Here is a 57671-nt window from a genome sequence, read left to right on the forward strand (position 1 = left end):
GATCGAGGCGGAGAACAACTACTACCGTCAGAACAACCCCCAGCACCAACCGGCGCTGGGAGAACCCGCCCTCCACTAAACCCGGGGCGGTTCAGTGGAGCCCGGTTGCGGGAGTGCGCGAGCGGGCCGTGGTGCTGGAGCCCACGCTGTGGCGTCGTTGTTCGGGCTGGGCTGCGGCGCCCACGTGTCGGTCGCAGCGGAGCCCGGTTGCGGGAGTGCGTGATGGGGCTGGGCTGCGGCGCCCACGTGTCGGTCGCAGCGGAGCCCGGTTGGGTGGGTGCGTGATGGGGCTGGGCTGCGGCGCCCCTGGTCTCGGTCGCAGCGGAGCCCGGTGATGGCCGGTCACCGGGCTGGGAGAGGGGACGGTGGGGGTAGATGCACCGCGGAGGCCGGTAGCGTGGGGGAGTCCGGGCTTCGGCCCGCGCCCCAGTAGCCCAATCGGCAGAGGCGGCGGACTTAAAATCCGCGCAGTGTGGGTTCGAGTCCCACCTGGGGCACTCAGCCAGGACGAGCGGCGACCGCCGTGCCGTCACCGGATGCGGATGACGGGCTTGCTCCCAGGTGACCGGACGGCGCCGGTTCTGCGCCGAACATGTCGCCCAGCACGATCATCGCCCCGATGACCTGGCGCGGCCTGGCCACGCCGTCGATCGTGCCGCGGACCACGCCCCTCCTCCCCCTCGTACCGGTTGACCCCTGTCGGACTTCGCTATTCAGCGTTACTATGTACTAGTAATCAACGACACAGAGTAGCGAAGGTGGCCGGCGCGTGGGGAAGCAGATCACCGAGATGCTCAAGGGCACCCTGGAGGGCGTCGTCCTCGCGGTCCTGGCCCTCCGGCCCGCCCACGGGTACGAGATCACCGCGTCGCTGCGCCACCAGGGCTTCACCGACATCGCTGAGGGCACCGTCTACGCGCTGCTCGTGCGTATCGAGCAACGCGGCGTGGTCGACGTCGAGAAGGTGCCCTCGGAGAAGGGCCCGCCGCGCAAGGTGTACACGCTCAACCGCGAGGGCCGCGCCGCCCTCGACGAGTTCTGGAGGACCTGGGACTTCCTCGCGGAACGACTGGACCGGCTCCGGCGGCAAGGAAACCAGCGAGAGGTTTGACCATGTGGATCGAGAAGATCGTCGAGAAGGTCACCGTGGATCTCGGTGAGAAGAAGAGGTACCTCGACTACAAGGCGAGGGTGAAGAGCCTGCCCGGCGGGTACCGCGAGGCTGCTGCCGCGCTCGAGCGCTATCTGCTGTACTTCGGGCCGGGCGACGGCGCCGGCCTCACCGCCATGCTGCACGACCTGGCCGACCTGCTCGAGCAGAGCGCGGCGGACGGGCGCCCCGTGCGCGACGTCGTCGGCGTCGATCCCGTCGACTTCGCCGAGACGTTCCTCGCGAACTACCGCGGCGGCAACTGGGTGCAGAAGGAGCGCGACCGGCTGGCCCGCGCGATCGACCGTGCCGCGGGCGACGCCGCCCCCGACGGGCCCGTCTCCGGGGGGCGGGAAGGGATCCGCGGGGAGGGCGGAACCATGACGACGGCGGCGCCGGCCATCCGGATCCGCGGGCTGGAGAAGTCCTACGGCACGCTGGCGGTGCTGCGCGGCGTCGACCTCGACGTCACCCGCGGCTCCATCCTGGCCCTGCTCGGCTCGAACGGCGCCGGCAAGACCACCGTGGTCCGCATCCTGGCCACCCTCCTGGGCGCCGATGGGGGCACCGCCGCGGTGAACGGGCACGACGTCGTCACGGCGGCGCCGGACGTGCGGGAGTCGCTGAGCCTCACCGGGCAGTTCGCCGCCGTCGACGAGGTGCTCACCGGGCGCGAGAACCTCGTCCTGGTGGGCCGCTTGCGGCACGTGGCCGATCCCCGCCGGGTGGCGGACGAGCTGCTCGAGCGGTTCGCGCTGACCGAGGCCGCCGACCGGCGCGCGGGGACGTACTCGGGTGGCATGGTGCGGCGCCTCGACATCGCGATGAGCCTGATCGGGGACCCGGAGGTGATCGTCCTGGACGAACCGACCACCGGCCTCGACCCGCAGGGCCGGCTCGAGGTGTGGGACACCATCACCGGCCTCGCGCACCGCGGAACCACCGTGCTGCTGACGACGCAGTATCTCGACGAGGCGGAGCACCTGGCCGATCGCGTCGCCATCCTGCACGAGGGGCGGATCCTCGTCGAGGGCACCGTCGCCGAGCTGCGGCGACTGCTCCCGCCGGCCGAGGTCGTCTACGTGGAGAAGCAGCCGACCCTCGAGGAGATCTTCCTCGCCCTCACCGGCTCCTCGACGAGCCATGACACCCCCGACACCGAGGAGCACCGATGAGCACGCACGCGCTCGCGGACACGGCCGCGCTGACCGGCCGGTCCCTGCGCCACATCACGCGCAGCCCCGACACGATCATCACCACGGTGGCGACGCCGATCGCGCTGCTGCTGATCTTCGTCTACGTGTTCGGCGGGGCGATCCAGACCGGGACCGAGTCGTACGTGACGTATCTGCTGCCCGGTATCCTCCTGATCACGATCGCCTCCGGGATCGCCTACACCGCGGTCCGCCTGTTCGCGGATCTGCAGGGCGGGATCGTCGACCGGTTCCGGTCCCTGCCGATCGGCCGGCCCGGGGTGCTGTGGGCGCACGTGCTGACGTCGCTGGTGGCCAACGCGATCGCGCTCGTCGTCGTCGTCCTCGTGGCCCTGCTGATGGGCTTCCGTTCCCCGGCGGGGTTGCCCGCGTGGCTCGCGGTCGCCGGCATCCTGCTGCTCGTCACCCTGGCGCTGACGTGGCTCGCCGTCATCCCCGGGCTGCTGGCGAGGACCATGGACGGGGCGAGCGCGTTCGCCTATCCGCTGATCTTCCTGCCGTTCGTCAGCTCGGCGTTCGCGCCGACCGCCACCATGCCCGGGCCGGTGCGCTGGTTCGCCGAGCACCAGCCGATGACGTCCGTCGTCAACGCGATCCGTGACCTGCTGGCCGGCCGCGCGGCGGGTCCGGACCTGCCGGTGGCGCTCGCCTGGTGCGTCGGCGTCCTGGTCGTCGCGTACGTCGCGGCGATGCTCGTCTACCGGCGCCGGCTCCGCTGACCCGCGGGCCCACCCGAGCGGCGGTCGGCCAGCAGGTAGGCGGGCACGGCCACCGCGGCCACGACGACGTGCATGACCATGAGGGCGAGCACGGCCCCCGTCGTCGTGCCGGGGACGAAACGCGTGACCAGCAGGAGGACGTCCGGCACGAACGAGAGCACGACGACGACGGGGACGAGCACGCTCAGGATCCGGGCCGGCTCCTGCCCGCGCCGCCGTGCGCGCCGATCGACCAGGCGCCACCCGAGCCAGCCGACGACCACCCCGATCACGGTGAGTGTCGCCTGGGCGGGAACGGTGAGGGGCCCGTAGCCCGTGGGGGCGCCCATGGCCACCGCCACCGCGGCGACCACCGCGTTGAGGGCGACGGCGACGACGATCGCACCGATGAGGATGACCGAGGTGCGCAGGCCGGCCGGGCGGGCGAGGCCGGTGTTCGCGGTGGTGGTGACGGTGGGCATGACGACTCCTCGTGGTTCTCGGCGTCGCCGATCGGCGCCGGCTCCGGATACGGGTCCGAATGGTCCCGTAACTAAAACGGTACTCCTCGGTCCCGAAACCTACAATGGCGGGATGAGCCATTCGTCCGCGACGCCTCAGACGTGGGGGGCGTCCGGCGTCCCCGGACGGCCGCGTGACCCCGACCTCGACGACCGGATCCTCGTCGCCACCCAGGACCTGCTGATCGAGCACGGCTACGGCGGGACGACGGTGGAGGCGGTCGCCCGCGCCGCGGGGACGGGCAAGGCCGCCGTGTACCGGAGGTGGCCGAGCAAGGTCGACCTCGTGGTGGCGGCGGTGCGGGTGCTGTCCGCGCCGTCGGCCGTGCCCGACACGGGCACGGTGCGGGGGGACCTGCTCGCCTGCGCGATGCACTACGCCCGGCCCGACGCCCGGGCGGCGCGTGTGCTGGCGAGCCTGCTGAGCGAGATCGGGCGGGACGCCGAGCTGTACGAGGTGGCGCGGGCCTCCATCGGCGAGCCGCCGGTGGCGGCGCTGAGGGCGGTGCTGGAGCGGTGGGCCGCGCGGGGGGCGGTGGACGCCGACGCCCCGATCCCGCTGCTGGCCGGTATCGTCCCGGCGGTCGCCTTCGGCCAGGTGACGCTGCAGCGGCGCGCCCTGGACGTCGCGACCGTCACCGACCTCGTGGATCACGTCCTGCTGCCGGCGCTGGGGGCGCACGGGGACGCGGGGTGGGAAGCGGCGGCTGACGTGGTCACGGAGGTCCACGAAGATCCGGCAAGATGACTGCATGGGGTCAACGACGTTCGAGAGTGTCCTGGATCGGCTGTACTTCACCGCCACGAGCGAGCGGGACAAGGGCACCAAGTTCGAACGGCTGGTGAAGCGGTATCTCGAACTCGAGCCGAAGTACGCGGACCAGTTCTCCGACGTCTGGCTCTGGACCGAGTGGCCCGGCCGCAACGGCCAGGTGGACACCGGCATCGACCTCGTCGCGAAGGACCGATACACCGGTGAGCTGACGGCCATCCAGGCGAAGTTCTTCGACCCCGCCCGGACGCTCCAGAAGGCGCAGATCGACTCGTTCTTCACGGCCAGCGGCAAGGTCGACTTCGCCTACGGCATGGTCGTCTCGACGACTGACCACTGGTCCAAGCACGCCGAGGACGCCCTCGAGAACCAGTCCAAGCAGATGAGCCGCCTCCGGCTGCAGGATCTGGCCGACTCGACCATCGACTGGTCGGCGTTCGACGTCGAGCAGCCCGAGCAGATGCGCAAGTCCCCCGCGAAGGAGCCCCGGAAGTACCAGCGGGAGGCGATCGCTGACGTCGTCGACGGGTTCGCCGCCCAGGACCGGGGCAAGCTCATCATGGCCTGCGGCACCGGCAAAACGTTCACCTCGCTGAAGATCGTCGAGGAGATGGTCCCGGTCGGCGGGACGGTGCTGTTCCTCGTCCCGTCCATCGCGCTGCTCCAGCAGACGTTGAACGAGTGGACGGCGCAGGCGCAGGTTCCGCTACGGCCGCTCGCGGTCTGCTCCGATGCCAAGGTCGGGCGGAAGCAGAACGAGGACGTCTCCGTCCACGACCTCGGGTTCCCCGCCACCACCGATCCGCAGCTGCTGGTCAACCGTGCCCGCATCTCGACCGGCGAGAACCATGTCACTGTCGTCTTCAGCACCTACCAGTCGATCGACGTCATCGCCCAGGCTCAGCAGGCCGGCCTTCCAGATTTCGACCTGATCCTGTGCGATGAGGCCCACCGCACCACCGGCATCACCGAACCCGGTGCCGACGATTCCGCGTTCACCCGGGTGCACGACAACACCTATCTGGTGGGCGCGAAGCGGCTCTACATGACCGCGACGCCGCGGATCTACATCCAGCAGTCCAAGGCGAAGGCCGCGGCCGAGGACGTCGCCGTCTACTCGATGGACGACGAGGCGACCTACGGGCCCGAGCTCCACCACCTCGGCTTCGGCCGGGCCGTGGAAATGGGCCACCTCTCCGACTACAAGGTGCTCGTGCTCGCCGTCGACGAGGACGCCGTCAGCCGATCCTTCCAGGGCCTGCTCGCCGACGAGTCCCACGACCTGCGCCTCGACGACGCTGCCCGCATCGTCGGCTGCTGGAGCGGGCTCTCCAAGCGAGGCGTCAACGGGGAGCGCCTGGACATCAGCGATCACTCGCCGATGCGCCGCGCCGTCGCCTTCGCCCGCAACATCAAGGAGTCGAAGAAGCTCGCGGAGGACTTCGAACTGATCGGCACGCAGCTGGCGGTCGAGGACGACGCCGCGTTGCGGATGGAGGGTGCCCACGTCGACGGCACGTTCAACGTGCTGGAGCGGCAGGCGAAACTCGACTGGCTGAAGGCCGACACCGAGGGCAATCGCGTGCGGATCCTCTCCAACGCCCGGTGCCTCTCCGAGGGCGTCGACGTGCCGACCCTCGACGCCGTGCTGTTCCTCAACCCGCGCAGCTCCCAGGTGGACGTGGTCCAGTCCGTCGGCCGGGTGATGCGCAAGGCCGAGGGCAAGGAGTACGGCTACATCATCCTGCCCATCGCGGTGCCCGCCTCGGAGAGCCCCGAGACGGCATTGGACGACAACAAGCGGTACAAGGTCGTCTGGGACGTCCTGCAAGCCCTGCGCGCGCACGACGACCGATTCGAGGCGATGGTCAACAAGATCGACCTCGACCCGGCCGCCAACCGGACCGTCGACGTGATCGGCGTCGGCGGGAGTGGCGCAGGACAGGACGGCGACGACGACGGTTCGAGCGGCGCCGGCGATGGTGCGCCCGGGCGTGGTGATCAGTTGTCGATGTTCCACCTCGCCAATGCCGACGAGTGGCGCAATGCGATCTTCGCCCGCATGGTGCGCAAGGTCGGCGACCGGCGCTACTGGGAGCAGTGGGCCTCCGACGTCAAGGACATCGCCGACCGGCACACCACCCGGATCCGCACCATCCTCGACGGATCCGAGGAGGCGCGCGCCCAGTTCGCGGAGTTCCTGGCCGGCCTGCGCGGGAACCTCAACGACGGCATCACCGAGGCCAACGCCATCGACATGCTGTCCCAGCACCTGATCACCAAACCGGTCTTCGAGGCGCTGTTCGCCGACTACTCGTTCGCCGCCCACAACCCGGTGAGCCAGGTGATGGACGGCATGCTCGCGGTGCTCGAGGGATACCACCTTGGGTCCGAGATCGCGCCGCTGGAGGACTTCTACCGCTCGGTCCGGATCCGCGCGGAGGGCATCGACTCCGCCGCGGGCAAGCAGAAGATCATCACCGAGCTGTACGAGCGGTTCTTCAAGCTGGCGTTCCCGCGGGTGGCCGAGTCCCTCGGCATCGTCTACACGCCCACCGAGGTAGTGGACTTCATCATCCGCGCCGTCGACGACGTCCTCGTCGAGCACTTCGGCACCTCACTGTCGGGGGAGGGAGTGCACGTGCTCGACCCGTTCACCGGGACCGGCACCTTCATCGCCCGGCTGCTCCAGTCCGGGCGGATCAAGCCGGAGGACCTGCTGCGCAAATACACGCAGGAGTTGCACGCCAACGAGATCCTGCTGCTGCCGTACTACATCGCGGCGATCAACATCGAGGCGACGTTCCATGGCCTGCAGGGTGGGGCCTTCATACCGTTCGACGGCATCGTGTTGACCGACACGTTCCAGTCCTCCGAGCATGGCGATGCATTAGACGAGCGAGTCTTCACCGCCAACAACGAACGTGTCATCGCGCAGAACGCGCTGGACATCCGCGTCATCATCGGCAACCCGCCCTACTCGGTGGGGCAGACCAGCGGTAACGACAACAACGCCAACCTCAAGTACCCGCACCTGGACGCGTCGATCCGGGACACCTACGAGGCCGGGTCCGCAGCGAGTCTTACTAAATCGCTCTATGACTCCTACATCCGCGCGTTCCGGTGGGCGTCAGACCGGATTCTGAAGTCCGACGACGGAGGGGTAGTCGCGTACGTCTCCAACGGCGGCTACATCGACTCCAACTCCGCCGACGGACTGCGGAAGTCCCTGGCTGAAGAGTTCCATCACATCTTTGTGTACAACCTTCGGGGTAACCAGCGCACCGCCGGCGAGCAGAGCCGTAAGGAGGGCGGCAAGATCTTCGACGCAGGCAGCCGGGCCACAGTCGCCGTTCTCATTCTGGTCAAGAGACCCGGGGTAGTCGACTCGTGCGTGCTGCACTACAAGGACATTGGCGACTATCTCGACCGCCGGGCCAAGCTCGACCTCGTCGAGCGGGCGAGCCTCGCGACGCTCGACTGGCAGACTCTCACACCAAACCGCAACGGCGATTGGATCAACCAGCGCAACGATGAATTCAGGACATACACCCCGATCGGCGACAAGGGCAGCGGCCAAGGCATCTTCGCCACCTACTCGGCCGGGCTAAAAACCAACCGCGACGCGTGGGTCTACAACGACTCTGAGGGAGCGCTCCGGGAAACCGTCGGACGCCTCATCGCGAACTACAACGCCGAACTCGATCGAATCGGTAGGGCCGTATCCACTGTCGCTCAGCTACGGTCGGACGCCGTGACCGACCCGACAAAGATCAATTGGGATGGAACGCTCGAGGCCAGATTCCTCAGGAGCGAACGGCTCACCATTGATGAGGCGAGCTTCCGCTCCGGAACCTATCGCCCATTCAACCGTCGGCATGTTTATGCAAACCGACAGCTCAACAACAGCGTGTACAAGCTGCCTTCCCTCTATCCCGACGGTGGAACCGAGAACTACGGCTTTTACAACGTCGGCAACGCCTCGGCGGTCCCGTTCAGCGTGGTCATGACCGACCTTCTCCCGGATCTTCACGTCACCGGGGCCGGCAGCGGCGGCCAGTTCTTCCCCCGTTACACCTATGTCACTGACACGTCCGGCGATGATCTGCTCACCCACGACGCGCCGTCGTCGTCGGGCTTCCGCCGGGTCGACAACATCACCGACGAAGCACTCGCCGACTACCGCGCCGCCTACGGGGCGGACGTCACCAAGGACGACCTCTTCTTCTTCGTCTACGGGCTGCTGCACTCGCCGGAGTACCGGGAGCGGTTCGCCGCGGACCTGAAGAAGATGCTGCCGCGCATCCCGCAGGTCCCCGGCGTCGAGCGCTTCCGCGCCTTCGCCGACGCCGGCCGGGCGCTGTCCGAGCTGCACATCGGCTACGAGAACGTCGAACCCTACCCGCTGACCGAGCGCGAGACCGGGCTCGGGCTGGAGACCGACGCCTACGCGAAGTACGCGGTGACGAAGATGAAGTACGGCGGCAAGTCGGGCGCGTGGGACAGGACCCGCGTGATCTACAACGGCCACCTGACCGTCGAGGGCATCCCCGAGGACGCGCACCGGTACATGCTCGGCTCCCGGTCGGCCGTCGACTGGATCCTCGAGCGGTACCAGGTCAAGACGGACAAGGCGTCCGGCATCGTCAACGACCCCAACGACTGGTCCCGTGAGCACCACCAGCCGCGATACATCATCGACCTGCTCAAGCGGATCGTCACCGTCAGCGTGGAGACCAACCGGATAGTCGACGGCCTCCCCGACCTCGGTGTCTGAGAGCGTGGAGGAGCTGTCGGCCGAGTGGCGGACATTGCTCACCGCGCCGCGCCGGGGGCATGCCGAGCTGCGTCGCCGGGACATCCCGGCAGTTCCTGGTGTGTATGCGTGGTTCGTGGGCGGCGAGTGCGTCTACGTCGGCAGGGCGACCAGCCTGAGGACCAGGTTGAGCAGCCACCGGAGTGGGTCGCGAGACCTGAGCCGGAGCACCCTGCGGGCGTCGGTCGCGGCGCAGGAGCTCGGCGTCCCCCGAGGGGCGGCACGCCAGCGGCCCTCGGTGATGACCGCGGAGCAGATCGCCGCTGTGACGGCGTGGTTCTCAGCGGCGAGCGTCACGTGGATCGAATGCATGACCCAGGTCGAAGCCAAAGCTCTAGAGGATCGATTGCTCGGCAGCCAACGACCGCCACTGAATCTGGTGTAGGTCATTCGGTCGCCTGTCCCGGACAGAACAAGGCCCCGGGGGGTTTCCCTCACCGTGGTGGGTACGCCGTGATTCCCGGGGCTCTCTGTATCCTCCACTGTACGGGGCGGCAGCATTCCTGTCCACGCCGCGACGAAAGGCAGCGATGACGATCTATCCGCCGGTCCGCGACGAGATGATCCGCCTCCTGTCGGTTTCTCGGCTTGAGCCGTATCGGCAAGCATGCAGCGGCGACGTCAAGGCCGCCCTTGCTCTCTATCGATGGAACCTCGAGCTCTCGAGCGCACTTTTCGGGTCGATCCACTATTTCGAGGTCGCACTGAGGAACACCATCGATGCGCAACTGACGAAGGATTATGGCCAAGCCACGGCCTGGTTCGACCGTACGCCTGCGCTGCTGAACTCTGGAGGCCAGAAGAAGGTCAGGGAGGCCAAGAACCGCATCTCCCGAGCGGGACACCTCGTGACGGCCGGTCGGGTCGTCGCCGAACTGGAACTCGGCTTCTGGTGGACCGTGCTCTCCAGCGATTACAACCGGAGCCTCTGGGCCCCATCCTTGAAATTCGCCTTCGTCAACGCCCGACGGGAGCGACTGCACAGCGAGATCGACGAGATCCGCAAGGTGCGCAACCGAATCGCGCACCACGAGCCCCTGTTCACCCGCTCCATCGAAGCGGACTACGAGAGACTCCTCGCGACTGCCGAGCGGATTGACACGCGACTCGCCTGGTGGATTGATGCGACCAGCGACGTGTCGAACGTGCTCCTTCGTCGCCCGAGCGCCCCTTAGTCCCTCCCGACCGGCCCTACAGGTAGAGCCCGGTGCTCGTCTCGGTCGCCTCCGGCGCGGCGACGGCGTGCACGTCCCGCTCGCGCAGCAACACGTAGTCCTGTGCGGCGATCTCGACCTCGAGGCGATCCTCCGGGTCGAACAGCACGCGATCGCGCAGGGCCACCTGCCGCACGCTGGGACCGGTCGCGACGACGTCGGCCCATGCCAGCCGCTTGCCCATGACGGCGGTCGCCGGGATCACGATGCCCGAGGCGGACCGGCGTTCGCTGCTCTCGGCGTCGAGGCTGACGAGGATGCGGTCGTGCAGCATGCGCAGCGGGAGGGAGGAGGCAGCGGAGGAGGCGGGCATGGCGACACGCTTTCGGATCAGCGGCAGGAGACCGGCACCCCTGCCGACCGGCGGCCGGCGGCGGGCACCCGCGTCGAGTGTAGTGGGCACGCGGTCGGCGGTCCGACCCCCGCCGGGCCAGTCCTGCCGAGCCGGAGGCGAGCCGTTCCGTCACGCCCTGAGAGAACAGCTCGCACAAATCCTGGTACGAAAGGCCGTTCTCGATAGACTGGCCGGGTTCGTGGCCCCTTCTCGAGGAGACAAGACACCATGGCAGCCGGCGGCAACCCCCTGCTGAGCAACAACCCCGCCATCACCGGGCGCGGTCAGTACCAGAACGGGCGGGCCGGATACGCGCCCGCGCCTCCCCAGAGCCCCTACGGCCAGAGCCCTTATGGTCAGAGCCCCTACGGGCAGCCGAACGACCTGCAGGACCTGTACAACCGTCCGTCGGCGACCCCGTCGCAGACCGGCCGGATGACCTTCGACGACGTCATCGTCAAGACCACCATGACCCTCGGCCTCGTCGTCGTCGGTGCGGCCATCGGCTGGTTCGTGCCGGGCCTGATGCTGATCGGGCTGATCGGCGGCCTCGTCCTCGGGCTGGTCAACTCCTTCAAGCGGGAGCCGTCGCCGGCGCTCATCCTGGCGTACGCGGCCCTCGAGGGCCTGTTCCTCGGCGGCATCTCCGGCTTCCTCGAGGGGATCTACCCGGGCATCGTCGTCCAGGCCGTCGTCGGGACCCTGTCCGTGTTCGCCGTGACCCTGCTGCTGTTCCGCAGCGGCAAGGTGCGCGCCACCCCGAAGGCGATGAAGTTCTTCCTCATCGCGATGGCCGGCTACGCCCTGTTCTCCCTGGTGAACCTGGGCCTGATGGTCTTCGGCGTCACGGACGGCATGTTCGGGCTGCACAGCGCGACCATCCCCGGCACCTCCATTCCGTGGGGCGTCGTGATCGGGCTGCTCGCCATCGGGCTCGCCGCGTTCTCCCTCATCGTCGACTTCACGTCGATCTCCGAGGGCGTGCGCAACGGCGTCCCCGCCCGGTACTCCTGGAGCGCGGCGTTCGGGCTGACCGTCACCCTGGTCTGGCTGTACGTGGAGATCCTCCGCCTGCTGGCCATCCTGCGCGGCAACGACTGACGCTCGTCCTTCCACGTTGACGACGACGGCCCCGGCATCCGTGCCGGGGCCGCTGTCGTGTCCGGTGATTCCGCGCGACAGCGCCAGCGGTCAATCGGCGGTGTCCCAGTGCCGTGAATGGTCGTGCACGCGGGCGCCGTGCAGCACGAAGCCCGCCGCGATCAGCCAGGCGAGGCCACCGAACCGCACGAGCGGCAGGACGACCGCGACCGCCGGCAGCAGCATGGTGAGGAACGACAGCTCGCCGAGGACGGCGAGCGCTAGGCCGATCCACGCCAGCCAGCCGGGCAGCAGCCCGCGCGTCAGGCCGGGGACGGCGATGCCGGCGATCAGCAGGCCGAGGCCGGTGGCGAACCCGACCCCGCCGAGCAGGAAGGCGACACCGGCGAGGGCGAGGGTGACCGACGGGGTCGCGGCCACCTCGGGCAGCGCGACCACCCACAGGACGGCGCCCGTCACCATCAGCGAGACCGCCGCCGCCGAGCCGCCGAACCAGGCGATCGACGGCCCCGGCACGGCCACGCGCAACTGCCGGAGCTTCGTGTAGAGCGTCGCGGCGTCGATGCCGAGCGGCACGGCCGAGCCGAACGTGCAGAACGCGAGCCACGCGACCGCGCCCGGAACGGCGGTGGCGATGGCCGAGACGGTGCCGCCGAGGCTGGTCGGCGACGGGAAGGCCGCAGCCGCCGCGGCCGCGGAGCCGCCGACCCCGACGACGGTGATCGCCAGCGTCACGATGGCCAGCGCCCCGGCATGCGGGCCGGTCGCTCGACGCCGGTGGGGCCGGGCGTCAGCCGCGGCGGTCGTCGCGGCGTTCGTGGGGTGCTCGGCCGCCGTGCCCCGAGCGTGATCGGAGGACGTGCTCATGCCTCCGATGGTGCGCCGGTCGGCGGTGCCTGTCGAGCCCCACGTGGGCGGCCCCCCGCCGTCGGCACGGATGCCGGACCGGGTCCCCGGAACACGCCGGCGTGGTGGGGGAAACAGCGCTGTATCCCGGGAATGCGTGGCGTGTCGGGAGACAGCGCGTGGCGTATCGGGGGACGGGGTGGACGCCGTCCGGCCCTCAGCCGACCCGGTGGGCGCCGTCGGCCGGTTCGACCGCGAAGACGTCCGGGGCCGTGTACCCGGCGTCGGCGAAGGCGCGGTGCACCGCGGCGGTGACCGCGTCCACGTCGGCGCCTCGCACCAGCGCGATGGCCGACCCGCCGAAGCCGCCGCCGGTCATCCGCGCGCCGATCGCGCCGGCGGACCGTGCCGCGTCGACGGCGGTGTCCAGCTCGGCGCAGCTGATCGCGAAGTCGTCCCGCATCGAGGCGTGGCTGGCGTCGAGCAGGTGCCCGATCGCGGCGGGGGAGGAGGAGCGCAGGGTGGCGACGGTCTCGAGCACCCGCTGGTTCTCCGTGACGACGTGCCGCAGCCGGCGGAAGGTCACCGGATCGAGCCGGTGCTGCGCGTCCTCGAGGTCCGCCACGGTCACGTCGCGCAGGGCCTCGACGCCGAGGGTCTCCCGTGCCAGTTCGGTGGACCGGCGCCGGTCCGCGTAGCCGCCGGTGGCGTGGTCGTGCACGACCCGCGTGTCGATGACCAGCAGCACGAGGCCCTCCTCGGCCAGGGGCAGCGGTACCAGCTCGCTGTGCTGGTCCCGGGTGTCGAGGAACACCGCGTGCCCGCCCGCGCCGCGCAGGGACGCCGTCTGGTCCATGATCCCGGTCGGGGCCCCGGCCATCTCGTTCTCGGCCCGCTGGCACGCCAGGACCAGCTCGTCCAGGCCGAGCGAGGCCCCGGTGAGGTCGCACAGCCCGACGGCCACCGAGCACTCCAGCGCCGCCGAGGAGGAGAGCCCCGAGCCGGTGGGCACCGTCGAGTCGACGAGGATGTCCGCCCCCTCGACGCGGACGCCGCGCTCGCCGAGCGCCCAGACCACGCCGGCGGGGTAGGCGGCCCAGCCGTCCACCGCGCCGGGAGCGAGGGTGACCAGATCGACCTCCACCACGCCGTCCTGGGAGCGGGAGGCCAGCCGCAGCGTCCCGGAGTCGTTCAGGGCGATCGCCGCGGTGGTGGCCGCGTCGATGGCGAACGGCAGGACGAACCCGCCGGTGTAGTCGGTGTGCTCGCCGATCAGGTTGACCCGGCCGGGTGCGGTGAACAGCCCGTCCGGCTTCCCGCCGAAGGTCGTGGCGAAGGCGCCGGCCAGCGTGGACGTGTCGACGGCGCTCATCGGTCGGCCACCGGGTGTGGGGCGGCCGACGGTGCCGCCGCCGGCGCCGGCGAGGCCGGGGAGATCCGGGGCACGCCCGGCACGGCTCGCAGCCGCTCGGCGATCTGCTCGGGCACGGTGTCGTTGATGAACGCCCCCATGGCGGCCTCCGATCCGGCGAGGAACTTGAGCTTGTCGGCCGCCCGCCGCGGGGACGTGACCTGCAGGTGCAGCCAGGCTGCGGCGCGCAGCCGCGGGTCGGCGGGCGCCTGGTGCCACGCCGCGATGTACGGGGTGGGGGTCTCGAACAGGTTGTCCAGCCGGTTCAGGGCGTCCAGGTAGACCCGGGCCGCGTCGTCCCGTTCCGCGTCGGTCAGCTCGTCGAGCCGGCCGACGTGCCGGTGCGCGGTCAGGTGCACCTCGAGCGGCCAGCGCGCCGCGAACGGCACGTAGGAGGTGAAGTGCTCGCCCGTGGTGATGACGCGCGAGCCGTCCCGCTGCTCCGCGGCCAGCAGCCGCTCGCCGAGCAGGGTGCCGGTGGCCTCCCGGTGGGCGGCGGCCCGCTCGCCGAGCAGCGCCCCACGCGGGGTGACGTACGGGTAGGCGTAGATCTGCCCGTGCGGGTGGTGCAGGGTCACCCCGATCTCCGCGCCCCGGTTCTCGAACACGAACACCTGGGCGACGCCGGGCAGTGCGGACAGCGCGGCCGTGCGCTCCGCCCACGCGTCCAGCACCGTGCGGGCCCGCGCCAGCGGCAGCGTCGCGAAGGAACCGGTGTGCTCGGACGTGAAGGCGACGACCTCGCAGCGTCCGGTCGCCGGCACCGCCTCCCCCCAGCGCGGATGGGCCGGCACCGGGCCGGTCGCCGGCCCGAGGGAGGGGAAGCGGTTCTCGAAGACGACGACGTCGTAGTCCGCGGCGGGGATCTCGGACTCGCGCCGCGTCCCGTCCGCGGCCGGGTGCCCGGACGGGCACAGCGGGCACTGGTCGGCGGGCGGCAGGTAGGTGCGGGTCTGCCGGTGCGCGGCGACGGCGGTCCACTCGCCGGACAGCTCGTCGAACCGCAGCTCCCCGGGTTCGGGCCGGGCGGGCAGCGGGCGCGGGTCCGCCGGGGGAGTGAAGCGCGCCGCGGCGGCGGGGTCGTCGAAGAAGTAGAGGATCTCCCGCCCGTCGGCCAGCCGGCCGGGCACCGGCCGCGCGGTCACGAGCCGACCCCCTGCGCCGGGGCGCCCAGCGGCGCGAGGACGACCTCGTCCACGTAGCCGCGGAGCAGGTCGACGGCGGACGGGCTCATCGCCTCGTCCGTGATCAGGGTCTGGATCTCCTCGAGGCCGGCGATCCGGCTCAGCCCGGAGAGCCCGAACTTCGTGTGGTCCGCGAGCACGCACAGCCGGGACGCGGACTCGAGCATCTGCTGGTTGGTCTGGGCCTCGAGGAGGTTCGGGGTGGTGATACCGCGCTCCAGGGACACGCCGTGCACCCCCATGAAGCAGACGTCGACGTTGAGCGTGCGCAGCGCCTGCACCGCGAGCGGCCCCACGAGGGCGTCGGACGGGGTTCGCACCCCACCGGTGGCGATGACGACCGGCCCGCGCTGACCGGCGGTCGTCGCCTCCGAGCTCCACAGCACCTCCGCGACGCGGGGAGAGTTGGTGACGACGGTCAGGTCGGGGATCGGGGCGAGCACCTGGGCGAGGGCGTACGTCGTGGTGCCCGAGTTCAGGGCGATCGCCATCCCGGGTTCGATCAGGCCGACGGCGGCCGCCGCGATCGCGGCCTTCTCGGCCGCCTCGCGGGCTCCCTTCGCGGCGAAACCGGGTTCCTCGGAGGTGGGGGAGGTGCGCAGGGTCGCGCCGCCGTGCACCTTGATCAGCAGGCCGCGCCGGGCCAGGGAGTCCAGGTCGCGGCGGACCGTCATGTCGGACACCTCGAAGGCGTGCACGAGATCGGTCACGCGGACGACGCCCTCGGCCTGCAACCGATCGACGATCGCCTGCTGGCGCTGGGCTGCGAGCACGGTGCCTCCTTCGTGATCGGACGGGACGTCGGCGTGCGGGCGACGGTCGTGAGGACGGGGACGGCCGGCCCGATGCCACGGCACTGAGAGCCAGCGTGCCCCGTCGCCGGCACGGATGTCAACAATTTCCAACATCACCTCCGTTCGCACCCCGAGAATCCGTCAGTCGCCTGATCATCCGAGCGTCTTGAGCCTCACGATGGGGGATCGTTGACAGTCGCTGTGATGTCTGGCACATTCATCCCAACGTCGAAACATGGTGGTTTCTGTTGGATTGTGCACTCGGACGTCCGGGCACGGTCGCGGGGCCACCGGCCGGCGGCCCGCCGTCGCCGTTCCGTTCACCGCCAATCCCCGAGGAGTCGTCATGGGAATCTTCGATCGGCCCGCCTCCGCGCGGCCCCTGTCGCCGTCGCCGTCGGCGGTGAACCCGCTCGCGCGGGTCGACCTGTCCCGCCGGTCCATGCTCGGCGGAGCCCTCGGGCTCTCGGCACTCGGTCTGCTCACCGCGTGCGGCGGATCGTCCACCACCGCGCCGGCCACCACGTCGGGCGCGGCCACCGGCACCGTCACCTTCGGCTCGAACCAGTCCGACGCCGTGCCCAAGGCCGCCTACCAGAAGGTCGTCGACGCCTTCACGAAGGCCCACGACGGGCTGAGCGTGAAGGTCAACACCGTCGACCACAACACTTTCCAGGAATCGATCAACAGCTACCTGCAGGGCGACCCGGACGACGTCTTCACGTGGTTCTCCGGCTTCCGGATGAAGTTCTTCGCCGACCAGGGCCTGGCCGCGGACATCTCGAGCGTGTGGGACTCCATCGGCGGCTCCTTCGCCGACTCCTTCAAGCAGGCCGCCACCGCGACCGACGGCAAGCAGTACTTCGTGCCGTTCACCTACTACCCGTGGGCGGTCTTCTACCGGAAGTCGGTGTTCGAGTCGAAGGGCTACCAGGTCCCCACCACCCTGACCGAGTACGTCGACCTGGCCAAGGGCATGACGAGCGACGGCCTGACGCCCATCGGCTTCGCCGACAAGGACGGCTGGCCGGCCATGGGCACGTTCGACATCCTCAACATGCGCCTGAACGGGTACCAGTTCCACGTCGACCTGATGGGCGGCAAGGAGTCCTGGGACCAGGACCGCGTCAAGGAGGTCTTCAACACCTGGGCCACCCTGCTGCCGTACCACCAGTCCGGCTCGCTGGGCCGCACCTGGCAGGAGGCCGCCCAGGGACTGCAGCAGAAGAAGACCGGCACCTACCTGCTGGGCCTGTTCGTCGCCCAGCAGTTCCAGACGCCCGGCTCCTCGTCCTCGGACCTGGACGACCTGGACTTCTTCACGTTCCCGAAGATCAACGACGAGAACGGCACCGACTCGATCGACGCCCCGATCGACGGCTTCATGATGTCCTCGAAGGCCAAGAACGCGAACGGTGCCCTCGAGTTCCTCAAGTACCTGGGCACGAAGGACGCGGAGAAGGCCAACGTCGAGACCGACAAGTCGATCGTCGGCGCGGCGAAGGACTTCGACACCTCCGGGTACACCGCCCTGCAGAAGAAGGCCGTCGAGGTGGTCTCCTCGGCCAAGAACATCGCGCAGTTCATGGACCGCGACACCCGGCCCGACTTCGCGTCGACCGTGATGATCCCCTCGATCCAGAAGTTCATCCAGAACCCCAAGGACATCAACCCGCTGGTGAGCAGCATCGAGGAGCAGAAGAAGGCCATCTTCGCCGGATGAGCAGGAAGGCAGCATCATGAGCTCCACCGTCAGCTCACCGGGACGCACCCGGCCCGGCCGCGGCGCCGGTCGTGCGCCGGCCGCCCGCCCGGTCCGGAAGGTCCGCCGCCTCACGGTGGTCGACCGGGTCGTGCTCGCCGTCATGGCCGGCGTCCCGGCCCTGCTGGTCGCGGCCCTGATCTGGGGACCGTCCATCGCCTCGATCGTGCTCTCGTTCACGACCTGGAACGGCGTCACGCCGCCCCGGTTCATCGGCACCCGCAACTACGAGCAGATCACCACCATCTACCCGCCGTTCTGGCCGGCGGTGAGCCACAACGTGATCTGGCTGTTGTTCCTGCTGCTGATCGCCACGCCGCTCGGCCTGCTGCTCGCCGTCATGCTCGACAAGCAGATCCGGTTCACTCGCGTCTACCAGAGCGTGTTCTACCTGCCCGTCGTGCTCTCCCTCGCCCTCGTCGGGTTCATCTGGCAGCTCATCTACTCCCAGGACCAGGGACTGATCAACCAGCTGACCGGCGCCGACGTCAACTGGCTCGGTGACAGTTCCATCAATCTGCCCGCCGTGCTGGTGGCCGCCGGCTGGCGGCACGTCGGCTACATCATGGTGCTGTACCTGGCCGGGTTGAAGGGTGTGGACACCGAGATGAAGGAGGCCGCCGCCCTCGACGGCGCGACCGAGACCCAGACGTTCTTCCGGGTCGTGTTCCCGACGCTCAAACCGATCAACATCGTCGTCCTCGTCGTGACCGTGATCGAGGGGCTGCGCGCCTTCGACATCGTCTACATCGTCAACAAGGGCACCAACGGGCTCGAGCTGCTCTCCGTGCTGATCACCAACAACATCCTCGGCGAGGCCAGCCGGATCGGCTTCGGTTCCGCGCTCGCGGTGATCCTGCTCGTCATCTCGCTGGCGTTCATCGTCACGTACCTGTACCAGAACTTCCGGAAGGAGGACGCCCGATGAGCACGGCCACGGCCACGCCGAACAGCCGGCGTCCCGCACGGGACGAGACCCCCCATCCCGCCGGGGCGGAACACCGCAAGCCGTTGCGGCCCGCCCGCGTCGTCCTGCACGTCTTCCTCATCGTCTGCGCGGTGCTGTGGCTGATCCCGCTGCTGTGGGCGCTGTACACGTCGCTGCGTCCCTATGCCGAGACCGCGACGAAGGGCTACGTGTCGCTGCCCTCGACGCTGACGCTGCAGAACTACATCACGGCGTGGAACCAGGGCCAGATGCCGCGGTTCTTCCTCAACTCCCTGCTCATCGCCGTGCCCGCGGTGATCATCGTGCTGCTGCTCGCCTCCGCCGCCGCCTTCGTGCTCTCCCGCTTCAGCTTCGCCCTCAACATCGGGCTGCTGATGTTCTTCACCGCGGCCAATCTGCTGCCGCAGCAGGTCATCATCACCCCGCTGTACCGGCTGTTCCTCAACCTCGGGATCTACAACACGCAGTTCGGCATCGTGCTGATCAACGTGGCGTTCCAGATGGGCTTCTGCGTGTTCGTGCTGTCCAACTTCATGCGGGCCCTGCCGCACGAGCTGACGGAGGCGGCCCTCGTGGACGGGGCGAGCGTGTGGCGCCAGTACACGAGCGTCATCCTGCCGCTGACCCGGCCCGCGCTCGCGGCCCTGGCCACCCTCGAGTTCGCGTGGATCTACAACGACTTCTTCTGGGCCCTCGTGCTGCTGCGCGACGGCTCCCTGATGCCGGTGACGACGGCGCTGAACAACCTCAAGGGCAACTTCTTCACCGACAACAACCTCATCGCCGCCGGGGCCATCCTCGTGGCCCTGCCGACCGTGCTGATCTACGTGCTGCTGCAGAAGCACTTCGTCTCGGGGCTCACGCTCGGAGCCAACAAGTGAGGCCCGACGTGCTGCCCGCCGGCTGGGAGGACCTCGTCGCGCCGGGGGCGGGGGCGCTGCCGCCGGCGGCCGCGGTCGAGACCACCGCGCCGAGCGTCTCCCTCGACGGGGACTGGCAGTTCCGCTGGACCGCCCGCCGCACGGACGCGCCGGCCATGCCCGGCGAGCACGCCGAGCCCGGCCACGCCTACGCCGACCGCGTCACCGTACCGGGGCACTGGGTCCTGCAGGGCGGGCAGCCGGCCGGCCGCGGCCCGTGGGGTTCGCCCTGGTACACCAACGTGAACTACCCGTTCCCGGTGGACCCGCCGTTCGTGCCCGACGACAGCGCCGTCGGCGACCACCGCGTCGAGTTCACCCTGCCCGGGCCCGACGACGCCGATCACCCGCTGCACGGCTGGCAGGAGGCCCGCGCCCTGCTGGCCCGGTTCGACGGGGTCGACGGCGCCGACGCGGTGTGGGTCAACGGCACCCCGGTCGGGTGGGCCACCGGCAGCCGCCTGGTGCACGAGTTCGACGTCGCCCCCCACGCCCACCCCGGCGTCAACGTCCTGCAGGTCCGGGTGCACCGGTTCAGCGCCGCCAGCTACCTGGAGGACCAGGACCAGTGGTGGCTGCCCGGCATCTTCCGCCCGGTCACCCTGCGGCTGCGCCCGCGGGCCGGCATCGACGACGTCGACCTGGCCCCGGACCTCGACCCGGGGACCGGCGCCGGCATCCTCGACGTCACCGTCACCGCCCCGGCCGACGCCTTCCCGGCGCGGCTGCACGTGCCCGAGCTCGGCGTCGACGTCACGCTCGGCGCGCACCGGCAGCGGATCGAGGTCGGCCCGGTTCAGGCGTGGTCCGACGACGCGCCGCGCCGGTACACCGTGCACGTCGAGGCGCCGGGGGAGACGGTGACGCTGCGCACCGGGTTCCGGCGGATCGAGATCCGCGACGCGGTGCTGCTGGCCAACGGCCGCCCGGTGCGGCTGCGCGGCGTCAACCGGCACGAGTTCCACCCGCGCACCGGCCGGGCCGTCACCGAGGAGTTCACCCGTGCCGAGCTGATCCGCATGAAGCGGCACAACATCAACGCGATCCGCACCAGCCACTACCCGCCCGCGCACCACCTGCTCGAGCTGGCCGACGAACTCGGGCTGTGGGTGATCGACGAGTGCGACCTGGAGACGCACGGCTTCGTGCACCAGCAGTGGCGGCGCAACCCGAGCGACGACCCCGCGTGGCGGGACGCCTACCTGGACCGGATCGCCCGGACCTGGGAACGGGACAAGAACCATCCGTGCCTGGTGATGGTGTCCCTGGGCAACGAGTCCGGCACGGGCGCCAACCTCGCCGCGATGAGCGCGTGGCTGAAGGGGCGCGGCTGCCCGCTGCCGGTGCACTACGAGGGGGACCGCGAGAGCCGCTACACCGACGTGTACTCGCGGATGTACCCGACGTACCGGGAGTGCGAGCACGTCCTCGCCGGAGAGCTGGTCCCCAGCGTGCCCGACGACGGGCAGGAACGGCTCGCCACCCGCCCCTTCGTGCTGTGCGAGTACGGGCACGCCATGGGCAACGGCCCCGGCGGCCTCGCCCGGTATGAGCAGCTGATCGACCGGTATCCGCGGTTCGCCGGCGGCTTCGTCTGGGAGTGGAAGGACCACGGCATCGCGACCGCCACCGTCGACGGCACCCCGTACTGGGCGCACGGCGGGGACTTCGGCGAGCCCGTCCACGACGGCACGTTCGTGCTCGACGGGGTGTGCTTCCCCGACGGCACGCCGAGCCCGGCGCTGCTGGACCTGCGGTCCACCTTCGCCCCGGTGCGGATCACGGTCGGCGACGACGGCCGGGTCACCGTCCGCAACCGCAACACCGGCGTGGACACGGGGTACCTGCGCTTCACGTGGCGGCTCGAGGTCGACGGCGTCGCCATCGCCGCGGGGGACCTGCCCCTGGCCGCCGTGGCGGCCGGGGACACCGGCATCGCCGCCGTCCCCGATCTCGGTGTTCCGGGCCTCGGCGACGACGGCGCCGGCGATCCCGGCGACCACCGGCCGGGCGACGTCGCCCCCGGCCGGACCTCCGCGGCGGCCGGCACGGGCGCCCCGGTCGCCGTGCACCCGGAGAGCTGGCTGGTCGTCACCGCCGCGCTCGCGGCGGATGCCGCCTGGGCCCCGGCGGGTCACGTGGTCGCCGTCGGTCAGGGCCGGCTGGCGGGCCCGCCGCCGGGACCCGCCCCCGTGGCGGCCGTGGCGGCCACGGGTGGAGCGGACGCGCCGGACCCCGGTGGCGACACCGACCCGGGCCCCCGCGGCACCGTGCGCCGGATCGGGATCGCGGGCTTCTCCGCCGGCGGCGAGCTGCTCTCCCTCGGGAACCTGCCCGTCCTCGGTGTCGGCCTGGCGTTGGACCGGGCACCCACCGACAACGACCGCGGCACCATCGAACCGACGCGGGACACCCGCCGCTCCGACCGCCCCGGCTTCGACTGGGACGCCGACGCCGGCACGGACCGGGTCCCGGTCGCCGCGGCGACCCCGTGGGCCGAGCACCGGCTCGGGGACTGGCAGCGCCGCACCGTCGCCGTGCACGGGGTGGCGACCGCCGCTCCGGACGCCGCGCTGACCCGCGTCGAACGGTGGGGAGAGCCGGCCGGCGACGCGGCCGCCCGCGTGACGACGACGTGGCGCCCGACCCCGGGCGGGGTGTCCCTGACCGTCACCATCACACCCGAGGGGTCCGCCGTGGAGCGCCCGCTGCCGGTCGCCCGCGAGGGCATCGTGGTGACGCTGCCCGCCGGTCCGGCCGCTGTCATCGATACCGCCGTCATCGACACCGCTGTCATCGATACCGTCCAGTGGTTCGGTCCCGGCCCGCAGGAGACCTACGCGGACACCGCGATCGGCGCCCGCGTCGGCCGCCACCGCCTCCCGCTGGACGAGTTCATCACGAGCTATCCGTCCCCGCAGGAGAACGGCAACCGCCGCGGCGTGCGGTGGCTCCAGCTGCTCTCGGATGCCGGAGCGGACGCCGACGACCGGGCACCGGTGCTGACCGTGCGCGTGCTCGCGGCGGACTCCGTCGACGGCTGGCTGAACGTCAACGTCCAGCGGCACACGCCGGCGCAGCTCGCGGCGGCCGACCACCCGCACGAGCTGCCCCCGTCCGACGTGCTGCACCTGCACCTCGACGTCGCCCAGCACGGCATCGGCAGCCGCTCCTGCGGGGTCGACGTCGAACCCGAGCACCGGGTGACCCTGCACGAGGCGACGTTCACCGTCGAGTTCCTCACCCCGTCCGGGGGGACCGCATGACGCCGTCGCGCCTCGTGTACCTGCGCGCCGCCGGCGTCAGCGTCCTGCTGGACCTGCCCGGTACCGGGGACGCCGGCCGGGCCGTGCCCGCGTTCCTGCACTGGGGGCCGGACCTCGGCCCGACGCCGCCCCCGGCGGCCGCCTTCACCGCCCCGGTCACCCACTCCGGCTGGGACGAGCCCGCCACCGCGCCGATCGTGCCGGCCGCCGCGGACGGCTGGCGGGGGCGCCCGGCTCTGCGTGGCAGCCGCGCCGGGACCGACTACTCCCCGCACTGGCGGGTCGTCTCGTCCCGGGTCGACGTCGCGGCCGAGCACGACGCGGCCGGCGCCGGGACCGGCGGGAGGGTGCGGCTGGACCTGGCCGACGAGGCCGCCGGGCTGGGCCTGACGTGGACGCTGGACCTGAGCGTCACCGGCGTCGTCCGGGTCGACGCGGCCGTCCGCAACACCGGCGCCACGCCGTACCAGCTCGCCGGGCTGGAGGTGAGCCTGCCGGTCGGGCCCGCGGCGCGCGAGTTGATGGACCTGACCGGCACCTGGACCCGCGAGCGGCACCCGCAGCGGCTGCCCTTCGCCCAGGGCGCCTGGGTGCGCGCCGGCCGGCACGGCCGCACCGGGCACGATGCGCCCACCGTCCTCTGTGCCGGCGAGGAGGGCTTCGCCCACCGCCGCGGCCGGGTGTGGGCCGTGCACCTGGCCGCCAGCGGGGACACCGAGGTGTTCGCCGAGCGCCTGCCGGACCCGTCCCGCCGGCTCGGCGGTGGCGAGCTGCTCGGCCCGGGGGAGATCGAGCTCGCCCCGGGGGAGGAGTACCGCACGCCCACGCTGTTCGGCGCCTGCGCCGAGGCCGGACTCGACGGCGTCGCCGCCGCCTTCCACCGGTGGGTGCGGGGCCGCCCGCAGCACCCGGCCACGCCCCGTCCGGTCATCCTCAACACGTGGGAGGCCGTGTACTTCCGGCACGACCTCGCCGCCCTGACCGAGCTGGCCGACGTCGCCGCCGACATCGGCGTCGAACGCTTCGTCCTCGACGACGGGTGGTTCGGCCATCGCCGCGACGACACCGCGGGGCTGGGGGACTGGTGGGTCGATCCCGCCGTCTGGCCCGACGGACTCGGCCCGCTGATCGATCACGTCACCGGGCTCGGCCTCGAGTTCGGGATCTGGGTCGAACCGGAGATGGTCAGCCCCGACTCCGACCTCGCCCGCGCCCACCCGGACTGGATCTCCGGCCCGGGACCGGGGCGGACACCGGCCTCGTGGCGGCACCAGCAGGTGCTCGACCTGGTCCACCCGGAGGCGTTCGCGTACGTGCTCGGGACGCTGGACGCGCTGCTGACCACCTACCCGATCCGCTATCTGAAGTGGGACCAGAACCGCGACCACACCGAACTCGGCCACGGCGGCCGGGCCGCCGCCCACGCCCAGACGGCGGCCGGGCTCGCCCTGATGGCCGAGCTGAAGCGCCGGCATCCGGGCCTGGAGATCGAGAGCTGCTCCTCGGGTGGGGCCCGCGTCGACCTGGCGGTGCTCGAGCACACCGACCGGGTGTGGGCGTCCGACTCGAACGACGCCCTCGAACGGCAGACCATCCAGCAGTACACCGGCCTGCTGCTGCCGCCCGAGCTGATCGGCGCCCACATCGGCCCGCCCACCGCCCACTCGTCCGGCCGCACCCACGCCCTCGGGTTCCGCGCCGTCACCGCCCTCTTCGGCCATCTCGGGCTGGAGTGGGACATCCGCCGGACCGGCCCGCGTGAGCGGGACGAACTGCGGCACGTGATCGGGCTCTACCGGCGCCACCGCGCGCTGCTGCACGGCGGCACCAGCGTCCGGGCGGATACCCCCGGCACGGGGCTGGGCATCCACGGCGTCGTCGCTCCGGACGCCGGCGCCGCCCTGTACGCGGTGGTCGCGACCGGCACGAGCCCGGACGCGGCGCCCGGCCCGCAGCCCCTGCCGGGCCTGGACCCGGACGGGACGTACGACGTCGAGCTGGTCGACCCGCTGCACCCCGGACCGGCGGACTTCCACGCCCCCACCGACCCGGCCGCCGGCCATGGCGCGGAGGACCACACGCTGAAGGAGAAGCGCAGCCCGGCCTGGGTGCCGCGCCTGACGGGCGTGTCCGGCGCGGCCCTGGCGAACGCCGGCCTCACCCTGCCCGTGCTCAACCCCGAGCAGGCCCTGCTGCTGCACGTGCGGCGCACCGCCCCTGTCTCCGGCGCCGGCGCGCCGGGTACCGTGAGCGCATGACGGCATCGACCCGGCCCGCGACGGGCGAGCAGTACGAGATCGCCGCGGGGGACACCCGCGCCGTGATCACCGAACTCGCCGCCGGCCTGCGATTGTTCGAGGTCGACGGCACGGCCCTGACCGAGACGTACCCCGATGACGCCATCGCCCCGGGCGCCGCGGGCATCACCCTGGCCCCGTGGCCGAACCGGATCGCCGCCGGCCGCTGGACCCAGCGCCTGCCCGACGGCGGGACGAAGACCCAGCAGCTGGACATCACCGAGCCGTCCCGCGGCAACGCCAGTCACGGGCTGCTCCGCAACACCGGCTACACGCCCATCGAGCACCGGGCCGACTCGGTCACCCTCTCGGCCGGCATCTACCCGCAACACGGCTACCCGTTCCACCTGATCCACGACGTGCACTACGCGGTCGCCGACGACGGGGCGCTGAGCGTGCGCCAACGGCTGACCAACCGGGGCAGCGGGACGGCGCCGGCCGCCCTCGGGGCCCATCCCTACCTGCGGGTCGGAGCCGTCCCCGTCGAGGACCTGACCCTGCGGGTGGAGGCGGCCACCCGCGTCGTCGCCGACCCGCAGACCCTGATCCCGACGGGCACCGAGCCCGTCGCCTGTGAGCACGACCTGCGCGGCGGGGTACGGATCGGCGGCCTGCGCACGGACAGCGCGTACACCGATCTGACGGCGACCGACGGGGAGCACCGGCACGAGCTGCGCGCCCCGGACGGCACCGGGGTGCAGCTGTGGACGGGTCCGGAGTGCCGGTGGGTGCACGTGTTCGTCACCGACGACACCCCGGGCCTGCCCCTGGCCGTCGCGATCGAGCCGATGAGCGCCCCGGCGAACGCGTTCAACTCCGGTGACGGGCTGCGCTGGCTCGCACCCGGGGAGGACCTGACCATCACGTGGGGCATCCGCCGCCTGACCGCCTGAGCCGACATTCCCGGCACCCGGCCGCCCCGCGACACCGCCGCCGCCGGGCGTCGTGATTGAGCGATCTGCCTCACGAGGGGCGAAGATGGAGCGCATGGGACTTTTCAGTGGACTCCGCGGCGAGACCCCGGCCACCACGCCCCCCGACCCGTCCTTCCAGCCCGCCAATGACGAGGTGCCCTACGCGCTGCGCATCGGCGCGGCCTGGTCGTGGCGGCTGGGCATGATCGTGCTGGTCGCCTGGGGCCTGTCCTGGGTGGTCGCCTTCTTCAGCGTCCTGATCATCCCGCTGATGATCGCCGCGCTGCTCGCCGGCCTGCTCTCCCCCCTGGTGCGCCTGCTGCACCGCAACAAGGTGCCCAAGGGCCTGGCCGTCGCCATCGTCGAGATCGGGTTCATCGCCATCGTCGCCGGGGCCCTGACGCTCGTCGGCCGGCAGATCGTCTCGGGCATCTCCGATCTGTGGGGCCAGGCGCGCGCCGGTTACGAGCAGCTGATGGCCTGGGTGCAGAACGGCCCGCTGCAGCTCTCCACCGCCGAGATCGACCGGTACGTCCAGCAGGGGGTGGACAGCCTGCAGAACAACAGCGGCACCATCCTCTCGGGCGCCGCGTCCGTGGGCAGCACCGCCGGCCATGTCGCCGCGGGCCTGCTGCTGACCATCTTCTCCCTCATCTTCTTCCTGCTCGACGGCGACCGGATCTGGCGCTTCGTCGTCGGCATGCTGCCCCGCCGTGCCCGTCCCGGTGCCGACGGTGCCGGCCGGCGCGGCTGGCAGTCGATGGTCTCCTGGGTGCGCGTGCAGATCCTCGTCGCCGCCATCGACGCGATCGGCATCGGAGCGGGCGCCCTGATCATCGGCGTGCCGCTGGCCGTCCCGCTGGCCGTCCTGGTCTTCCTCGGCTCGTTCATCCCGATCATCGGCGCCCTGGTGACCGGTAGCGTCGCCGTCCTGCTCGCCCTCGTGGCGCTGGGCCCGGTGCAGGCGGTCATCATGCTCGCCGTGGTCCTGCTCGTGCAGCAGATCGAGGGCCACATCCTGCAGCCGCTGATCATGGGCCGGGCCGTGTCCCTGCACCCGCTGGCCGTGGTCCTCGCCGTCACCGGCGGGTCGATGGTGGCCGGCATCGCCGGGGCCCTGTTCTCCGTGCCGCTGCTCGCCGTCGTCAACACCGTGATCCGCTACCTGGCCGGTCGCCAGTGGGAGACGGATCCGTTGCTGCTCGGCTCCGGCGCGGACGGCTATGGCCGGCACGCCGACGACACCGCCCGACAGCGGGACACCCACACCCGGTCCGGTGCGGACGAGACGACGGCGGCGGTCAACGCGACCGGCTCCGACGCCGCCGACCCGGACCCCGAGCGGGCGGCCCGGCGCGGTGACGAGGACGTCGCGGGTGCCACCGCCAGCGGGGCCAGGGACGACCGATGAGCCGGGCGAGCCTGGCGGACCTGCAGGTCCGGTACGAGGACGTCGTCGCGGCGCGTGAGCTGCAGGCGGGGCTCATCGAGAAGACGCCGATCCAGCATTCGCGGGCGCTCGCCCGGATCACCGGGTCGCCCGTCTACCTCAAGTGCGAGAACCTGCAGCGCGCAGGCTCCTTCAAGGTCCGCGGCGCGTACACCCGGATGGCCCGGCTCGCGCCCGAGGAGCGGGCGCGCGGCGTGGTCGCCGCGTCGGCCGGGAACCACGCCCAGGGCGTGGCCGTCGCGGCCAAGCACCTGGGCATGCGGGCCCGCATCTACATGCCCCTCGGGGTCGCCCTGCCCAAGCTCGCGGCGACGCAGGACCACGGGGCCGAGGTCGTGCTGCACGGCGCCACCGTCGACGAGGCCCTCGCCGAGGCGCAGCGGTACGCCACCGAGACCGGCGCCGTGTTCGTGCACCCCTTCGACAACGTCGACGTCGTCGCCGGTCAGGGCACGGTCGGCCTGGAGATCATCGAACAGGTGCCCGACGTCGAGACCGTGCTGGTGGGCGTCGGCGGCGGCGGGCTGCTCGCGGGCCTCGCCGTCGCCCTCAAGCACGAGGCCGAGCGGGCAGGCCGGCAGATCCGCGTGATCGGCGTGCAGGCCGAGAACGCCGCCGCCTACCCGCCGTCTCTGGCCGCGGACGCGCTGGTGCCGCTCACGAAGGTCTCCACCATCGCCGACGGCATCGCCGTCGGGCAGCCCGGCCAGCTGCCGTTCTCCATCATCAAGGAGCTCGTCGACGACGTCGTCACCGTCAGCGAGGACGCCCTCGCCCGGGCCCTGGTGTTCCTGCTGGAACGCTCGAAGATGGTCGTCGAGCCCGCCGGCGCGGTGGGCGTCGCCGCCCTGATGGAGGGACGCATCGAGAACCCCGGCGTCACGGTGCCGGTCCTCTCGGGCGGCAACATCGACCCGATGCTCATGCTCAAGGTGATCCAGCGCGGGCTCTCGGCGGCCAGCCGCTTCCTGCAGGTGCGGATCATGCTCGACGACCGGCCGGGCTCGCTCGCCACCATCTCGCGGATCATCGCCGAGAACGACGCCAACGTCACCGGCGTGGACCACACCCGCATCGGCGGTTCGATCAGCATGGGCGACGTCGCCATCACCATCTTCATGGAGACGAAGGGCGCCGAGCACGCCGAGCAGATCCTCCAGGCGCTGCGCGACGAGGGCTACGACCCCCAGGTCATCCACAGCTGAGTCCATCCCCGACGGAGCCGGCCGGCGGCATGGCCGGCTCCCCGCGGAAACGGCCGGTCACCCCGTGGGGTGACCGGCCGTTCGCGCGGGTGCTTGCGGCGCGGGCTCAGCCGCTGTACGGCTTCGCCTCGACGATCTCCACGGCGATGTCCTTGCCGTTCGGCGCCGTGTAGTGCGTCGAGTCGCCCTTCTTCAGGCCGAGGATGGCGGCGCCCAGCGGAGACTTCTCGCTGAACACGCTCAGGTCCGTGCCGACGGCGACCTCGCGGCTGCCCAGCAGGAACGTCTCCTCGTCCCCGGCGATCAGCGCGGTGACGACCATGCCGGACTCGACGATGCCGTCGTCGGCCGGGGCCTCGCCCACGTGCGCGTTCTTCAGCAGCTCGGTGAGCTGCCGGATCCGGGCCTCCGCCTTGCCCTGCTCCTCCTTGGCCGCGTGGTAGCCGCCGTTCTCCTTCAGGTCGCCCTCCGACCGGGCCGCCTCGATGCGGGCCACGATGTCGGCGCGGCCGGGGCCGGAGAGGTGCTCCAGCTCGGCCTGCAGGCGGTCATAGGCGTCCTGGGTCAGCCAGGGGGACGAGGCGGCGCTGTTGGTGGTCACGCGATACTCCTTGTCGTGCGGGTGGCCGTCGGCCGGTCGGTCCGGCCGGTGCGGTGTCGCTTCGCCTGTCCGGTCGTGCGATCCGACCGGCGGGACGGACCGGTGCCGGACCCCCAAAAAAGGAACCCCGCCGGTGTCGGTCACGACCGTCACCTTCACCAGCGGGGCGAAGCGTATTCCGTCCAGTCTAGCGAGCCGGGGCGCGGAACGAGGCATCGACGGTCCGACCGGGTGGACGCGCGTCGGCCGCGACGGCGGGCGGGGATGGGGAACCGGCGGCCCTCAGGGCAGCGGCCAGCAGCGGTTCACGCCACCGTTGACGGCGAGGGACGTCGTGCGCATCGGCACGCGGTGGGCGCTGCCACCGTCATCCGTGCCGGTGACGTCGATCTCCGTGTAGCCGACCACCGTGAACCGCTCGTCCAGCGCCTGGACCCCGCACCGACCGCGCTGCCCCTCGGGGACGACGACGTCGACGTCGACGACGATGGACGACGGGTCCCGCACGTCGAAGCCGACGTCCTTGGAGGAGATGGTGGGCCGGTTGACCACCAGGGCGACCAGGGCGGTCGCGGCCACCGCCAGGACGAGGGCGACGACGACGAGCAGCCGCCGGCCGCGGCGGTCCAGCCGCCGCTTGGGCGCTCCGTAGCGAGTGACTAAGGTGGGACTGGTCATCGACTCGGGGGTGCTCACGTGGGCGCTCTCACTTCGCGGTCACGGGTGGTGGATCGTCCCGCCCGACCCGTGCCGGCGGCACGGGACGGCCACGACGGGCTCCGTCCAGCCTATCCCGGCCGCGGCGCTCGACCGGCCGCCGTGGTGACACCGCCGCCCCGTCCCGACCTGTGCAGGAGTGCTTCGTGCCCGAATCCGTTCCCCCCGGCTCGCTGCGGCTGCTCGCCGTGCACGCCCACCCGGACGACGAGTCCAGCAAGGGTGCCGCCACCATGGCGAAGTACGTGCACGCCGGGGTCGAGGTGATGGTCGCCACCTGCACGGGCGGCGAGCAGGGGTCGATCCTCAACTCGGCGCTGGCGTCCGAGCCGCGTGCGCACCGCGACCTGCCGGGGCTGCGCCGGGAGGAGATGGCGAATGCGGCCGCGGCCCTGGGCATCTCCCAGCAGTGGCTGGGCTTCGCCGACTCCGGGCTGCCGGAGGGGGACCCGCCGCCGGACCTGCACGAGCACAGCTTCGCGATGATGCCGCTCGAGCGGGCCGCCGCCCCGCTGGTGCGGCTCGTCCGGCGCTTCCGGCCGCACGTCGTCCTCGCCTACGACGAGAACGGCGGCTACCCCCACCCCGACCACATCATGGCGCACCGGGTGGCGGTCGAGGCCTACCACGCGGCCGCGGACCCGGACCGGTATCCCGGCACCGGGGCGCCGTGGGCGCCGTCGAAGCTGTACTACGACCACGCCTTCAACCCCGCTCGCTTCCGGGCGCTGCACGACGCGATGGAGCAGCAGGGCATCGAGTCGCCCTTCGCCGAGTGGATCGCCAAGCGCATGCAGACCGACGCCGAGGGGAACCCGCCGCCGGGGCTCACCCACGAGACCACGACGCGGATCGAGTGCGCCGACTGGTTCGAGACCCGTGACGCCGCGCTGAGGTCGCACCGGTCGCAGGTCGCCCCGGACGGGTTCTTCTTCGCCGTGGGCCTGGACCTGCAGCGTGAGGTGTGGCCGTGGGAGGAGTACACCCTCATCGACGCCCGGGTGCCCACCGAGCTGCCCGAGACCGACCTGTTCGCGGGGGTCGAACCCGACCCGGCGGCCTGATCCCGGGCCACTACGATGGAGGGACGGCCCGCCGGGCGGGCCGTCCGTCCGTGACCCGCCGCTTCTCGCGGGTCCGCAGAGAAGAAAGCCCCCATGCTCCTCAGCCTCGTCCTGGCCACCACGCCCAGCCCCACGCCCACCCCGTCGAACGGCGGGCTCAAGCCGGGGCTGTCGTTCGAGCAGGTGACCCCGGGGACGCTGGGGTTCCTCGCGACCTTCGCCCTCGCCGTGGCCGGGCTGCTGCTGATCCGGTCCATGAACAAACGGCTGCGGCGGATCCGGCACCGGGCCATGCTCGAGGAGCGCGCCGCCGCCGAACGCGGTGAAGGGGGCGCCGACGGCGGGTCCGGTCCCGGCGACGGCCCGGACGTCGGCCCCGACGGGGGTCCGGCGGACGGTGACGGATGGCGCGACACCGGACCGGTGACCGGTCAGCCGGGGCGGACACGCCGGTGAACCGGCTGGCCGACAGCGCGTCGACCTACCTGCGCCAGCACGCCGACAACCCCGTCGACTGGTGGCCGTGGGGGCCCGAGGCGTTCGCCGCGGCCGCCGAGCGGGACGTCCCCGTGCTGGTCTCGATCGGCTACGCCGCGTGCCACTGGTGCCACGTGATGGCCGCCGAGTCCTTCTCCGACGCCGCGGTGGCGGCGTACCTGAACGCCAACTTCGTCGCCGTCAAGGTGGACCGCGAGGAGCACCCGGACGTCGACGCCATGTACATGGCCGCCACCCAGGCCCTCACCGGCGAGGGCGGCTGGCCCATGACCGTCTTCACCGACGCCGACGGCCGCTGCTTCTACGCCGGCACCTACTTCCCGCCCCGGCCGGTCGCCGGCCGCCCGTCGTTCGGCCAGCTGCTCGTCGCCGTCCAGGAGGCCTGGGCCCAGCGGCGCTCCGAACTGGAGACGACCGCTCAGTCGCTCGCCACCAGCCTCGGCCGGGCGCAGGCGCTGAACCGGGATCTGATCGGCCAGCTCTCCGTCACCGGCGAGCCGACGACGGCCACCGGCTCGCTGCTGCGGCCCGGCGTCCTCGCGGAGGCCGTCGAGGCGCTCGCCGCCACGGAGGACACCGAGCACGGCGGCTTCGGGGGCGCCCCCAAGTTCCCCGGCTCGCCGCTGCTCTCCTTCCTCGCCCGCTACGCCTCCACGGGGGCGCGCGGGGACGACGCGGCGGCCGTCGAGACCGCCGAGGACCTGCTGGCTCGCACCCTCACGGCAATGGCCTCATCCGCCCTCTACGACCAGCTCGACGGCGGCTTCGCCCGCTACTCGGTGACGGCCGACTGGTCCCTGCCCCACTTCGAGAAGATGCTCTACGACAACGCCCAGCTGCTGCAGGTCTACCTGCAGTGGTCCCGGCTCGGCGCCCGACACCGGCACGAGGGCTACCTCGGCGCCCGGATCGCCACCGAGACCGGGGAGTGGATGATCCGGGAGCTGGGCCTGCCCGACGGCGGGTTCGCGTCCTCCCTCGACGCCGACACGGAGCTCGCGGGCGACCACTTCGAGGGGCTCACCTACGTCTGGACGCCCGCGCAGCTGGCCGAGGTGGTCGGCGACGACGCGCAGGACGTGGCGGTGCTGATGAACGTCGGCACCGGACCGCAGCCCACCGAGTACGGCTGGCCCCTGCACCCCCGGCTCGAGCTCAATCGCGAGGAGTGGGCCCTGTTCGAGGGGGTGCGCCCCGCACTGCGACGTGCCCGCCGGGCGCGGCCCCAGCCGGGCCGTGACGAGAAGGTCGTGGCCGGGTGGAACGGGATGGCCATCGCGGCGCTCAGCGAGGCCTCTCTCGCCCTGGACCGGCCGGACTTCGCCGCTGCTGCCGTCGCGGCGGCGGAGCACCTGTGGCGGGTGCACGTGCACGAGACGGACGGCGCGCTCGTCCTGCACCGGATGTCCGCCGCGGGCACCGTGCGGGTGGGGGAGGGGCAGCTGGAGGACTACGCCCACTGCGTCACCGGGTTCCTCACCCTGTTCTCCGCGACCGGCGACGAGCGCTGGTACGAGCGGGCGACGCGCCTGCTGGACACGGCGCTCGACCGGTTCGTCGTCGCCGGCTCCCTGCAGGACGTCCCGGCCGGCCGGGAGGGCGCAGCGTCCGGTCCCGCCGCCCTGGCGGGCGAGGCGCCGGTCGACCCGCTCGACGACGCCGTGCCGAGCGGAACCGCCGCCCTGGCCCTGGCCTGCACGTTGGCCTCGGCGTACTCGGGGTCGATCGAGCACCGCTCCGTCGCCGAACAACTGATCGGCTACGTCGGCCGGCTGGCGACCCAGGCCCCGCAGGTGGTCGGCGCCGGCCTGGCCGCGGCCACCGTGCTGCTCGCCGGGCCCACGCAGATCGCCGTCGTCGGTCAGGACTCGGTGATGCGCTCCGCGCTGCGGAAGGTCGCCGCCGTCCACCCGGCACCGGCGCTCGTGCTCGCCGTGGGGGACGGCACGACGTCGGCCCGGGCGAGCCGGGTGCCGCTGCTGCGCGGCCGGCCCACCGGCCCCGGCGGCGTCGCCCGCGCCTACGTGTGCCGGGCGATGGTGTGCGACCTGCCGGTGGGGACCGAGGCGCAGCTGCGAGCGCAGCTGGACCGGTGACCGACCGGTTGCGGGCCCAGCCGGACGGCTGACCCGCTCGCCCGTCAGCGGCTGGCGAGCACCGCCATCATGATGCCGACGAAATGGCAGGTGAAGCCGACGACCGTCAGCACGTGGAACACCTCGTGGAACCCGAACCAGTCACGGCTGAAGTTCGGCCGCTTGAACCCGTAGCACACGGCCCCGACGATGTAGGCGATCCCGCCCACGGCGATGAGGATCGTGACCGCGGGGTTGATCGCCCAGAACTCGCCCAGGTAGAGCACCGCCACGAGGCCGAGCAGGACGTAGATCGGCACGTACAGCCAGCGCGGCGCGTGGGTCCACACCACCCGGAAGATCACGCCGGCCACGGCGAGGGTCCAGATCACCCCCAGCAGCACCGCGCCACGATCGGGGCGGAGCAGCGTCACGGCGATCGGGGTGTACGTGCCGGCGATGACGAGCGAGATGTTCGCATGGTCCAGCCGCTTGAGCAGCAGCCTCGTCCGCGGCGCCCAGTTGCCCCGGTGGTAGGTGGCGCTGGTGCCGAACAGCAGCACACCGGTCAACGCGAACACCGCCGACGCCCACCGGGTCGCCGCGGTCGGGGCGAGCGCGATCAGCACGATGCCGGCGGCCAGGGCCAGCGGGGTCATGCCCAGGTGGATCCAGCCGCGCAACCGGGGCTTCTCGAGCAACCCGGCGACCGTGTCCACGGCGGCGTCCACGGGCGACGACGGCGGGGCTCCCTCGCCCGCGGGACGGCGCGCCGGGCGGGCACCACCGGACGACCCGCGCGCGGCGGAACCGGGAAGCGGGGCGGGGGTCACCGAGTGGGAAGGCACGGGCACATGCTAACGGGGCGGGCTGGGCACCACCCCCACGCGCCCGTCCGCGGTGGCCGGCGCGCTGCGCGATAGTGTGAACGGGTTCGCCGACCCCGCCGCGGGCGGGTGGCGAGGCGAACGGATCAGCAGCGGCCGGGTGGAGGAGGAGGACCCGTTGAGCAGAGCGGACGAGCGGCCGGCGCGGCGGACCCCGCTCTACGACCTCTACGAGCAGCGGCTCGCGCGGCAGGTGATGCGGTCGCCGCTGCCGGAGCACATCGGCGTCATGGTCGACGGCAACCGGCGCTGGGCGGCCCTGGCCGGGGCCCCCACCAAGCACGGCCACCAGGCCGGCGCGGACAAGATCCACCAGTTCCTCCGGTGGTGCTCCGAGCTCGGGATCAAGGTCGTCACCCTGTACATGCTCTCCACGGACAACCTCACCCGCGACAGTGCGGAACTGGACGACCTGCTCGCCATCATCGGCAACACGCTGGACCGGATCGCCGAGGACCCGACCGTGCGGGTGCACCCGGTGGGCGCCCCCGACGTGCTCCCGGCCGACCTCGCGGCACGGCTGCGGGCCCTCGCGGAGCGGACCGGCGCCGCCGACGGCCTGCACGTGAACGTCGCCGTCGGGTACGGCGGCCGGCGGGAGATCGTCGACGCGGTCAGCGAGCTGCTCCGGGACGCCGCGGCGGCGGGCAAGGACCTGACCGGCGTGGCCGAGGAGCTGTCCGTCGAGCAGATCTCCGCCTACCTGTACACCCGGGGTCAGCCCGACCCGGATCTGGTGATCCGTACCTCGGGGGAGCAGCGCCTCTCCGGGTTCCTGATGTGGCAGAGCGCCTACAGCGAGTTCTACTTCTGCGAGGCCCTGTGGCCGGACTTCCGGCGCATCGACTTCCTCCGCGCGCTGCGCGACTACGCCCGCCGGCAGCGCCGCTTCGGCTCCTGACGGGCGGGCACCGGCGCCGTGCGCGGCCGACCGTCGTGTTCACCGGTCGTTCACGCGCGGCTCACGGCGTGGCTTCCCGGCGCGGCGACGCCGAGGCCTAGATTCGGTGCATCGGGCGGCACGACCGCCGCCCGGTGCGGGAGGCTCACGATGACGCAACGCATCCTCGGACCCGGTCCGGGCCGGCGGGACACCGTCCCGGCGCGACCCGACGGATCCGCGGCCGGCGTCGCGCCTGGACGGGGGCCGACCCGGCTCCCGGGCGTCCCGGATCCGATCTGACGAGCGATCCGGGTCGCGGTCGTGGCCCGGGGCGGGAGCGAATCGTGGCAACATCGCAGTCACCAGCGCAGGAGTCGACCACCTCGCGGGAGGAGACGCCCGGCGCCCGGGACCACCGTCCGGCGCGCACGTCGCGCGGCAACCGGCCGCTGGAGAACCAGCCCGATGCGGCGGTGCGCTGCATCGTCATCGACACGTCCGTGCTGCTCTCGGACCCGCGCGCCATCTACAGCTTCGCGGAGCACGACGTCGTGCTCCCCGTCGTCGTCATCAGCGAACTGGAGAAGAAGCGGCACGATCCCGAGCTGGGCTGGTTCGCCCGGAAGGCCCTGCGCCTGCTGGACGACCTGCGGATCGCGCACGGCACCCTGAACGAGCCCGTGCGTCTGGGCGACGAGGGCGGCACCCTGCGGGTCGAGCTGAACCACATCTCCGCCGAGGTGCTGCCGGCCGGGTTCCGGCTCGGTGACAACGACACGCGGATCCTCGCCGTCGCCCGCAACCTCGCCGACGAGGGGCACAACGTCACCGTCGTCTCGAAGGACCTGCCGATGCGGGTCAAGGCGTCCGCGATCGGGCTGGCCGCCGAGGAGTACCTGCACGAGCAGTCCAAGGACTCGGGCTGGACCGGGCTGGCCGAGGTGGCGCTGGACGAGACGCAGATGGCGGCGCTGTACGACCACGAGCCGGTGGCCCTGGACGCCGACCCGACCACCGGGGCGCCGCTCCCGGTCAACACCACCCTCGTCCTCACCTCCGCCCGCGGGTCCGCGCTCGGCCGGGTCCATGCCGACGGGACCGCGCGGCTGGTCCGCGGGGACCGGGACGTGTTCGGTCTGCACGGGCGCTCCGCCGAGCAGCGGCTGGCGATCGATCTGCTGCTCGACGAGACCGTCGGCATCGTCTCCCTCGGCGGTCGCGCCGGCACCGGCAAGTCCGCGCTCGCCCTGTGCGCCGGGCTGGAGGCGGTGCTGGAGCGCCGGGCCCACCGCAAGGTGGTCGTGTTCCGGCCGCTGTTCGCCGTCGGCGGCCAGGAGCTCGGCTACCTGCCCGGCTCCGAGCAGGAGAAGATGGGCCCCTGGGCGCAGGCGGTGTTCGACACGCTCGGCGCCCTCGTCTCCCAGGAGGTCGTCGAGGAGGTCATCGACCGGGGGATGCTCGAGGTGCTGCCCCTGACGCACATCCGCGGCCGGTCCCTGCACGACGCGTTCGTCATCGTCGACGAGGCCCAGTCGCTGGAGAAGAACGTGCTGCTGACCGTGCTGTCCCGGATCGGGCAGAACTCGAAGGTGGTGCTCACGCACGACATCGCGCAGCGGGACAATCTGCGGGTGGGCCGACACGACGGCATCGCCGCCGTCGTCGAGTCCCTCAAGGGGCACCCGCTGTTCGGGCACATCACCCTGACCCGGTCCGAGCGGTCCCCGATCGCGGCGCTGGTCACGGAGCTCCTGGAGGGCATCGATCGGTAGCCCTCTCAGTGCGGTGCACCCGGGGCCCGCCGGCGGGCCAGGGCCAGCCCGACGACGACGCCCGCGACGGCGCCGCACAGGTGCCCCTGCCACGAGACGAACGGGTTGAGCGGAAGGATGCCCGCTGCGAGCCCGCCGTAGAGCAGCACGACGACGAGCGCGGCCAGCGCCGCGCCGACCCGTCGGGCCGCCAGCCCGTAGGCCACCAGGAACGCCGCGAAGCCGTAGACGACGCCGCTCGCGCCCACGTGCACGCTGCCCGCGCCGCCGATCAGCCAGGTGCCGAGGCCGCCGAGCACGGTGACGCCGGCGAACACCGTCCAGAATCGCCCGCTGACCAGCCCGACGAGCACACCGAGGACGAGGAACGCGCCGCTGTTCGCGAGCAGGTGCGCGAAGCCCAGGTGCAGGAACGGCGCGGTCAGCACCCCCCACAGGCCGTCCAGCTGCCGGGGCCGGATGCCGAAGGCGTCGAGGCGCAGCGGCAGCAGCAGGTCCCCGATCTCGATCACCCACATGAGGGCGACGAGGAGCACCGGCGGGAGCAGCACGCGGCCGGTGTGCCGACGCAGCTCCTCGCGCAGGGTCGGCTCGGTCACGGGGCCGCCGGCACGGTGCGGGCCCGGGGTGACCGGCCCGCGCCGCACCGGCCGGCGGTCGCTCACGACGGACCGCCGAGGAACTCGTCGTCGCCCGCGTACTCGTCCGTGCCGAGGATCCGCAGCCACAGCGACGGGCCGGCGTCGTCGTCCTCGGGCTCGACCAGCACGCACACCCCGGTGGCGGCGTCGACTCGGACCGTGCTGCGGCCCGGGCCCAGCAGGGCGGCGGCCGGGTCCGCGACCCGGTACGCATGCCCGGGGGAGACGACGGCCTCCAGCGCCGTCCTGCCCTCGTGGGCGACCTCACGCAGGGCGTGCACGGTGACCGGCTCGGCGTGGGGCAGCTCCGCCGCCGCCGGGGCGTTGCCGGCCAGCTGGGCGGGATCCAGGGCGGAGGCCAGCCGCGGGTCGTCGGACCAGGCCTCCCCGTAGGCGGCCTCCGGGCGGCGGCGTACCAGGCCATCCGGGTCGCGCATCGGGGTGACCAGGTGCGGTGACATCAGCCAGGACGAGCGCCGGGCCGGGGTGGCGTAGCTGCCCGTGCCCGGCCGGGCCGACGTGGCGGCGTACAGCAGCTCGCCGGTCGCGGAGACGACCCGCAGCGCCAGCGGCCGGCGGACCAGCACCTCGACGGGTTCCGCGCCGGCGCGCAGAGCCGCCCGGAACCGCAGCGTCCGCCAGCGCCACGGCGAGGAGCGGCACAACCGCCGGAAGCGGGCGGCGGCCACCGGATCGACATGGCCCGGGTCGATGGGGCCGGGAACGGGACGGTCCGGGCGGGGCTGGTCCGGCGACGGTTCCCGGGACGGGGGGACGGACATGAGCGCAGTCTAGCCAGCCGACCGCTGTCCACACCCGGAGCCCGTCCCCGCCGGCGGCCGCGGCCGACCGGTAGGCTGCGCGTCATGTCGGGGGAGACGACGATCGGTCCACGGGGGAATCGTGCCGGGCCGGCTGGCTGAGCTGACGGCCGCGCACGCGTTCGCGGGCCTGCTCGCGGCGCTGGCCTGCGCCGGGCTCGTGGCGCTCGGGGCGGTGCTGACGGTGATCGACGTGCGCCGGCATCGACTACCGGACCGGCTCGTGCTGCCGGGCACGGCGGTGTCGGCGCTGCTGTGGGTGGCCGCGTTCGCCGTCGCCGGCCCGGCCGCCGGCGGAACCGCCGGGATCGTCCGCACCCTGGCCGGCGGCGTCGTGCTGTTCGGCGGCTACCTGCTGCTGCGCATCATCCACCCGCCGGGCATGGGCTTCGGTGACGTCAAACTCGCCGGGCTGCTCGGCCTGCACCTGGGGGCGGCCGGATGGGCGCACGTCGCCGCCGGCACCGTCCTCGCCTTCCTGCTCGGCGGGCTCGTGGGCGCGGCACTACTGCTGGCCCGGCGCGTGCGCTGGCGCTCGGCCATCCCCTTCGGGCCGTTCATGCTCGCCGGTGCCGTCGTCGCGCTCGTCCTCGTCCCCGCCGCCTGATCCCCGCCGGGGTCCACCCCGCCTGATCCCCGCAGGGTCCACCCCGCCAGGGTTCACCCCGCCAGGTCGTCAATAGATGCACACCCGGCCCCGGATTCGGGGCCGGATGGAGCATCTATTGACGACCTGGCGGGAGGGGGAGGGGGAGGGGGGCCGGGGTCAGCGGGGGAGGTTGCGCAGGTTGGACCGGGCCATGCTCACGGCCTCGCCGGCGCCCCGGTTGAGCACCACCTTGCTGATCGCCGTCGCGAAACCGAACACCTGCTCGGAGGTGATCTTCGGCGGGATGGACAGGGCGTTGGGGTCGGTGGCGATATCGATCAGCGCCGGGCCGTCGTGGGCGAACGCCTCGCGGTAGGCGCTCTCGATGTCCTTCGGGTCCTCCACCCGGGCGGTGTGGAACCCGAGGCTCGCCGCGAGGGCCGCGAAGTCGACCATCGGGACGTCCACCCCGAAATCGGGCAGTCCGTCGACGAGCATCTCCAGCTTGACCATGCCGAGCGTCGAGTTGTTGAACACGACGATCTTCACCGGCAGTCGGTACGCGGCCACGGTGATCAACTCGCCGAGCAGCATGGACAGCCCGCCGTCGCCGGCGACCGCGATCACCTGCCGGTCCGGGAACGCGACCTGCGCGCCGACCGCGTGCGGGAGGGCGTTGGCCATGGACCCGTGCAGGTAGGAGCCGATCAGCCGACGCGTGCCCAGCGGGTTGATGTAACGCGCGGTCCAGACGTTGCACATCCCGGTGTCGGCGGTGAAGATCGCGTCGTCGTCGGCCACCTGGTCGAGGATCGACGCCGCGTACTCCGGGTGGATCGGCACCAGCCGGTCCGCTCGCCGGGTGTAGGCGCCGACGGCCTTGTTCATCAGCTTGTCGTGCCGCTTCAGCGTGGCGTCGAGGAACCGGCTGGACGTCTTCGCCTGCACCAGCGGCAGCAGCGCCTCCAGGGTGGGCAGGACGTCGGCGTGGACGGCGACGTCGACGTCGGTGCGCCGGCCGATGTGCTGCGCCGCCCGGTCCACCTGCGCCGTCCTCGTGTCGGGCAGGAACTGGTCGTACGGGAAGTCGGTGCCCAGCAGGATCAGCAGGTCCGCGTCGTGGATGCCCTCCGCGGCGGCGCCGTACCCGAGCAGCCCGGTCATGCCCACGTCGAACGGGTTGTTGTACTGGATGAAGTCCTTGCCGCGCAGGGAGTGCCCGATCGGGGCCTGCAGTTTCGCGGCCAGGTCGATGACGGCGTCGTGCGCACCGGCGACGCCGGCGCCGGCGAAGATGGCGACCTTGTCCGCCGCGTCGATCGCGGCGGCCAGCGCGTGCAGGCTCTCCGGGTCGGGGTAGAGGACGCCGGGCGTGAAGGTCGCGGGGGCGGGCGCCTTCGCGGTGACCGTCTCGTCCGCGATGTCCCCGGGCAGGGTGATGACGGAGACGCCGCGCAGGGCGAGGGCATGCTGGATGGCGGCGTGCACGACCCGCGGGGACTGCACCGGCGTCGAGATCATCTCGCTGTACACGCTGCACTCGGTGAACAGCCGGTCGGGGTGGGTCTCCTGGAAGAACCCGCTGCCGATCTGGGAGCTGGGGATGTGCGAGGCGATGGCCAGCACGGGAGCACCGGACCGGTTCGCGTCGTAGAGACCGTTGATCAGGTGCAGGTTGCCGGGGCCGCAGGAGCCGGCGCACACCGCCAGCCGGCCCGTCAGCTGGGCGTCGGCGGCGGCGGCGAACGCGGCGGCCTCCTCGTGCCGCACGTGCACCCAGTCGATGCCCCCCTTCGCCGAGCCGCCGCTGGCGCGCACCGCGTCGACGATCGGGTTGAGGCTGTCCCCGACGATGCCGTAGATCCGGCGGACACCGGCCTCGATGAGTTGCTCGACGATCTGCTCGGCCAGCTTCTGGGCCATGGCGGTTCCTTCCGGTCGTGCGACGGGCGATCTCCGCTGCCAGTCTGGCACCGACGCCGGGCCGGCGGTATGCCGCGGCTCACGCCCGACGCGGCGCTCCTAGACTGGCGGCATGCCCGTCCCCGATTTCATCCTGGCCATGCGCGAGAAGCTCGGCACCGACCTGATCTGGACGCCGGGGGTGAGCGCCGTCGTGCTCGACGACGAGGGCCGGGTGCTGCTCGGCCGGCGCGCCGACAACGGGCGCTGGTGCCTGATCACCGGCATCCTCGACCCGGGGGAGGAACCCGCCGTCGGGGCCGTGCGCGAGGTGGCGGAGGAGACCGGCGTGATCGCACGCGTGGAGCGGCTGGCCTCCGTCAGCGCCGGCGACCCCGTCACCTTCCCCAACGGGGACCACGCCCAGTTCCTCGACCTGACCTTCCGTTGCCGCTACGTCTCGGGTGAGGCGCACGTGGCCGACGACGAGTCGACGGCGGTCGGCTGGTTCGCCGTCGACGACCTCCCCGACTCCGTGCCCCCGCACCAGCGGTGGCGGCTGGAGACCGCGCTCGCGGACACGGGCGAGGCGGTGTTCGCCCGAGACTGACGCCGGGACGCCGAACGGCGGCCGGAGTGCTCTCCGACCGCCGTTCGGCGTGGCGCGCAGAGCGGGGACGAGGTCAGGCGTTCGGCCCGGTCATCGTCGTGACGTCCAGCGCCGCGTCCAGCTGCTCCTCGGTGAGCTCGCCGCGTTCGACGAATCCGAGCGCGACGGTCGCCTCGCGGACGGTCAGGCCCTCGGCGACGGCCTTCTTGGCGATCTTCGCGGCGTTCTCGTAGCCGATGTACTTGTTCAGCGGCGTGACGATGGACGGGGACGCCTCGGCGAGGAACCGCGCCCGGTCCACGTTGGCCTCGATGCCGTCGATCATCTTGTCCGCCATCACCCGGGCGGTGGTGGTGAGCAGGCGGATGGACTCGAGCAGGTTGGCGGCCATCACCGGGATGCCGACGTTGAGCTCGAACGCGCCGTTGGTGGAGGAGAGGGCGATGGTGGTGTCGTTGCCGATAACCTGGGCGGCGACCTGGATCGCGGCCTCGCAGATCACCGGGTTCACCTTGCCCGGCATGATCGAGGAGCCCGGCTGCAGGTCCGGGATGGCGATCTCGCCCAGGCCCGTGTTGGGGCCCGAGCCCATCCAGCGCAGGTCGTTGTTGATCTTGATCAGCGAGTACGCGATGGTGCGCAGCTGCCCGGAGGCCTCGACCAGCCCGTCCCGGTTGGCCTGCGCCTCGAAGTGGTTGCGGGCCTCGGTCAGCGGCAGGGCGGTCTCCTCGGCGAGGATGGCGATCACCTTCTGCGGGAAGCCGGCCGGGGTGTTGATGCCGGTGCCGACGGCGGTGCCGCCCAGGGGCACCTCGGCGACGCGCGGCAGGGACGCCTCGATCCGCTCGATGCCGTAGCGCACCTGTGCGGCGTAGCCGCCGAACTCCTGGCCCAGGGTCACCGGGGTGGCGTCCATCAGGTGGGTGCGGCCGGACTTGACGACGTCCTTGAACTGAGCGGCCTTCCGGCCCAGCGACGCGTCGAGGTAGGTGAGCGCCGGGATGAGGTCGTTCAGCAGGGCGCTGGTCGCCGCGACGTGCACCGAGGTGGGGAACACGTCGTTGGAGGACTGGGAGGCGTTGACGTGGTCGTTCGGGTGGACGGTCTTCTCCGACCCGGCGGCCTTGAGGGCCCGGGTGGCGAGCTCGGCGATGACCTCGTTGGTGTTCATGTTCGACGAGGTGCCGGAGCCGGTCTGGAACACGTCGATGGGGAAGTCCCCGTCGTACTGGCCGGCGGCGACGGCGTCGGCGGCGTCGGCGATGGCGTCCGCGAGGTCGCCGTCGAGCACCCCGAGCTCGGCGTTGGCGCGGGCGGCGGCCTTCTTGATCAGGGCCAGGGCCTCGATGTGCTTGCGCTCGAGCGTCTTGCCGGAGATCGGGAAGTTCTCGACGGCCCGCTGCGTCTGCGCGCGGTACAGGGCGTTGACGGGCACGCGGACCTCGCCCATCGTGTCGTGTTCGATGCGGTACTCGGGGGTGTCGGACACCGGTGTCTCCTCGTGGTGGCGGTGGGTGGTGACCCGGTCGGCGTCGTCGCGATCGGGCGGGTCGGGGACGCGTCGGTCGGGTCAGCCCGTCGTCGTCAGGGGCGTCGTCGTGGAGACGACCGTTCCGGTGCCGTCATCGAGGCGGTAGCTGACGCCGACGACGGCGGTGCGTCCGTCCGCGACGGCCTCGGCGATGACGCGGGAGTTGTCCTCGAGCCGGGCGGCGGTCTGGCGCACGTGCTCGTCGATCATGGCGGTCAGGTCGTCGTGGCCCTCGCGCTTGGCGGTCAGCACGGACGGGGTGATCCGCTCGACCAGATCGCGGATGAACCCGGCCGGCATCTGCCCGCTGTCGACGGCGTCGCGGGTGGCGGTCACGGCGCCGCAGCTGTCGTGGCCGAGGATGACGATGAGGGGGACGCCGAGCACCGCGATCGAGTACTCGAGGGAGCCGAGCACGGCGTCGTCGATCACCTGACCGGCCGTGCGGATGACGAACACGTCACCCAGGCCCACGTCGAAGATGATCTCGGCGGCCAGCCGCGAGTCCGAGCAGCCGAAGATGACGGCGAAGGGGTGCTGGGCGTTCACCAGGGCGGTGCGACGAGCGGCGTCCTGGTTGGGATGGTTGGACCGTCCGGCGACGAACCGGCGGTTGCCGTCGGCGAGTCGCTGCCAGGCTTCGGCGGGGCTGACCGGACCGGAGGGACTGGGGCGTGACGTCACGGGTGCCAGCATAGTCAGTCCGCCGGGCCGGCAGGCGCGTGTGACGGGCGTACCGGACGCGGCCGTTGGGTCGGCGAGGTGTCGGGTCCGGTGCCGTCAGGGGGTGGCGCCGGGTGCCGGTGCGGTGGCCGCCGTCGTCGGTACGGCCGACGTCGTGCCGGCCGCGGTCAGGTCCGCGACCACGGCCCCCGCCAGGGTCGACAGGGCGTCGTCCGAGGCCTGACCGCGCAGGATGACGGTGGAGCCGCCGATCGTGGCGACCAGGGACTTGGTGCCGGCCTTGTCCCGCAGCTCGAACCGCTGCCCGGCGACCGTGCGGTCCGAGGTGACCGGGGCGTTCTCCGTCACCTGCGCGATCCAGGTGGGGTTGGCGCGCTTCGCGGCGGCCTGGGTCAGGGCGATGAACTGCTGATCGCCGCTGACGTACCCGACCTCCCAGTTGGGCACGCCCGTGCTGCTGCCGGCGTTGAGGCGCGCATAGTTCGCGCTCCATCCCGCCGGCATCGCCGCGACCGGGGGGAACCCGGCACCCGGCGCCGCCTGCGCGGCGATCGCGGGCACGTCCACCGGCGGCCGGTACGTCTCGGCCCGCTGGCCCGGCGTGAGCAGCAGCACCGGGATGATGACCGCGAGCGTGACGGCGACGGCGATCAGCAGGCCCGTGGCCGACGAGCGCATCCGCTTGGCCTGCGCGGCGCTGAGCACGGCGGGCGGCGGCTGCGTGGGCGGGGCGGGGTCGGGGGAACTCACACCCTCCATCCTGCCGCATCCGCCGGCGGCTCCGGCGCGGTTCCCCCGTCGTCACGGAAGCCGCCGGGAAGGCCCGCGTGGGTAGGATCGAACCGTCCGCGCTGGACATTCGAAGATCCGATCACTCGAAGATGAGGTCACCGTGTCCGAGAAGACCACCGATACGCCGACGCCCGCGCCCGCGAAGGCCGGACCCGAGACCGGTGCCCCCGGCAACGGTGCGCCTCAGACGCCGGCGGACGTCGCCCCCTCGGTCGTCGAGGCCCTCTCGCAGCCGCACCACGCGGAACACCGGTTCTCGGAACTCTCCCCGACGCTGGCCACCACGGACCGTGAGCCGGACCGCAACCTCGCCCTCGAGCTGGTCCGTGTGACCGAGGCCGCGGCCATCGCCGGCGGCTTCTGGGTCGGCATCGGTGACAAGAACAAGGCCGACGGCGCCGCCGTCGACGCCATGCGCTCGTTCCTGCACTCCGTCCGGTTCAACGGCGTCGTCGTGATCGGCGAGGGTGAGAAGGACGAGGCCCCGATGCTGTTCAACGGCGAACGCGTCGGCGACGGCACCGGCCCCGAGGTGGACGTCGCCGTCGACCCGATCGACGGCACCCGGCTGACCGCGCTCGGCATGGACAACGCCCTGGCCGTGCTCGCCGTCGCCGAGCGCGGCTCGATGTACGACCCGTCCGCCGTGTTCTACATGGACAAGCTCGTCACCGGGCCCGAGGCCGCCGAGATGGTCGACCTGCGGCTGCCCGTCAAGCAGAACCTGCACCTGATCGCCAAGTCGCTCGGCAAGAGCGTCAGCCAGGTGACCGTCATGGTGCTGGACCGGGAACGGCACAAGCCGCTGGTCAAGGAGATCCGCGACGCGGGCGCCCGCACCAAGTTCATCGTCGACGGCGACGTCGCCGGCGCCATCGCCGCGGCCCGCGAGGGCACCGGCGTGGACGCGCTGATGGGCGTCGGCGGCACCCCGGAGGGCATCGTCGCCGCGTGCGCGCTCAAGACCCTGGGTGGCGCGATCCAGGGCCGGCTGCACCCGACCAGCGACGAGGAGCGGCAGAAGGCGATCGACGCCGGCCATGACCTCGACGCGGTGCTGCTCACGGACGACCTCGTCACCAGCGACAACTGCTACTTCGCGGCCACCGGCATCACCAACGGCGACCTGCTCAGCGGCGTCCGGTACAGCAACACGACCGTGCGCACCCAGTCCATCGTGATGCGCTCGAAGTCCGGCACCGTCCGCTTCGTCGAGGCCGAGCACCAGGCCGAGAAGTGGACCGACTACGCCCGCTGAGCCGGGCGACGCCGCCGCGCGGCACGCCGGGCACCCCCGGCGGTGCCCGGCGCGTGACATAGGCTGGATGCCGCCCGGCGGCCGTGCCGGCGGGCCCGTCGTATCGCCGAGCCCGTCAGGAGAGCCGTGAGCCAGAACCACGCGACCGTCACCCCGATCGACGACCGGAGCACGTGGGACGCGACGGTCGAGGCGCTCGGTGGGCACCCGCTGCAGCTGTGGGGCTGGGGGCAGGTCAAGGCCGAGCACGGGTGGCAGGTGGAGCGGCTGCTCGTCGCCGACCCGGCCGCCGACCCGGGGTCCGGCCCCGAGGCGGCCATGGGCGCCGCCGAGGTGGCCTACCGGTTCCTGCCGTGGCCGTTGCGCTCCCTCGCCTACGTCTCCCGTGGTCCGGTGGGCGATCCCGAGCGCGCGGCCGAGGTGCTGGAGGCGGTCGCCGCGCACGTGAAGGCCACCCGCGGCTCGGTCGCCCTCGTCGTCGAGCCCGACTGGGAAGCCGGCTCGCCGGGTGAGGCGCGGCTGACCGCTGCCGGTTTCCACCGCACCGACGCCACCATCCTCATCCCGCGCACCCTGATCCTCGACCTCACCCGCACCGAGGACGAGCTGATGGCCGCGATGCACCGCACCACGCGGGCGAACGTGCGCAAGAACCTGCGCAGCGACCTCGAGTTCCGCCGCATCGCCACGGAGGCCGAGCTGGAGAAGGTCCTGACCCTCTACCGGGACACCGCGGCCCGGGCCGGGTTCGGCGTCCACGATGACGACTACTACCGCGACATCTGGCGATTCCTCGGCGACAACTCGCCGATCGTGGCCGCGTTCGACGACGGCGAGCCGATCGCCTTCGTGTGGATCGCGCGCAGCGCGGCCACCGCGTTCGAACTCTACGGCGGGGTGTCCCCGGCCGGGCAGAAGGCGCGCGCCAACTACGGGGTCAAGTGGGCGGCGTTCACCGAGATGAAGGCCGCCGGGTGCACCCGGTACGACCTCAACGGGCTCCTGAACGACGGCATCTCCGACTTCAAGAAGCAGTTCGCGCAGCACGAGGACCAGCTCACCGGAACGTGGGAGCTGCCCCTGTCCCCGCTCTACCCGGTGTTCGCGAAGGCCATGCCGCTCGCGCGGAAGGTGGTCACCCGGGCGCGGCCGGCCGCGAAGGCGGCGATCGCCGGGGCCGTCCCGGCGGTGCGGCGCGCGGTCGGGGGCGCCCTGCCCGCGGCACGGTCGGTCGTCGCCACGGTGCGCTCGCGGGGTTCGCGTTCCGGGCAGTGACCGCGTCCGCCCCGGTCTAGGTGCTGGCAATCGGCGGCCAAGATCCGGCCGCTCATGCCTGTCAAGGCCGCCCGGGTGCGGGTGCCGGGATTTACTGATTGAACTGCGAGCAGAAGGCCCGAAATACGCTACGCGGACGCGCGGCGACTAGGTCAACTTAGTGTCTGCTTCTTGCTCCGATTCTTCGGGAACGTCACTATTGGTCTCCTCGGGCTTCTCGGTGGGCTCTGCGGCGCGCGCTTCAATCTCCATCAACCGAATGTGAGTATCAAGTTCTCGGCCAAGATCGGTCAGACTCCAATATTCACCTGAATCCGCTACGGCGTGCTTCCGTGGGGACGGTGCAACGACGCCGAGTGCCCTAAGGTCCGAAAGTAAGTCTCGTACCTGATTCACTGCCACCAGATACCATGGTCTTGACCGATCTTCCCTCAACTGCATCGCCAAGTCTGCCGCAGCCTTCGACAACTCAACCTCGGTGGCCAACGAAGGGGCCAATAAGAAGAACAGATCGTCTAGCGATATGGGGTCCGAGCGTACCCAGTTATTATCGTTACGATACTTGTAATCGAAAGAACGCTTGATTTTCTCGAACTTAGTTAGCATTGCCTCAAGTTCGTTAGATTTGTCGATCTCGCGCTGGGCTTGCAGGTTGAGAACTTCCTCCCGCAAGCGCGAATTCTCGGAGCTCAACCGCGTCAGCTCCTGGGTGACTTCGGGGCCCGCTGCGGCGGACGCCCGAACCCATCCGTCGCGAGGATTTGCGGTAAATGCCTTCGACAGTGCGATTGAGACTTTCCCGTAGAGGTCCTCGGCGGAATTCCAGAAACTCACCGGCTTCGACTTGACGAGAGCCTTGAACTTATTCAGTGCCACGACCGATTCTGAGTCTCGATCCATCGACTCTCCCGGCCAGCGGCTGGAATCGTCTAGCACGAACCCCATGACTGGAACTCCGCGAGCTGCCGCATACTCGTATTCCTTCTGGGTATAGCTAACGCCGTTTACGGTTGAGCCGTAGCGGTGCGCGATGATGACGCAGTAGTAGTCTGACTCGTCAATATGTCGCGCTATAATCTTCCACTGTTCTTCGTCGGCCGCACTAAACATCTCCATGCCGACCGGAATGTGCCCCATTTCCAATATGGCTTTTATAACCGTATCGCGTTCATGCTTCAGGTCGTCAAATGTTGAACTTACGAAAACTTGATACTTAGTTGCCAAGTTTCTTCCTGCCATCCCTTAGTGCTGGTCGCCGTGTTCGAGTGGTTCTCGTTCCATTGCACCATGGCGAGTCCCGCCTGTGGTGTATTGCGGTGTTGGCAATAGCCGACGCGACCTGCGCTGTTCGTGGTTATCCTGCTGGTTTCGCCCGCAAGTGGTAGTCCTTATGACGTTGGCTTGGTGCGAGCCGCTCCGGCTCGGCCGGTCGGCGTGGCGGGCCGCCCGCCACGCCGCGCCTGGGCGCGGACAACCGCGCGGCGACCGTCTCCACCTGACCGCGGGCGACGTGCGGGTCACCATCCGCCGCGATGCACAGGTGCGCGGCGGCATTCGCGTACCAGGCGGCCGCGTCGGCCCGGCCCATCGCCGCGAACACGCCCGCGGCCTCGCCGAGCAGGTCGGCCCGGCCGCCGGCGGCACGCCGAACGTCGGCGGCGGCATCATCGAACGCGACGTCGCGGCGGCTGGCGTGCCGGGAGGCCACCCCCATCAGCGTCGCGATCGCCAGCCGGTCCCGCCCCGTCATGCCGTTCCGAACCGGTGGCCGGTGCAGGTGCCCGGTCACGGCGACGGGCGAATCCGACCGGCGGGCCGGCCGTGCCGCGGCTGCGGGGTGGGTGACCGGGAACCCGGGGGTGGAGGGAGCGTGAACGTCGAGCGGGGTGTCCGTCATGGGGCCCATCGTGGCGGCCCCCACCGACAGAATCGCCGGGCGGCGACGGTCCTTCGCGGGTGGCGCCGGCGGGAGCGCACGGCGAAGGGGAGCAGAGGGCGGACGTGCGCGGTGAGTCAGCGGGTGACGCCCGAAACACCCCTCGACGAGCATGGCTTTCGGGCGGTGACCGCTGACTGAGCGAATGGGGACCCCGTTCTGCTGACTGAGCGGACGGTGACCCCCTTGTCGGGTGGTCACCGCTGGGCGACGTTGCCGGTCATCACCGCGAGGTCCGCGGGCAAGGATCGGAGCCGTCCGGCCGGCGCCGCGCCGGCGTCTCCGGCCGCCGTCACCCTCGCGGCCTCAGAACTCCCGGGCGACCGTCGTCGCGAAGGCGCGGGTGCGTCCGGTCGTGCCGGTGTCGGCGGGTCGCGCCATCACGGGGGCCTCCGCGGCCGGGATGAACACCGCCTCACCGCGACAGACGCGCAGCGACCCGTTCGGGGAGTCGAGCACGAGGGCGCCGTCGGTGACGAGGACGATGGCCGGGCCGTGCTGCAGGACGGGCAGGTCTCCGCTGGTCGAGTCGTCGCCGGGCGCGGCACCGAAGTCGAGGACCTGCAGGGCGAACTCGTCGAACGGGGGAGCGAACACCCGCTGGCCCCACTCGGTCTCGACGGCCGGCAGTTCCGGGACGCCGAGGGCGGCGAACCGCACGGTCGTCAGCAGCTCCGGCACGTCGACGTGCTTGCTCGTCAGCCCGCCGCGCAGCACGTTGTCCGACGCGGCCATCACCTCGATGCCGAGACCGGAGAGGTACGCGTGCACGTTCCCGGCCGGCAGGTACAGCGCCTCGCCGGGCGCCAGACTCACCCGGTTGAGCAGCAGGGAGACGACGACGCCGGGATCGCCCGGGTAGCGGGCCTGCAGGTCGACCGCCGTCGCGACGGAGTCCGCGGAGCCGGCGGAGAACCGGCGCGGATCGAGGGTCCCGAGGGCCTCGGCGGCCCGCGCGGCGTCCTCCGGGCGGTCGAAGACCCGGGCGAACGCGTCCCGCAGGCGGGGATCCCCGCCCGACGAACCGCCCGACGAACCGCCCGACGAACCGCCCGACGAACCGCCCGACGAACCGCCCGACGAACCGCCCGACGGCGCATCCGCGTCGGCGGCGGCCGGCGCGTCGCCGGAGAGCAGGTCGGCCAGCTCACCGAGCAGGGTCACGCCGCCGTGGTGAGGCTCGTCGGCGTCGCCGTCGAGCGCGGCGAGCACCTCCCGCAGCAGGGCCGCCGTCCGGCCGGGTTCCCGGAACCCGGACAGCGCCGCGAAGTCGCTCAGGGCGTAGATCATCTCGGGCTTGTGATTGCGGTCCTTGTAGTTCCGCTCGGCCGCGTCCCGCGCCACCCCGGCGGCGTCCTCGGCGTCGTAGCCGGCCTCGGCCTGCGCGATCGTCGGGTGCACCTGCAGGGAGAGCGGGGCGCCGGCCGCGAGGACTTTCATCAGGAAGGGCAGTCGGCCGTCGAACCGCTCGGCGACGCCGGCGCCCAGGGTCGCCACCGGTTCGCGTGCGATCACCGCGTCCAACCGGGAGCCCGCCGCCGGCTCGCCGGGCGCGATCGTCGAGGGGGAATCGGGATGGGCGCCGAGCCACAGCTCTGCCTCGGGATCCCCGGAGGGCTCCCGCCCGAGCAGGGTCGCGATCGCCGTCGTCGACCCCCAGTCGTAGGGGCGGATGGGGCTGGTCAGGCGGAACACGCGGGCTCCCTTCACGTCGTCGGGCACGGTCGCGGGGCCGAGGTCAGCCCGCATCGAGCCCGCCCCGCAGCTTCTCGCCCTTGGCCATCGCGGTGGACCGCAGGTCGGTGGCGAACCGGGTCAGGGCTTCGCGCAGCCGGGCCGCGTGCTCGTCGGCGCCGGCGCCGAGGATGCGGGCGGCCAGCAGTCCCGCGTTCCGGGCGCCGCCGATCGAGACGGTCGCCACCGGCACGCCGGCGGGCATCTGCACGATGGAGAGCAGGGAGTCCATGCCGTCGAGGGTCTTCAGCGGCACCGGCACCCCGATCACCGGCAGCGGGGTGACCGCGGCGAGCATGCCGGGCAGGTGGGCGGCACCCCCCGCGCCGGCGATGATGACCCGCAGTCCGCGGCCGGCGGCCTCGCGGCCGTACGCGATCATGTCCTCGGGCATCCGGTGCGCGGAGACGACGTCGGCCTCGTAGCCGATGCCGAACTCGTCGAGCGCCTCGGCAGCCGCGCGCATCACGGGCCAGTCGGAGTCCGAGCCCATGACGACGCCGACCAGCGGCGCCGCGTCGGGCGTCGCGGCGCTCACCGGGCACCGCCCGCGGTCACGGCGTCGGCCCGGCTGTCGCGGTCGCCCGTCGGGCCGTCGGCCAGGGTCCGGGCCGCCTCCTCGGCGGCCTCCCGCACGGCCGGCAGGTCCGCAGCCGTGGGGGCGACGACGTTGACGTGCCCGATCTTCCGGCCGGGCCGGACCCCCTTGCCGTAGGTGTGCACCTTGACCGCCGGGGCGTCGGCCATCACCTGCGGGTAGACGGCGAACAGGTCGGGGTTGGCCCCGCCGAGCACGTTCTTCATCACCGCGGCGGCGCCGACGACGTCGGTGGCGCCCAGGGGCAGGTCGAGCACGGCGCGCAGGTGCTGTTCGAACTGGCCGGTCACGCTGCCGTCCATGGTCCAGTGGCCGCTGTTGTGCGGGCGCATGGCGAGCTCGTTGACGGCGAAGCCGGGTCCGACGCCGGGCGTCTCGAACAGTTCGACGGCGAGGACGCCGGTGACGCCGAGCTCGGCGGCCAGTCGCTGGGCGGCGTCGGTCGCGGCGGCGGCGACCGCGGGATCGAGCCCGGGCGCGGGGGCGATCACCTCGTCGCACACGCCGGCCACCTGGATGCTCTCGACGACGGGCCAGGAGGCGATCGCGCCCGACGGGGTGCGGGCCAGCAGGGCGGAGAGCTCCCGGCTGAACGGGACCTTCTGCTCGGCCAGCAGCGGCCCGCCCGCGCCGGAGGAATCGCTGAACCAGTCCGCGGCGGCGCGGGCGGCGTCGGCGTCCTCGATCACGCGCACGCCCTTGCCGTCGTAGCCCCCGCGTGGGGTCTTGAGGATGACGGGCCAGCCGGTCGTCTCGCCGAACGCGACCAGGGCGTCGACGTCGTCGACGGCGGCCCACGCGGGATTCGGCAGACCCAATCGGTCCACGGCGGCCCGCATCACGAGTTTGTCCTGCGCGTGCACGAGGGCGTCCGGGCCCGGGTGCACGGCCACGCCCTCGGCGATCAGGGTCCGTAGGTGCTCCGTCGGCACGTGCTCGTGGTCGAAGGTGAGGACGTCGACGTCGGCGGCGAACCGGCGCAGGGCGTCCAGGTCGCGGTGGTCGCCGAGCTCGAACCGGTGCACCGCCGCCACCGCGCACTCGTCCGCGGACGTCGCCAGCACCCGCAGGTCGAGTCCCAGCTCCGTCGCGGGCGGTGCCATCATGCGGGCCAGCTGGCCTCCGCCCACGACGCCGATCACAGGTCTGTCCATCCCGTCAGCCTATCCAGCGGACCCCCGAGCCGGCGCCGCATGACGACGCCGGCGCCCGCGCCGGTGCGCACCGTCACGCGGCGCCGGCCCCGGACGGGCGGGCCCCGGCGGTAGAGTGGCTCCGTGGCGGCGGCCGATTCCGGCGACGGCGGCCGTGTTCCTCCGGCCCGCGCACGGGCCCCTCGATCGCGAGACGGCGATCCCAGCACGATGGCGAGGTCAGCATGCACGCACTGGTGGAGCGGTTCCGCGGGCTCTTCTCCATGCTCGTCCGGGAGATCCTGAAGTTCGGAACCGTGGGCGCCATCGGTGTCGTGATCAACAACGGCGTGTGGTTCCTGCTCGTCCACGGCCCGATGGCCGACAGCCACGCGAAGGCGAAGGTCGTCTCCGGCATCGTCGCGACGCTCTTCGCGTGGGTCGCCAACCGCTACTGGACGTTCCGGCACAAGCGGCAGCCCAACAAGGTGCGCGAACTGATCCAGTTCCTCGTCATCAACGCCATCGGCGTGGGCATCGAGGCCGGCTGCGTGTGGTTCACCTTCTACGTGCTGGGGCTGAGGGACACAACGTCCTCGTTCATCGCCGGCGGCGTGGTGGGTCTCGCGCTGGGCACGGTGTTCCGGTTCATCGCCTACCGCTACTGGGTGTTCGCGGCCGAACTCAACACCGAACCGGAGTTCGCCGACGACATCGCGGCCCACGACCAGCAGCGCTGGACCGAGACCGAACGGCTGCGTCAGGTCCGCGCCGAGGAGGTCCGCCGCGACGAGGTCCGGCAGGGCCTGGAGTCCGACGGCCGCTGAAGCCCCGCTCCACGCGTCCGCCGCACCGGGTCACCGGTGGGGAGGACGGCGTCAGTTCACGCGCACCGCGCGCTCGGAGACGAGCACCGCGTCGGTGAGGCGGTCGACGTCGTCCGCGATCAGCACCGCGACGCCGTCGAGCCACGCGCTCACGGCGCGCTGGAGGCTGCCCGCCAGGCCGACAGACGGATCCAGGGCGCGCGCGGCGCCCGGCTCGCCGACGCCGGGCGCCGCGCGGGACAGATCGACCGATCGACCGTCCTCGACCAGGCGGAGCCGGTCGGTCGGCGCCTCCCCGCCGAAGCCGTCGCCGAACGCGCGGACCATCGCCGCGTAGTCCAGCACGTCACCGGGCAGCTCGCCGGCGTAGGCCAGGTCCAGGGCGCCGAGGGCGACGACGACCTCGTGGTCCGCCCGCGGGGCGCCGTCCACGGCCGGGGCGACGTCGACGTGCACCGCGACGTCGCTGCTGTCCGTCCCGGTGTGCAGCACGGCGCCGGCCTGCCACGCTCCGAGGGCGATGGCGAGCGTGCGCCAGTGCACCGGCAGGGCCAGCCGGACGGGCACGCCGGGCTCGACGTCGCACTCCTCGACCAGGAGATTGGCGGTCTTCGCCGACCAGTTCAGCAGCACCGCACCGGACAGCTCGATGCGCTCCCCGGCCGGCCCGTACCAGATCAACCGGGGTGCGGGGCCGGCCGCGGCGAGCGACCGCTCGAGCTCGGCGAAGACGGGGGCGTCGGTGGTGCCGGTCGCGTCACTGGCAGAGGTCATGGTCGGTGTCCTGTCGACGGGGTGCGGGTGCGGGACCCTCATTGTGTCGCAACGGGGGTCGCAACGGCCGACGGCGCCGGCGGCGGGAGACGGGGTGCGGAGGACCACCGGATCCGCTGGGCACACGACACGCCCGGGGGAGCGAGGACACGCCGGTACCGCCTCGGATTCGCCGCTTCCGCTTGACGTTGCTGTACTTACACGCGTGTAATTAGGTATCGGTCGAGGCGCGGCCGGAGCAGCGATACGCACGACAGCACCACGTCCGGCGGGCAGCCTCACGCCCGGCGGAACGAACCCAGCAGGGCGGACCCACGGATCCGTCACCCACCCGTCATCCGCCGGCGGTCCCCGCCGACGGTACCCGAGCACGACCAGCGGAGACCACCGCAGGAGCCCGGCGACGATCGGACTCCTCTCGAGTCGGTGGGCGACCCGCGGGACCGAGCACGCACACCGGTCGGAGGTCTCAGCCAACCGATCGGTGGGGTCCTTCGGAGCGCCCGACCGGCCGGGGGACCAGGCGGTCTTCTGTCCGAGCACCGACCAGCAGACCGAGCAGACGAGGAGTACCAGTGGGAGCAGCGGAGCAGGCGCAGGAGCGATACCTCGCCGCGGATACCGCCAGTCGACACGGGGCCCGAGCCGTCCCCGACGACTGGTACGTCGACCCCGCCGACCCGGACGCCTCGCGCCGGTACCGGGAACACACCCAGCGCTCCCTCGAGGACGCCGCGACCGCGTTCCTCGCCGAGCACGAGGCCTTCGAGGAGTCCGGAGTCACCGCCCTCGCCGGCGCCCCGACCGCGGCCCCCACCCACGCCGCCCAGCCGGCCCACGATCTGCAGATCAGCCCCGCCATCTGGCTCGGGCTGCCGGGCACCTCCCCGGACCCCGCCGACGACGGTGAGCTCTCCTGGCAGGCCGACGCCCTGTGCGCCCAGACCGACCCCGAGGCGTTCTTCCCCGAGAAGGGCGGCTCCACCCGCGACGCCAAGAAGGTCTGCGGCGCCTGCACCGTCCGCTCCCAGTGCCTGCAGTACGCCCTCGAGAACGACGAGCGCTTCGGCATCTGGGGCGGCATGTCCGAGCGCGAGCGTCGTCGGCTGCGCAGGCGCGCCGTCTGACCCCGGCGTGCACGTCACGGCCGTCCTCGTCGCCCACGACGGCGAGCACTACCTGCCCCGGACCCTCGCGGGGCTGACGGGACAGCACCACCCCCTCGACGCCGTCGTCGCGGTCGACACCGGGTCCACGGACCGCACCGTCGACCTGCTGCGGGCCGGCCTGCCCGCCGGGTCCCGGCTGGTGCACACCGACCCCGGCACCCCCTTCTCCGCCGCCGTCGCCCGCGGTCTGCAGGACGTGGACGGCGCGAACCTCGACCCCGGCGACGCCGGATCGCGCTGGATCTGGCTGCTGCACGACGACGGCGCGCCCGACCCGGACGCCCTCGCCCGGCTGCTGACCGCCGTCGAGACCGCCCCCTCCGTGACCATCGCCGGCTGCAAGCAGCTGCACTGGGACGACCCGCGGGCCCTGATGGACGTGGGCCTGCACGTGAGCCGCTGGGCCGAGCGGCTGACCCTGATCGCCCCCGACGAGCAGGACCAGGGCCAGCACGACGCCGTCAGCGACGTCTTCGCCGTCAACTCCGCCGGCATGCTGATCCGGCGTGACGTGTGGGACGCCCTCGCCGGTTTCGATCCGGCCCTGCCGGTCACCGGCGACGACGTCGACCTGTGCTGGCGCAACCGGCTGGCCGGACACCGCGTGATCGTGGTGCCCCGCGCCCGGATCCGGCACGCCGCCGACCGGGCGATCACCCGGCCGCGTCGACGCGAGCACGCCCAGCGTCGCCGCGCCCAGGTGCACCTGCGGCTGACCCACGCACCCGCGTGGCGGCTGCCGTTCACCGTGCTCGGCGCCCTGCTCGGCAGCCTCGGAACGCTGCTCGTCAGCCTGCTCGCGAAGGAACCCGGGTACGGGCTGACCGAACTCGCCGCGACGGTCGCCGCCGTGGGCCGGCCGCTCGCGGTGCTCCGGTCCCGGCGCCGGGCGGCGGCGAGCCGGCGCGTGTCCCGTTCGGTCGTGCGGCCGCTGCTGACGTCGGCGCGGGAGGTCCGCTCGCACCGCCGGTCCCGGGCCGAGTCCGCTGCGGGCACCGTCGTCGGCGACGGGACGGGAGCCTCGGACGGCACGACGGAGGCCACCGGGGACAGCCTCGGCCGCGACGACTTCACCTCGATCGCGACCGCCGCGCGCAACGGCAGCGCCGGAGCGGTGCTCCTCGCCGTGGTGTTCGCGCTGGCCGCCGGTGCGGTGGCGTTCGCCCCGTTCTTCGCCGGTCCGGCGGTGGCCGGCGGTGCGCTGCTGCCGCTGTCGTCCGGTCCTGCCGCCGTGCTCGCCCACGCCACGTCGTGGTGGTCGACCCTCGGGGCCGGCGGACCGGCCGTGCCGGACCCGTTCGCTCTGCTGTTGGGCGTCCTGACGCTGATCGGGGCGGGCAACGGCTCGCTCGTCGTCGCCTGGCTGTTCCCGCTCGCCTTCGCGCTCAGCGCCGTGACGGCGTGGCTCGCCGTCGGTGCGGTGACCGCGCGCCGGTCCGTGCGCTTCTGGGCCGCCCTGGCCTACGCGGCGGTGCCGACACTGCAGACGGCGCTGGGCGCCGGCCGCCTCGGCGCGGTCCTGGCGCACCTCCTGCTCCCGCTCGCCGTGCTGGGACTGATCCGCGCCGTCGGCGGCGCCCGGACGCATCGGATCGACGCGCGCGGCCGGGTCAGCACGGTGGGCGACCTGCCGCGTGCCGGCACGGGCGGCACCCCCTCCTGGACCGCCGCCGCGGACGCCGGGCTCGCCGCGGGGGCGGTCGTCGCGGCCGCCCCCGTCCTGCTCCCCGCGCTGCTCGTCGCGGTCCTCGTGCTGGCGCTCGCCCTCGGCCGGCGGGCTCGCACGCTCGGCTGGTCCCTGCTGCCCGCCGTCGTGCTCGTCGCCCCGGTCCTGGTGGACCGGGTGATCGCCGCGGCCGGGGGGACGGACGCCGCCGCACCCTTCCGGGTGGTGCTCGCCGATCCCGGCCTGCCGCGCGCCGCGACGGCGGCGCCCCTGTGGCAGCAGCTGCTCGGCTTCCCGGAGCGACTGGACCTCACGGCCGCCGTGGGACCCCTGCCCGCGGGGCCGTGGGTGCTGGTCGGTGCCCTCGTGCTCGGCGCTCCCGCCGTCGCCCTCGCCGTGGCGGCCCTGTTCACCGC

50 protein-coding genes, 1 tRNA gene and 1 pseudogene (1 of these 52 running past the window's edge) are annotated in these 57671 nt (G+C 72.1%); 30 read left to right on the plus strand and 22 right to left on the minus strand.

Features of this window, described 5'->3' with window-relative positions; translation table 11 throughout:
* Positions 1-423: 423 nt before the first annotated feature.
* Positions 424-497, plus strand: a tRNA-Leu gene (locus tag IEX22_RS09640).
* Between the two features lies 1 nt (position 498).
* On the opposite strand, the gene IEX22_RS09645 is transcribed toward IEX22_RS09640, so the two are convergent.
* Complete coding sequence (locus IEX22_RS09645) at positions 499-666, minus strand: hypothetical protein (protein ID WP_188668135.1); 168 nt, start codon at positions 664-666, stop codon at positions 499-501.
* 103 nt (positions 667-769) lie between these two features.
* Here IEX22_RS09645 and IEX22_RS09650 point away from each other — a divergent pair, with 103 nt between their 5' ends.
* The 4 genes and pseudogenes from IEX22_RS09650 to IEX22_RS09660 all read left to right on the plus strand — a co-directional run bounded on the left by IEX22_RS09650 (position 770) and on the right by IEX22_RS09660 (position 3083).
* Positions 770-1111: a PadR family transcriptional regulator gene (locus IEX22_RS09650; RefSeq protein WP_188668136.1), complete on the plus strand. Its 342-nt coding sequence runs from the start codon at positions 770-772 to the stop codon at positions 1109-1111.
* A 2-nt stretch (positions 1112-1113) separates the two neighbouring features.
* A pseudogene (locus IEX22_RS15865) lies at positions 1114-1440 on the plus strand (DUF1048 domain-containing protein); the annotation flags it as partial.
* A 90-nt stretch (positions 1441-1530) separates the two neighbouring features.
* On the plus strand, positions 1531-2325 hold the full coding sequence (locus IEX22_RS09655) for an ABC transporter ATP-binding protein (RefSeq protein ID WP_229659929.1): 795 nt from the start codon (positions 1531-1533) through the stop codon (positions 2323-2325).
* Positions 2322-3083: an ABC transporter permease gene (locus IEX22_RS09660; protein ID WP_188668138.1), complete on the plus strand. Its 762-nt coding sequence runs from the start codon at positions 2322-2324 to the stop codon at positions 3081-3083. Before IEX22_RS09655 ends, IEX22_RS09660 begins: the two co-directional genes overlap by 4 nt.
* Here the strand turns inward: IEX22_RS09660 and IEX22_RS09665 are convergent.
* The gene (locus IEX22_RS09665) at positions 3062-3544 is read right to left on the minus strand and encodes a DUF6069 family protein (protein WP_188668139.1); all 483 of its coding nucleotides are present in this window, start codon (positions 3542-3544) and stop codon (positions 3062-3064) included. The genes IEX22_RS09660 and IEX22_RS09665 overlap by 22 nt on opposite strands.
* 112 nt (positions 3545-3656) lie before the next feature.
* Here IEX22_RS09665 and IEX22_RS09670 point away from each other — a divergent pair, with 112 nt between their 5' ends.
* The 4 genes from IEX22_RS09670 to IEX22_RS09680 all read left to right on the plus strand — a co-directional run bounded on the left by IEX22_RS09670 (position 3657) and on the right by IEX22_RS09680 (position 10346).
* Entirely contained in the window at positions 3657-4331 is a 675-nt protein-coding gene (locus tag IEX22_RS09670) for a TetR/AcrR family transcriptional regulator (RefSeq protein WP_188668140.1), read from the plus strand.
* A 4-nt stretch (positions 4332-4335) separates the two neighbouring features.
* Entirely contained in the window at positions 4336-9132 is a 4797-nt protein-coding gene (locus IEX22_RS09675; RefSeq protein WP_188668141.1) for a DEAD/DEAH box helicase, read from the plus strand.
* A gap of 115 nt (positions 9133-9247) precedes the next feature.
* Complete coding sequence (locus tag IEX22_RS16105; RefSeq protein WP_368855332.1) at positions 9248-9556, plus strand: GIY-YIG nuclease family protein; 309 nt, start codon at positions 9248-9250, stop codon at positions 9554-9556.
* A 145-nt stretch (positions 9557-9701) separates the two neighbouring features.
* Complete coding sequence (locus IEX22_RS09680) at positions 9702-10346, plus strand: Abi family protein (protein WP_188668142.1); 645 nt, start codon at positions 9702-9704, stop codon at positions 10344-10346.
* A 16-nt stretch (positions 10347-10362) separates the two neighbouring features.
* On the opposite strand, the gene IEX22_RS09685 is transcribed toward IEX22_RS09680, so the two are convergent.
* Positions 10363-10698, minus strand: a complete 336-nt coding sequence (locus IEX22_RS09685) for a GroES family chaperonin (protein ID WP_188668143.1) — start codon at positions 10696-10698, stop codon at positions 10363-10365.
* A 249-nt stretch (positions 10699-10947) separates the two neighbouring features.
* On the opposite strand from IEX22_RS09685, the gene IEX22_RS09690 reads away from it, so the two are divergent.
* On the plus strand, positions 10948-11820 hold the full coding sequence (locus IEX22_RS09690; protein WP_188668144.1) for a Bax inhibitor-1/YccA family protein: 873 nt from the start codon (positions 10948-10950) through the stop codon (positions 11818-11820).
* Between the two features lie 90 nt (positions 11821-11910).
* On the opposite strand, the gene IEX22_RS09695 is transcribed toward IEX22_RS09690, so the two are convergent.
* From IEX22_RS09695 to IEX22_RS09710, 4 genes are all read right to left on the minus strand, one after another.
* A complete protein-coding gene (locus IEX22_RS09695; protein ID WP_188668145.1) occupies positions 11911-12687 on the minus strand; it encodes a hypothetical protein in 777 nt (258 codons plus the stop codon).
* 196 nt (positions 12688-12883) lie between these two features.
* Positions 12884-14038, minus strand: coding sequence for a galactokinase (gene galK / locus IEX22_RS09700; protein WP_188668146.1), 1155 nt, complete (start codon positions 14036-14038; stop codon positions 12884-12886).
* Positions 14035-15222, minus strand: coding sequence for a galactose-1-phosphate uridylyltransferase (gene galT, locus IEX22_RS09705; protein ID WP_229659921.1), 1188 nt, complete (start codon positions 15220-15222; stop codon positions 14035-14037). The genes galK and galT overlap by 4 nt, the downstream gene beginning before the upstream one ends.
* Positions 15219-16034, minus strand: coding sequence for a DeoR/GlpR family DNA-binding transcription regulator (locus tag IEX22_RS09710; protein ID WP_229659922.1), 816 nt, complete (start codon positions 16032-16034; stop codon positions 15219-15221). Before IEX22_RS09710 ends, galT begins: the two co-directional genes overlap by 4 nt.
* 367 nt (positions 16035-16401) lie before the next feature.
* On the opposite strand from IEX22_RS09710, the gene IEX22_RS09715 reads away from it, so the two are divergent.
* From IEX22_RS09715 to ilvA, 8 genes are all read left to right on the plus strand, one after another.
* Complete coding sequence (locus IEX22_RS09715) at positions 16402-17778, plus strand: ABC transporter substrate-binding protein (RefSeq protein ID WP_188668148.1); 1377 nt, start codon at positions 16402-16404, stop codon at positions 17776-17778.
* Positions 17779-17794: 16 nt separating this feature from the next.
* A complete protein-coding gene (locus tag IEX22_RS09720; RefSeq protein WP_188668150.1) occupies positions 17795-18745 on the plus strand; it encodes a carbohydrate ABC transporter permease in 951 nt (316 codons plus the stop codon).
* Entirely contained in the window at positions 18742-19647 is a 906-nt protein-coding gene (locus IEX22_RS09725; protein WP_188668152.1) for a carbohydrate ABC transporter permease, read from the plus strand. Before IEX22_RS09720 ends, IEX22_RS09725 begins: the two co-directional genes overlap by 4 nt.
* Positions 19644-22952, plus strand: coding sequence for a glycoside hydrolase family 2 TIM barrel-domain containing protein (locus tag IEX22_RS09730; RefSeq protein ID WP_229659923.1), 3309 nt, complete (start codon positions 19644-19646; stop codon positions 22950-22952). Before IEX22_RS09725 ends, IEX22_RS09730 begins: the two co-directional genes overlap by 4 nt.
* The gene (locus tag IEX22_RS09735; RefSeq protein ID WP_188668154.1) at positions 22949-25210 is read left to right on the plus strand and encodes an alpha-galactosidase; all 2262 of its coding nucleotides are present in this window, start codon (positions 22949-22951) and stop codon (positions 25208-25210) included. Before IEX22_RS09730 ends, IEX22_RS09735 begins: the two co-directional genes overlap by 4 nt.
* On the plus strand, positions 25207-26142 hold the full coding sequence (locus IEX22_RS09740; RefSeq protein WP_188668156.1) for an aldose 1-epimerase family protein: 936 nt from the start codon (positions 25207-25209) through the stop codon (positions 26140-26142). Before IEX22_RS09735 ends, IEX22_RS09740 begins: the two co-directional genes overlap by 4 nt.
* A gap of 94 nt (positions 26143-26236) precedes the next feature.
* Positions 26237-27574, plus strand: coding sequence for an AI-2E family transporter (locus tag IEX22_RS09745; protein ID WP_188668158.1), 1338 nt, complete (start codon positions 26237-26239; stop codon positions 27572-27574).
* Positions 27571-28818: a threonine ammonia-lyase gene (gene ilvA / locus IEX22_RS09750; protein ID WP_188668160.1), complete on the plus strand. Its 1248-nt coding sequence runs from the start codon at positions 27571-27573 to the stop codon at positions 28816-28818. Before IEX22_RS09745 ends, ilvA begins: the two co-directional genes overlap by 4 nt.
* A 106-nt stretch (positions 28819-28924) precedes the next feature.
* Here ilvA and greA read toward each other — a convergent pair whose 3' ends face one another.
* On the minus strand, positions 28925-29419 hold the full coding sequence (greA, locus tag IEX22_RS09755) for a transcription elongation factor GreA (RefSeq protein WP_188668162.1): 495 nt from the start codon (positions 29417-29419) through the stop codon (positions 28925-28927).
* Between the two features lie 282 nt (positions 29420-29701).
* Positions 29702-30115 (minus strand): DUF4307 domain-containing protein, encoded by a 414-nt coding sequence (locus IEX22_RS09760; protein WP_188668163.1) that lies wholly within the window; start codon positions 30113-30115, stop codon positions 29702-29704.
* Between the two features lie 167 nt (positions 30116-30282).
* Here IEX22_RS09760 and mca point away from each other — a divergent pair, with 167 nt between their 5' ends.
* From mca to IEX22_RS09775, 3 genes are all read left to right on the plus strand, one after another.
* The gene (mca, locus tag IEX22_RS09765) at positions 30283-31200 is read left to right on the plus strand and encodes a mycothiol conjugate amidase Mca (protein ID WP_188668165.1); all 918 of its coding nucleotides are present in this window, start codon (positions 30283-30285) and stop codon (positions 31198-31200) included.
* A gap of 93 nt (positions 31201-31293) precedes the next feature.
* Positions 31294-31656, plus strand: a complete 363-nt coding sequence (locus tag IEX22_RS09770) for a hypothetical protein (protein ID WP_188668167.1) — start codon at positions 31294-31296, stop codon at positions 31654-31656.
* Positions 31653-33794, plus strand: a complete 2142-nt coding sequence (locus IEX22_RS09775) for a thioredoxin domain-containing protein (RefSeq protein WP_188668169.1) — start codon at positions 31653-31655, stop codon at positions 33792-33794. The genes IEX22_RS09770 and IEX22_RS09775 overlap by 4 nt, the downstream gene beginning before the upstream one ends.
* Before the next feature lie 44 nt (positions 33795-33838).
* Here IEX22_RS09775 and trhA read toward each other — a convergent pair whose 3' ends face one another.
* Positions 33839-34621, minus strand: coding sequence for a PAQR family membrane homeostasis protein TrhA (gene trhA, locus IEX22_RS09780; protein ID WP_438816617.1), 783 nt, complete (start codon positions 34619-34621; stop codon positions 33839-33841).
* Between the two features lie 157 nt (positions 34622-34778).
* Between trhA and IEX22_RS09785 the strand changes: the two genes are divergently transcribed.
* Positions 34779-35561, plus strand: coding sequence for an isoprenyl transferase (locus tag IEX22_RS09785; RefSeq protein ID WP_188668171.1), 783 nt, complete (start codon positions 34779-34781; stop codon positions 35559-35561).
* Positions 35562-35992: 431 nt separating this feature from the next.
* Entirely contained in the window at positions 35993-37315 is a 1323-nt protein-coding gene (phoH2, locus tag IEX22_RS09790) for an RNA 5'-3' helicase PhoH2 (protein WP_229659932.1), read from the plus strand.
* A 5-nt stretch (positions 37316-37320) separates the two neighbouring features.
* Here the strand turns inward: phoH2 and IEX22_RS09795 are convergent, their stop codons facing one another.
* Both IEX22_RS09795 and IEX22_RS09800 read right to left on the minus strand, forming a co-directional pair.
* A complete protein-coding gene (locus IEX22_RS09795; protein ID WP_229659924.1) occupies positions 37321-37914 on the minus strand; it encodes a rhomboid family intramembrane serine protease in 594 nt (197 codons plus the stop codon).
* 62 nt (positions 37915-37976) lie between these two features.
* Positions 37977-38738 carry a hypothetical protein gene (locus IEX22_RS09800; protein WP_229659925.1) on the minus strand — a complete coding sequence of 254 codons (762 nt, stop codon included), beginning with the start codon at positions 38736-38738 and terminating at the stop codon, positions 37977-37979.
* A gap of 121 nt (positions 38739-38859) precedes the next feature.
* Here IEX22_RS09800 and IEX22_RS09805 point away from each other — a divergent pair, with 121 nt between their 5' ends.
* Positions 38860-39384, plus strand: a complete 525-nt coding sequence (locus IEX22_RS09805) for a prepilin peptidase (protein ID WP_188668175.1) — start codon at positions 38860-38862, stop codon at positions 39382-39384.
* Positions 39385-39543: 159 nt separating this feature from the next.
* On the opposite strand, the gene IEX22_RS09810 is transcribed toward IEX22_RS09805, so the two are convergent.
* Positions 39544-41289 carry a pyruvate dehydrogenase gene (locus IEX22_RS09810; RefSeq protein WP_188668176.1) on the minus strand — a complete coding sequence of 582 codons (1746 nt, stop codon included), beginning with the start codon at positions 41287-41289 and terminating at the stop codon, positions 39544-39546.
* Positions 41290-41401: 112 nt separating this feature from the next.
* On the opposite strand from IEX22_RS09810, the gene IEX22_RS09815 reads away from it, so the two are divergent.
* Positions 41402-41878 carry an NUDIX hydrolase gene (locus IEX22_RS09815; RefSeq protein ID WP_188668178.1) on the plus strand — a complete coding sequence of 159 codons (477 nt, stop codon included), beginning with the start codon at positions 41402-41404 and terminating at the stop codon, positions 41876-41878.
* A 73-nt stretch (positions 41879-41951) separates the two neighbouring features.
* On the opposite strand, the gene IEX22_RS09820 is transcribed toward IEX22_RS09815, so the two are convergent.
* The 3 genes from IEX22_RS09820 to IEX22_RS09830 all read right to left on the minus strand — a co-directional run bounded on the left by IEX22_RS09820 (position 41952) and on the right by IEX22_RS09830 (position 44843).
* Positions 41952-43367, minus strand: a complete 1416-nt coding sequence (locus IEX22_RS09820; RefSeq protein ID WP_188668180.1) for a class II fumarate hydratase — start codon at positions 43365-43367, stop codon at positions 41952-41954.
* Positions 43368-43448: 81 nt separating this feature from the next.
* Positions 43449-44105, minus strand: coding sequence for a carbonic anhydrase (locus IEX22_RS09825; protein ID WP_188668182.1), 657 nt, complete (start codon positions 44103-44105; stop codon positions 43449-43451).
* Between the two features lie 84 nt (positions 44106-44189).
* A complete protein-coding gene (locus tag IEX22_RS09830) occupies positions 44190-44843 on the minus strand; it encodes a DUF4245 domain-containing protein (RefSeq protein ID WP_229659926.1) in 654 nt (217 codons plus the stop codon).
* A 316-nt stretch (positions 44844-45159) separates the two neighbouring features.
* Between IEX22_RS09830 and glpX the strand changes: the two genes are divergently transcribed.
* Both glpX and IEX22_RS09840 read left to right on the plus strand, forming a co-directional pair.
* A complete protein-coding gene (glpX, locus tag IEX22_RS09835; protein WP_188668256.1) occupies positions 45160-46143 on the plus strand; it encodes a class II fructose-bisphosphatase in 984 nt (327 codons plus the stop codon).
* A 126-nt stretch (positions 46144-46269) separates the two neighbouring features.
* A complete protein-coding gene (locus tag IEX22_RS09840; RefSeq protein WP_188668186.1) occupies positions 46270-47418 on the plus strand; it encodes a lipid II:glycine glycyltransferase FemX in 1149 nt (382 codons plus the stop codon).
* 147 nt (positions 47419-47565) lie between these two features.
* On the opposite strand, the gene IEX22_RS09845 is transcribed toward IEX22_RS09840, so the two are convergent.
* The 5 genes from IEX22_RS09845 to IEX22_RS09865 all read right to left on the minus strand — a co-directional run bounded on the left by IEX22_RS09845 (position 47566) and on the right by IEX22_RS09865 (position 52840).
* On the minus strand, positions 47566-48642 hold the full coding sequence (locus tag IEX22_RS09845; protein WP_188668188.1) for a DUF4062 domain-containing protein: 1077 nt from the start codon (positions 48640-48642) through the stop codon (positions 47566-47568).
* A 130-nt stretch (positions 48643-48772) separates the two neighbouring features.
* Positions 48773-49315: a hypothetical protein gene (locus tag IEX22_RS09850; protein ID WP_188668191.1), complete on the minus strand. Its 543-nt coding sequence runs from the start codon at positions 49313-49315 to the stop codon at positions 48773-48775.
* Between the two features lie 345 nt (positions 49316-49660).
* A complete protein-coding gene (gene manA / locus IEX22_RS09855) occupies positions 49661-51103 on the minus strand; it encodes a mannose-6-phosphate isomerase, class I (RefSeq protein ID WP_188668192.1) in 1443 nt (480 codons plus the stop codon).
* Positions 51093-51581, minus strand: coding sequence for a 5-(carboxyamino)imidazole ribonucleotide mutase (gene purE, locus IEX22_RS09860; RefSeq protein WP_188668258.1), 489 nt, complete (start codon positions 51579-51581; stop codon positions 51093-51095). The genes manA and purE overlap by 11 nt, the downstream gene beginning before the upstream one ends.
* Positions 51582-51622: 41 nt before the next feature.
* Positions 51623-52840, minus strand: coding sequence for a 5-(carboxyamino)imidazole ribonucleotide synthase (locus tag IEX22_RS09865; RefSeq protein ID WP_188668194.1), 1218 nt, complete (start codon positions 52838-52840; stop codon positions 51623-51625).
* A 224-nt stretch (positions 52841-53064) separates the two neighbouring features.
* Here IEX22_RS09865 and IEX22_RS09870 point away from each other — a divergent pair, with 224 nt between their 5' ends.
* Positions 53065-53646 (plus strand): GtrA family protein, encoded by a 582-nt coding sequence (locus tag IEX22_RS09870; protein ID WP_188668196.1) that lies wholly within the window; start codon positions 53065-53067, stop codon positions 53644-53646.
* 51 nt (positions 53647-53697) lie between these two features.
* Here IEX22_RS09870 and IEX22_RS09875 read toward each other — a convergent pair whose 3' ends face one another.
* Entirely contained in the window at positions 53698-54420 is a 723-nt protein-coding gene (locus IEX22_RS09875; RefSeq protein WP_188668198.1) for a TIGR03089 family protein, read from the minus strand.
* 575 nt (positions 54421-54995) lie between these two features.
* Between IEX22_RS09875 and IEX22_RS16085 the strand changes: the two genes are divergently transcribed.
* Positions 54996-55547 (plus strand): WhiB family transcriptional regulator, encoded by a 552-nt coding sequence (locus IEX22_RS16085; protein WP_188668200.1) that lies wholly within the window; start codon positions 54996-54998, stop codon positions 55545-55547.
* Positions 55548-55554: 7 nt separating this feature from the next.
* On the plus strand, positions 55555-57671 hold the 5' portion of the coding sequence (locus IEX22_RS09885; RefSeq protein ID WP_188668202.1) for a glycosyltransferase family 2 protein. It continues 1405 nt past the right edge of the window; only the first 2117 of its 3522 coding nucleotides appear in the window; it begins with the start codon at positions 55555-55557; its stop codon lies off the right edge, out of view.

The sequence above is a fragment of the Tersicoccus solisilvae genome, from assembly GCF_014643255.1.
In the GTDB taxonomy this organism is placed as follows: Bacteria; Actinomycetota; Actinomycetes; order Actinomycetales; family Micrococcaceae; genus Tersicoccus; species Tersicoccus solisilvae.

Excerpts from the sequence above, each read along its gene's own strand:
- IEX22_RS09800 (WP_229659925.1), bottom strand. The coding sequence starts at position 38,738 with ATGTCCGTCCCCCCGTCCCGGGAACCGTCGCCGGACCAGCCCCGCCCG.
- IEX22_RS09725 (WP_188668152.1), top strand. The coding sequence starts at position 18,742 with ATGAGCACGGCCACGGCCACGCCGAACAGCCGGCGTCCCGCACGGGAC.
- IEX22_RS09660 (WP_188668138.1), top strand. The coding sequence starts at position 2,322 with ATGAGCACGCACGCGCTCGCGGACACGGCCGCGCTGACCGGCCGGTCC.
- purE (WP_188668258.1), bottom strand. The coding sequence starts at position 51,581 with ATGGGCTCGGACTCCGACTGGCCCGTGATGCGCGCGGCTGCCGAGGCG.
- IEX22_RS09865 (WP_188668194.1), bottom strand. The coding sequence starts at position 52,840 with ATGGACAGACCTGTGATCGGCGTCGTGGGCGGAGGCCAGCTGGCCCGC.
- IEX22_RS09665 (WP_188668139.1), bottom strand. The coding sequence starts at position 3,544 with ATGCCCACCGTCACCACCACCGCGAACACCGGCCTCGCCCGCCCGGCC.
- IEX22_RS09690 (WP_188668144.1), top strand. The coding sequence starts at position 10,948 with ATGGCAGCCGGCGGCAACCCCCTGCTGAGCAACAACCCCGCCATCACC.
- IEX22_RS09815 (WP_188668178.1), top strand. The coding sequence starts at position 41,402 with ATGCCCGTCCCCGATTTCATCCTGGCCATGCGCGAGAAGCTCGGCACC.
- galK (WP_188668146.1), bottom strand. The coding sequence starts at position 14,038 with ATGAGCGCCGTCGACACGTCCACGCTGGCCGGCGCCTTCGCCACGACC.
- IEX22_RS09850 (WP_188668191.1), bottom strand. The coding sequence starts at position 49,315 with ATGACGGACACCCCGCTCGACGTTCACGCTCCCTCCACCCCCGGGTTC.
- IEX22_RS09695 (WP_188668145.1), bottom strand. The coding sequence starts at position 12,687 with ATGAGCACGTCCTCCGATCACGCTCGGGGCACGGCGGCCGAGCACCCC.
- manA (WP_188668192.1), bottom strand. The coding sequence starts at position 51,103 with ATGCGGGCTGACCTCGGCCCCGCGACCGTGCCCGACGACGTGAAGGGA.
- IEX22_RS09675 (WP_188668141.1), top strand. The coding sequence starts at position 4,336 with ATGGGGTCAACGACGTTCGAGAGTGTCCTGGATCGGCTGTACTTCACC.
- IEX22_RS09875 (WP_188668198.1), bottom strand. The coding sequence starts at position 54,420 with ATGACCTCTGCCAGTGACGCGACCGGCACCACCGACGCCCCCGTCTTC.
- IEX22_RS09715 (WP_188668148.1), top strand. The coding sequence starts at position 16,402 with ATGGGAATCTTCGATCGGCCCGCCTCCGCGCGGCCCCTGTCGCCGTCG.
- IEX22_RS09825 (WP_188668182.1), bottom strand. The coding sequence starts at position 44,105 with ATGCTGGCACCCGTGACGTCACGCCCCAGTCCCTCCGGTCCGGTCAGC.
- IEX22_RS09655 (WP_229659929.1), top strand. The coding sequence starts at position 1,531 with ATGACGACGGCGGCGCCGGCCATCCGGATCCGCGGGCTGGAGAAGTCC.
- IEX22_RS09685 (WP_188668143.1), bottom strand. The coding sequence starts at position 10,698 with ATGCCCGCCTCCTCCGCTGCCTCCTCCCTCCCGCTGCGCATGCTGCAC.
- IEX22_RS09770 (WP_188668167.1), top strand. The coding sequence starts at position 31,294 with ATGCTCCTCAGCCTCGTCCTGGCCACCACGCCCAGCCCCACGCCCACC.
- IEX22_RS09745 (WP_188668158.1), top strand. The coding sequence starts at position 26,237 with ATGGGACTTTTCAGTGGACTCCGCGGCGAGACCCCGGCCACCACGCCC.
- IEX22_RS09735 (WP_188668154.1), top strand. The coding sequence starts at position 22,949 with ATGACGCCGTCGCGCCTCGTGTACCTGCGCGCCGCCGGCGTCAGCGTC.
- IEX22_RS09810 (WP_188668176.1), bottom strand. The coding sequence starts at position 41,289 with ATGGCCCAGAAGCTGGCCGAGCAGATCGTCGAGCAACTCATCGAGGCC.
- IEX22_RS09740 (WP_188668156.1), top strand. The coding sequence starts at position 25,207 with ATGACGGCATCGACCCGGCCCGCGACGGGCGAGCAGTACGAGATCGCC.
- ilvA (WP_188668160.1), top strand. The coding sequence starts at position 27,571 with ATGAGCCGGGCGAGCCTGGCGGACCTGCAGGTCCGGTACGAGGACGTC.
- IEX22_RS09680 (WP_188668142.1), top strand. The coding sequence starts at position 9,702 with ATGACGATCTATCCGCCGGTCCGCGACGAGATGATCCGCCTCCTGTCG.
- IEX22_RS09870 (WP_188668196.1), top strand. The coding sequence starts at position 53,065 with ATGCACGCACTGGTGGAGCGGTTCCGCGGGCTCTTCTCCATGCTCGTC.
- IEX22_RS09720 (WP_188668150.1), top strand. The coding sequence starts at position 17,795 with ATGAGCTCCACCGTCAGCTCACCGGGACGCACCCGGCCCGGCCGCGGC.
- IEX22_RS09670 (WP_188668140.1), top strand. The coding sequence starts at position 3,657 with ATGAGCCATTCGTCCGCGACGCCTCAGACGTGGGGGGCGTCCGGCGTC.